This is a genomic window from uncultured Granulicatella sp., from assembly GCF_963545075.1.
Lineage (GTDB): Bacteria > Bacillota > Bacilli > Lactobacillales > Aerococcaceae > Granulicatella.
On record NZ_CAUUHX010000003.1, the window covers coordinates 1 to 56176 of the forward strand.

The 56176-nt window shown below is 33.4% G+C and carries 55 protein-coding genes, 1 other RNA gene and 1 pseudogene; 52 read left to right on the plus strand and 5 right to left on the minus strand.

Features of this window, described 5'->3' with window-relative positions; all coding sequences use genetic code 11:
* The first annotated feature begins 181 nt into the window (after nt 1-181).
* From rpmG to RWZ86_RS00790, 12 genes are all read left to right on the plus strand, one after another.
* Nucleotides 182-334, plus strand: coding sequence for a 50S ribosomal protein L33 (gene rpmG / locus RWZ86_RS00735; protein WP_005607156.1), 153 nt, complete (start codon nt 182-184; stop codon nt 332-334).
* 403 nt (nt 335-737) lie between these two features.
* Entirely contained in the window at nt 738-2132 is a 1395-nt protein-coding gene (locus RWZ86_RS00740) for an MATE family efflux transporter (RefSeq protein ID WP_314679167.1), read from the plus strand.
* Nucleotides 2133-2135: 3 nt separating this feature from the next.
* Nucleotides 2136-3848 (plus strand): ABC transporter ATP-binding protein, encoded by a 1713-nt coding sequence (locus RWZ86_RS00745; RefSeq protein WP_314679169.1) that lies wholly within the window; start codon nt 2136-2138, stop codon nt 3846-3848.
* An 89-nt stretch (nt 3849-3937) separates the two neighbouring features.
* A complete protein-coding gene (locus RWZ86_RS00750) occupies nt 3938-4414 on the plus strand; it encodes a helix-turn-helix transcriptional regulator (protein WP_314679171.1) in 477 nt (158 codons plus the stop codon).
* Complete coding sequence (locus RWZ86_RS00755; RefSeq protein WP_314679173.1) at nt 4414-5184, plus strand: zeta toxin family protein; 771 nt, start codon at nt 4414-4416, stop codon at nt 5182-5184. The genes RWZ86_RS00750 and RWZ86_RS00755 overlap by 1 nt, the downstream gene beginning before the upstream one ends.
* A gap of 154 nt (nt 5185-5338) precedes the next feature.
* Nucleotides 5339-6886: a ribosomal protection-like ABC-F family protein gene (gene abc-f, locus RWZ86_RS00760; protein WP_314679175.1), complete on the plus strand. Its 1548-nt coding sequence runs from the start codon at nt 5339-5341 to the stop codon at nt 6884-6886.
* Nucleotides 6887-6951: 65 nt separating this feature from the next.
* Nucleotides 6952-7677 (plus strand): histidine phosphatase family protein, encoded by a 726-nt coding sequence (locus tag RWZ86_RS00765; RefSeq protein WP_314679176.1) that lies wholly within the window; start codon nt 6952-6954, stop codon nt 7675-7677.
* A gap of 106 nt (nt 7678-7783) precedes the next feature.
* The gene (locus RWZ86_RS00770; protein ID WP_314679178.1) at nt 7784-8197 is read left to right on the plus strand and encodes an EamA family transporter; all 414 of its coding nucleotides are present in this window, start codon (nt 7784-7786) and stop codon (nt 8195-8197) included.
* A gap of 35 nt (nt 8198-8232) precedes the next feature.
* The gene (locus RWZ86_RS00775) at nt 8233-8412 is read left to right on the plus strand and encodes a hypothetical protein (protein WP_314679180.1); all 180 of its coding nucleotides are present in this window, start codon (nt 8233-8235) and stop codon (nt 8410-8412) included.
* A 57-nt stretch (nt 8413-8469) separates the two neighbouring features.
* Nucleotides 8470-8837, plus strand: a transfer-messenger RNA (tmRNA) gene (ssrA, locus tag RWZ86_RS00780).
* A gap of 632 nt (nt 8838-9469) precedes the next feature.
* The gene (locus tag RWZ86_RS00785; RefSeq protein ID WP_314679181.1) at nt 9470-12154 is read left to right on the plus strand and encodes a CAP domain-containing protein; all 2685 of its coding nucleotides are present in this window, start codon (nt 9470-9472) and stop codon (nt 12152-12154) included.
* A gap of 201 nt (nt 12155-12355) precedes the next feature.
* Nucleotides 12356-13051, plus strand: a complete 696-nt coding sequence (locus RWZ86_RS00790) for a hypothetical protein (RefSeq protein ID WP_314679183.1) — start codon at nt 12356-12358, stop codon at nt 13049-13051.
* 53 nt (nt 13052-13104) lie between these two features.
* On the opposite strand, the gene RWZ86_RS00795 is transcribed toward RWZ86_RS00790, so the two are convergent.
* A complete protein-coding gene (locus RWZ86_RS00795; protein ID WP_314679185.1) occupies nt 13105-13761 on the minus strand; it encodes an adenosylcobyric acid synthase in 657 nt (218 codons plus the stop codon).
* A complete protein-coding gene (locus RWZ86_RS00800; protein ID WP_314679188.1) occupies nt 13758-15101 on the minus strand; it encodes a Mur ligase family protein in 1344 nt (447 codons plus the stop codon). The genes RWZ86_RS00795 and RWZ86_RS00800 overlap by 4 nt, the downstream gene beginning before the upstream one ends.
* Before the next feature lie 217 nt (nt 15102-15318).
* On the opposite strand from RWZ86_RS00800, the gene RWZ86_RS00805 reads away from it, so the two are divergent.
* The 25 genes and pseudogenes from RWZ86_RS00805 to RWZ86_RS00925 all read left to right on the plus strand — a co-directional run bounded on the left by RWZ86_RS00805 (nt 15319) and on the right by RWZ86_RS00925 (nt 38141).
* Nucleotides 15319-15897, plus strand: coding sequence for a thymidine kinase (locus tag RWZ86_RS00805; protein WP_314110580.1), 579 nt, complete (start codon nt 15319-15321; stop codon nt 15895-15897).
* A gap of 10 nt (nt 15898-15907) precedes the next feature.
* Complete coding sequence (gene prfA / locus RWZ86_RS00810; protein WP_314110577.1) at nt 15908-16987, plus strand: peptide chain release factor 1; 1080 nt, start codon at nt 15908-15910, stop codon at nt 16985-16987.
* A complete protein-coding gene (gene prmC / locus RWZ86_RS00815; RefSeq protein WP_314679190.1) occupies nt 16974-17849 on the plus strand; it encodes a peptide chain release factor N(5)-glutamine methyltransferase in 876 nt (291 codons plus the stop codon). Before prfA ends, prmC begins: the two co-directional genes overlap by 14 nt.
* 1 nt (nt 17850) lies before the next feature.
* Nucleotides 17851-18876, plus strand: a complete 1026-nt coding sequence (locus RWZ86_RS00820; RefSeq protein WP_314679191.1) for an L-threonylcarbamoyladenylate synthase — start codon at nt 17851-17853, stop codon at nt 18874-18876.
* Nucleotides 18877-18973: 97 nt separating this feature from the next.
* The gene (glyA, locus tag RWZ86_RS00825; RefSeq protein WP_314679193.1) at nt 18974-20206 is read left to right on the plus strand and encodes a serine hydroxymethyltransferase; all 1233 of its coding nucleotides are present in this window, start codon (nt 18974-18976) and stop codon (nt 20204-20206) included.
* Between the two features lie 156 nt (nt 20207-20362).
* Nucleotides 20363-20998, plus strand: coding sequence for a uracil phosphoribosyltransferase (gene upp, locus RWZ86_RS00830; RefSeq protein ID WP_314679194.1), 636 nt, complete (start codon nt 20363-20365; stop codon nt 20996-20998).
* Between the two features lie 130 nt (nt 20999-21128).
* Nucleotides 21129-21842: a F0F1 ATP synthase subunit A gene (atpB, locus tag RWZ86_RS00835; protein WP_227930874.1), complete on the plus strand. Its 714-nt coding sequence runs from the start codon at nt 21129-21131 to the stop codon at nt 21840-21842.
* A gap of 25 nt (nt 21843-21867) precedes the next feature.
* Entirely contained in the window at nt 21868-22083 is a 216-nt protein-coding gene (atpE, locus tag RWZ86_RS00840; protein ID WP_006703461.1) for a F0F1 ATP synthase subunit C, read from the plus strand.
* 41 nt (nt 22084-22124) lie between these two features.
* Complete coding sequence (gene atpF / locus RWZ86_RS00845; RefSeq protein WP_314679197.1) at nt 22125-22625, plus strand: F0F1 ATP synthase subunit B; 501 nt, start codon at nt 22125-22127, stop codon at nt 22623-22625.
* A complete protein-coding gene (atpH, locus tag RWZ86_RS00850; RefSeq protein ID WP_314679199.1) occupies nt 22625-23167 on the plus strand; it encodes an ATP synthase F1 subunit delta in 543 nt (180 codons plus the stop codon). The genes atpF and atpH overlap by 1 nt, the downstream gene beginning before the upstream one ends.
* A gap of 4 nt (nt 23168-23171) precedes the next feature.
* Nucleotides 23172-24680, plus strand: coding sequence for a F0F1 ATP synthase subunit alpha (atpA, locus tag RWZ86_RS00855; protein ID WP_314679201.1), 1509 nt, complete (start codon nt 23172-23174; stop codon nt 24678-24680).
* 34 nt (nt 24681-24714) lie between these two features.
* Entirely contained in the window at nt 24715-25647 is a 933-nt protein-coding gene (locus RWZ86_RS00860; protein ID WP_314679203.1) for a F0F1 ATP synthase subunit gamma, read from the plus strand.
* A gap of 20 nt (nt 25648-25667) precedes the next feature.
* The gene (gene atpD, locus RWZ86_RS00865; RefSeq protein WP_314450740.1) at nt 25668-27092 is read left to right on the plus strand and encodes a F0F1 ATP synthase subunit beta; all 1425 of its coding nucleotides are present in this window, start codon (nt 25668-25670) and stop codon (nt 27090-27092) included.
* A 2-nt stretch (nt 27093-27094) separates the two neighbouring features.
* Nucleotides 27095-27529, plus strand: coding sequence for a F0F1 ATP synthase subunit epsilon (locus RWZ86_RS00870; RefSeq protein ID WP_314679205.1), 435 nt, complete (start codon nt 27095-27097; stop codon nt 27527-27529).
* 155 nt (nt 27530-27684) lie between these two features.
* The gene (rpsN, locus tag RWZ86_RS00875) at nt 27685-27954 is read left to right on the plus strand and encodes a 30S ribosomal protein S14 (RefSeq protein ID WP_314679207.1); all 270 of its coding nucleotides are present in this window, start codon (nt 27685-27687) and stop codon (nt 27952-27954) included.
* A gap of 27 nt (nt 27955-27981) precedes the next feature.
* Entirely contained in the window at nt 27982-28092 is a 111-nt protein-coding gene (locus tag RWZ86_RS00880) for a putative metal homeostasis protein (RefSeq protein WP_227930882.1), read from the plus strand.
* A gap of 13 nt (nt 28093-28105) precedes the next feature.
* A pseudogene (locus tag RWZ86_RS00885) lies at nt 28106-29074 on the plus strand (metal ABC transporter substrate-binding protein); the annotation flags it as partial.
* Nucleotides 29075-29308: 234 nt separating this feature from the next.
* The gene (gene nrdD / locus RWZ86_RS00890; protein WP_399544635.1) at nt 29309-31462 is read left to right on the plus strand and encodes an anaerobic ribonucleoside-triphosphate reductase; all 2154 of its coding nucleotides are present in this window, start codon (nt 29309-29311) and stop codon (nt 31460-31462) included.
* A gap of 11 nt (nt 31463-31473) precedes the next feature.
* On the plus strand, nt 31474-32034 hold the full coding sequence (gene nrdG, locus RWZ86_RS00895) for an anaerobic ribonucleoside-triphosphate reductase activating protein (protein WP_314679210.1): 561 nt from the start codon (nt 31474-31476) through the stop codon (nt 32032-32034).
* Nucleotides 32035-32106: 72 nt separating this feature from the next.
* Entirely contained in the window at nt 32107-33258 is a 1152-nt protein-coding gene (locus RWZ86_RS00900) for an MFS transporter (protein ID WP_314679212.1), read from the plus strand.
* A 131-nt stretch (nt 33259-33389) separates the two neighbouring features.
* A complete protein-coding gene (gene rsgA / locus RWZ86_RS00905; RefSeq protein ID WP_314679214.1) occupies nt 33390-34280 on the plus strand; it encodes a ribosome small subunit-dependent GTPase A in 891 nt (296 codons plus the stop codon).
* Nucleotides 34281-34302: 22 nt separating this feature from the next.
* On the plus strand, nt 34303-34947 hold the full coding sequence (rpe, locus tag RWZ86_RS00910) for a ribulose-phosphate 3-epimerase (RefSeq protein ID WP_314679216.1): 645 nt from the start codon (nt 34303-34305) through the stop codon (nt 34945-34947).
* A gap of 14 nt (nt 34948-34961) precedes the next feature.
* Nucleotides 34962-35636 (plus strand): thiamine diphosphokinase, encoded by a 675-nt coding sequence (locus RWZ86_RS00915; RefSeq protein ID WP_314679217.1) that lies wholly within the window; start codon nt 34962-34964, stop codon nt 35634-35636.
* Nucleotides 35637-35802: 166 nt separating this feature from the next.
* Nucleotides 35803-36084, plus strand: coding sequence for a DUF6110 family protein (locus RWZ86_RS00920; RefSeq protein WP_314679218.1), 282 nt, complete (start codon nt 35803-35805; stop codon nt 36082-36084).
* Entirely contained in the window at nt 36084-38141 is a 2058-nt protein-coding gene (locus RWZ86_RS00925) for a heavy metal translocating P-type ATPase (RefSeq protein ID WP_314679220.1), read from the plus strand. The genes RWZ86_RS00920 and RWZ86_RS00925 overlap by 1 nt, the downstream gene beginning before the upstream one ends.
* A gap of 43 nt (nt 38142-38184) precedes the next feature.
* Here the strand turns inward: RWZ86_RS00925 and rpmB are convergent, their stop codons facing one another.
* Nucleotides 38185-38373: a 50S ribosomal protein L28 gene (gene rpmB, locus RWZ86_RS00930; protein WP_006703478.1), complete on the minus strand. Its 189-nt coding sequence runs from the start codon at nt 38371-38373 to the stop codon at nt 38185-38187.
* A 264-nt stretch (nt 38374-38637) separates the two neighbouring features.
* On the opposite strand from rpmB, the gene RWZ86_RS00935 reads away from it, so the two are divergent.
* From RWZ86_RS00935 to plsX, 4 genes are all read left to right on the plus strand, one after another.
* Nucleotides 38638-39000, plus strand: coding sequence for an Asp23/Gls24 family envelope stress response protein (locus tag RWZ86_RS00935; RefSeq protein ID WP_227930892.1), 363 nt, complete (start codon nt 38638-38640; stop codon nt 38998-39000).
* Nucleotides 39001-39034: 34 nt separating this feature from the next.
* Nucleotides 39035-40714: a DAK2 domain-containing protein gene (locus tag RWZ86_RS00940; protein ID WP_314679222.1), complete on the plus strand. Its 1680-nt coding sequence runs from the start codon at nt 39035-39037 to the stop codon at nt 40712-40714.
* A 328-nt stretch (nt 40715-41042) separates the two neighbouring features.
* On the plus strand, nt 41043-43094 hold the full coding sequence (gene recG, locus RWZ86_RS00945) for an ATP-dependent DNA helicase RecG (RefSeq protein WP_314679224.1): 2052 nt from the start codon (nt 41043-41045) through the stop codon (nt 43092-43094).
* A complete protein-coding gene (gene plsX / locus RWZ86_RS00950; RefSeq protein WP_314679227.1) occupies nt 43087-44088 on the plus strand; it encodes a phosphate acyltransferase PlsX in 1002 nt (333 codons plus the stop codon). Before recG ends, plsX begins: the two co-directional genes overlap by 8 nt.
* A gap of 492 nt (nt 44089-44580) precedes the next feature.
* Here plsX and RWZ86_RS00955 read toward each other — a convergent pair whose 3' ends face one another.
* Nucleotides 44581-44859 (minus strand): DUF4305 domain-containing protein, encoded by a 279-nt coding sequence (locus RWZ86_RS00955; RefSeq protein WP_314679229.1) that lies wholly within the window; start codon nt 44857-44859, stop codon nt 44581-44583.
* 158 nt (nt 44860-45017) lie between these two features.
* Between RWZ86_RS00955 and groES the strand changes: the two genes are divergently transcribed.
* The 8 genes from groES (at nt 45018) to RWZ86_RS00995 (ending at nt 52791) form a co-directional block, all read left to right on the plus strand.
* Nucleotides 45018-45287, plus strand: coding sequence for a co-chaperone GroES (groES, locus tag RWZ86_RS00960; protein WP_314679231.1), 270 nt, complete (start codon nt 45018-45020; stop codon nt 45285-45287).
* A gap of 19 nt (nt 45288-45306) precedes the next feature.
* Nucleotides 45307-46926 (plus strand): chaperonin GroEL, encoded by a 1620-nt coding sequence (gene groL / locus RWZ86_RS00965; protein ID WP_314679232.1) that lies wholly within the window; start codon nt 45307-45309, stop codon nt 46924-46926.
* A gap of 296 nt (nt 46927-47222) precedes the next feature.
* On the plus strand, nt 47223-47753 hold the full coding sequence (locus tag RWZ86_RS00970) for an ECF transporter S component (protein ID WP_399544630.1): 531 nt from the start codon (nt 47223-47225) through the stop codon (nt 47751-47753).
* A 2-nt stretch (nt 47754-47755) separates the two neighbouring features.
* Nucleotides 47756-48277, plus strand: a complete 522-nt coding sequence (locus RWZ86_RS00975) for a transcription repressor NadR (protein ID WP_314679234.1) — start codon at nt 47756-47758, stop codon at nt 48275-48277.
* A gap of 410 nt (nt 48278-48687) precedes the next feature.
* Nucleotides 48688-49323 carry a TetR/AcrR family transcriptional regulator gene (locus tag RWZ86_RS00980; protein ID WP_314679236.1) on the plus strand — a complete coding sequence of 212 codons (636 nt, stop codon included), beginning with the start codon at nt 48688-48690 and terminating at the stop codon, nt 49321-49323.
* A 171-nt stretch (nt 49324-49494) separates the two neighbouring features.
* Nucleotides 49495-50235, plus strand: a complete 741-nt coding sequence (locus RWZ86_RS00985; protein WP_314679237.1) for an ABC transporter permease — start codon at nt 49495-49497, stop codon at nt 50233-50235.
* A 132-nt stretch (nt 50236-50367) separates the two neighbouring features.
* Complete coding sequence (locus RWZ86_RS00990) at nt 50368-51096, plus strand: ATP-binding cassette domain-containing protein (protein ID WP_314679239.1); 729 nt, start codon at nt 50368-50370, stop codon at nt 51094-51096.
* A 12-nt stretch (nt 51097-51108) separates the two neighbouring features.
* Nucleotides 51109-52791 (plus strand): ABC transporter ATP-binding protein, encoded by a 1683-nt coding sequence (locus RWZ86_RS00995; RefSeq protein WP_314679242.1) that lies wholly within the window; start codon nt 51109-51111, stop codon nt 52789-52791.
* An 89-nt stretch (nt 52792-52880) separates the two neighbouring features.
* On the opposite strand, the gene RWZ86_RS01000 is transcribed toward RWZ86_RS00995, so the two are convergent.
* Nucleotides 52881-53597, minus strand: coding sequence for an SMI1/KNR4 family protein (locus RWZ86_RS01000; RefSeq protein WP_314679244.1), 717 nt, complete (start codon nt 53595-53597; stop codon nt 52881-52883).
* Between the two features lie 140 nt (nt 53598-53737).
* Between RWZ86_RS01000 and RWZ86_RS01005 the strand changes: the two genes are divergently transcribed.
* From RWZ86_RS01005 to RWZ86_RS01015, 3 genes are all read left to right on the plus strand, one after another.
* Entirely contained in the window at nt 53738-54295 is a 558-nt protein-coding gene (locus tag RWZ86_RS01005) for a LemA family protein (protein ID WP_314679246.1), read from the plus strand.
* Between the two features lie 21 nt (nt 54296-54316).
* Nucleotides 54317-55213: a zinc metalloprotease HtpX gene (gene htpX / locus RWZ86_RS01010; RefSeq protein WP_314679247.1), complete on the plus strand. Its 897-nt coding sequence runs from the start codon at nt 54317-54319 to the stop codon at nt 55211-55213.
* Nucleotides 55214-55380: 167 nt separating this feature from the next.
* Nucleotides 55381-56142 (plus strand): hypothetical protein, encoded by a 762-nt coding sequence (locus tag RWZ86_RS01015; RefSeq protein ID WP_314679250.1) that lies wholly within the window; start codon nt 55381-55383, stop codon nt 56140-56142.
* Nucleotides 56143-56176: the final 34 nt, after the last annotated feature.

Consider the following 56176-nt stretch of genomic DNA (forward strand, 5'->3'; position numbering starts at 1 on the left):
ATACTAACTTCTAGTTTTGATACTTAACTAGAAGTTACTTTGAAACTTTACGCTTAGACAAATTATTTGGAATTTGTAGTAGAGCCATTGACAAAGGTCTAGGATTTTGTTATTATAAACAGGCAAATCGTAAAAAAATCGATGAGTTATTGAATCTATTTGGAAATGAGAGGTGTCATTCATGCGTATCAACATTTTATTAGAATGTGCTGAAACAGGTGAACGTTTATACTTAACAAGCAAAAACAAACGTAACAACCCAGAACGTTTAGAATTAAAAAAATATTCTCCAAAATTACGTAAACACGTTGTTTTCAAAGAAACTAAAAAGTAATTTCGAGAAAAGTAAATGGAAGGTCAAGCGAAGCTTGGCCTTTTTTTCTTGGTACGGAAGAGAAATGGATTTTTTGATATAGTAGCAAAGGACGCCAGCAAACCTGCGGTTTCATGGCTAAAATTTGAGCCTAGGTCTCAAATTTTCCTAACATTAGTAGCCACCTGGCGGCTCCTAATGTGCTTGCTACTATAAAAAATCATTTCTCTTTTTTCGTGATCGTATAGGAGAGCGTATGTAAAGTGGATTTTTTGATATAGTAGTAAAGGACGGCAGCAGCCCTCCGGTTTCATTTGCTTGCTACTATAAAAAATCGATTTCTCTTTTTATTCTGTATTTTACAGAATTACCATAACACTACCTTAATCCTTTAAAATCTTGTATACTGTTAAAGGTGATTAAAATGGAGAAACAGAATACAAAAAATTTTATAACGAGTGGAAATATTAATCGAGTCATTTTGACGATTGCCACTCCTTTAATGATTAATAATTTAATTCGAACTTTATATAATTTAACGGATGGATTGTATGTAGCTCAGTTGTCTGCTGAAGATTTTGCGGCGACTGCGTTTATTTGGCCGTTAAATTTTTTATTTATCTCAATTGGATTGGGAATTAGTGTTGGAGCAACGGCTCTCATTGCGCAATATTTTGGAGCAAATGATTTAAAATTAGCCAAAAAATATACTTGGAATACGATGGCATTAACGGTTGTATTTGGCTTTCTATTGTCGACCATTGGCTATATTTTTGCTGGTCAATTTGTAGAATGGATGGGAGCCAGTGGCGTCTTTTATGAGAAGTCGACTTCGTATTTGAAAATTAATTTTATTGGATTGTTTTTTGATTTTGACTATTTTGGATATCAAGCGTTGCTGAATGCGCAAGGTAGAACGAGAGTAATTACAGTGGTTAGTACAATTTCCTCTATCACAAATGTTTTGTTAGATCCGATATTTATTTTTGCGACGATTCCTTTTACACAAATACCGGGTTTAAATGCTGGGATTGAAGGAGCTGCTTGGGCAACGGTGATTGCAAAAATTATTTTATTGATTTTAGCGATTATGGCTACTAGAAAAGAGTCCATTATTCATGTTCCATTGTATGAAATGGATTATGATGCATCTGTTATTCGTAAGATATTACAAGTAGCATGGCCTTCTGCATTTGGATATGGAGGAGCAGCATTTGGGTTTACTGTATTAAATGGATTAATTCAGTCATACGGTACGTCTGTTCTTGCAGCTTATTCAATGGTCAACCGTATTTCAGATATTTTAACGCAACCGCAAATGGGAATTGGATCTGCTTTGACGGCTATTATTGGGCAAAATATGGGAGCTGGTTTATTTGAACGAGCTCATGCGATATTCAAACGAGCATTGATTTGGGTGTTACTCATTTCTGCACTTGGAAGTGTCGCTATTTTTATGTGGCAAGATGCTCTACTTCATATCTTTATTAAAGATGTGTCTGATACAGTTCTTTGGAATAGTGCGGTTGAATATTTATATTATACAGCATTCATTATTTTCTTTATGGGGATGTTTTCTGCTTATAGTGGATTTTTCCAAGGTTGTAGTGCAACAAAATATTCGATGAATATGTCAATTGGTCGTTTATGGGTGGCTCGTTTACCAATTATTTGGATATTAGGAAGTTTAACAGAGTTAGGGGCTACTGGGATTTGGATTGCGATGTTACTTTCGAATGCTTTAACGGTTTTATATGGACATTTAGTTTATAAATGGAAAGACTGGAGTAGCATGCATTATGCAAAAGGAGAGAGTTAGTACATGTTAAAAGAATTTATTAAATATTATAAACCGTATCGAAAATTATTTTTATTAGACTTTACTTGTGCGGTTATTGTGGCAATTTTAGAATTAGCTTTTCCTGTAATGGTTCATCGTGTCATTGATGAAGTGTTACCACAGCAAAATGTTGGAATAATCCTTGTAGTAGGGTTTAGTTTAGTTCTTCTATATGCGACTTCTACAGTGTTAAATTATATTGTCGTAGCTTTTGGGCATTTATTAGGAATTAATATAGAAACGGATATGAGAAGAAACTTATTTGCACATATTCAAAAGCAATCATTTTCATTTTTTGATAATATGAAAATTGGGGAATTATTGAGCCGTTTATCGAGTGATTTATTTGATATTAGTGAATTAGCCCATCATGGTCCTGAAGAATTATTTATCGCTATAATGACATTAATTGGTTCATTTGTATTGATGTATCAAGTTCAACCAACGTTAGCTTTATGGACAATTGTGTTTGTTCCATTTTTAGCGATTGCTTTAGCGGTTTTCAATCGAAAGATGTCAGCGATTAATCGTCAAATTTATAAAGGGCTAGCTCACTATTCTGCAGGTTTAGAAAATGTTTTAAGTGGGATGCGTGTCGTAAAAGCTTTTGCCAACGAAGAACATGAACAACAATTATTTGAAGGATTAATTCAAGAATATCGTACGAATAAAATTCAGTTTTATAAAACAATGGGTTCAAGTAGTTCATTTAATTATTTATTAATGCGTAGTATTAATTTATTTACGTTAATGCTAGGTTCGTATTTTACTGTTACAGGACAACTTACTGCGGGAGAATTAGTGGGGTATATTTTACTAGCAAATGTCTTTGTTCGACCTATTGATAAAATGAATTCGATGATTGAATTATATCCAAAAGGAGTTGCTGGATTCCGTCGTTATCAAGAATTAATGGCTATTGAACCAGATATTCAAGATCGACCTGATGCAATCGAAGCTCCTCATTTTGAAGGAGATATTTCTTATCGCAATGTAAGTTTTGGATATGAAGAAAATAAAGCAGTCTTGGAACATGTTTCAATGGATGTGAAGAAGGGAGAAACCGTTGCGTTTGTTGGTCCTTCAGGTGTCGGAAAAACAACATTAGTGAATTTATTACCTCGTTTTTATGAATTACAAGAGGGAGAAATATTAATCGATGGGCAAGATATTCGAAACTTTACACTGCAATCGTTAAGACGTCAAATTGGAGTTGTTCAACAAGATGTATTTTTATTTAATGGAACGATTCGTGAAAATGTTCTGTATGGACGATTAGATGCAACAGATGAAGAAGTAGAAGAAGCCATTGAGCGTTCGAAATTAAGAGAAGTTGTCGATGATTTAGAGTTTGGATTGGATACTCAAATCGGAGAACGTGGGGTCAAACTATCAGGTGGACAAAAACAACGGTTATCGATTGCGCGTATTTTCTTAAAAAATCCTTCGATTTTAATTTTGGATGAAGCAACAAGTGCATTAGATACGCAAACAGAGAAATTCATCCAACAATCTTTTGATGAACTTGCAAAAGGAAGAACGACTTTTATTATTGCGCACCGACTAGCAACCATTCAACATGCAGATCGCATTATAGTAGTAACAGAAGATGGTTTAGCAGAAGATGGTACGCATGAGGAATTATTGAAGAAAAATGGCATTTACGCTGATTTGTATCATGCGCAATTTGCGTAAGGGTAGATATTGTTGAGAAACGCACCAAATTTGGTGCGTTTTGTTTTTGGGTGTGCTATAATAATTTTATCGAATAGGGGGATGTAACTATGATTGGAAAGAATATAAAAGCATTACGAAAGAAAAATCAGTTAACGCAACCTGAATTTGCCAAAATGATAGGAGTTTCTCGTAATAGTTTAAGCCGTTACGAAAATGGAACAAGTTCTATCTCTATTGAATTAATTGATAAAATTTGTCAGAAATTAAATGTTTCTTATGTTGATGTTGTAGGAGAAGAAAAAATGTTAAGTCCTATGGAAGAGTATGAATTGACTTTAAAAATTGAAATTGTAAAAGAGCGAGGGGCGAATCTGTTAGCACGTCTTTATCAATATCAAAATATTCTAGGAGTAGAGGTTGATGATGAAAGTAATCCTTGGGTTGTTATTAGTGATGATTTATCTGATTTAATTCATACCAATATTTATTTAGTGAATAGTTTTGAAGAGTTAGAGCGTTATGTTGGGTATTTGGATGGTATTGAACGTATGATAACCATCTCAGAGAAACGGATGGTAGCGTGATGGATATTGCAGAGTATACGGAAGAAGAATTTCAACTTGTACTGAAACGCAATATACGATCTTTGATAAGGGGTAAGCACTCCACTAAAAATCCAATAGCAATTTTACTGGGCGGTCAAAGCGGAGCTGGTAAAACAACAATTCATCGTATTAAACAAAAAGAGTTTCAAGGGAATATCATTATTATTGATGGAGATAGTTTTCGGTTTCAGCATCCATGTTATTTAATGTTACAGAAAAACTATGGTAAAGATAGTGTTGAATATACAAAGCAATTTGCAGGGAAGATGGTAGAATGTCTAGTAGAGAAGCTAAGCGATTTGGGATATCATCTTTTAATTGAAGGGACATTACGAACTGTAGAGGTTCCCAGAAAAACTAGTGAAATATTACAAAATAAGGGATATATGGTTCAATTGGCTTTGATAGCTACAAAACCAGAATTGTCGTATTTAAGTACAGTCATTCGATATGAAGAACTATACGCTATTAACCCGGAACAAGCTAGAGCAACTCCAAAAGAACATCATGATAGGATAGTAGAAAATTTAGTTAAGAATACGCAGCTATTGGAACAATTAGGGATTTTTGAACGAATTCAAATTTATCAAAGAGATAGAAAATGTATTTTTGATTCAAAAGAAGACACAATTTCAGCAGCAATTGTTCTACAAGAGGTGTTATTTGGAAAGTGGAGTCAGGTTGAACAGGAAATGTTGAAAGTAGGACAAGAAAAATTGAAAATACTACAAAAGAGAATAAATGATTAAAAAGTATCTATATGCGAAATGACAAAGCTTTACGGAAAAATCTGTAAGGCTTTTTCTTGTTGGGATAATAGAAAGGAAAATTTTCCACCTATACTTTGATATTCCTCTTGTAAATATGATACAATGACCCAGAGAAATTTGAAGGAGAAAATCAATGAGTATTTTAAATGTAGAAAAATTAACCCACGGATTTGGGGAACGTGCCATTTTTAATGATGTTAGTTTCCGTTTATTAAAAGGGGAACATATTGGATTAGTCGGAGCGAATGGTGAAGGTAAGTCCACTTTTATGAATATTGTAACGGGCAAACTTCAACCAGATGAAGGAAAAATCGAGTGGTCTAAAAATGTGAAAGTTGGTTATTTAGATCAACATACCGTTTTAGAAAAAGGAATGACTGTTCGAGAAGTATTACGTAAAGCTTTTGATGATTTATTTGTTGCGGAAGCTCGTATGAATGAATTATATATGGCAATGGGCGATGCAGATGAAGCTTCTATGAATGCAATGTTAGAAGAAGTTGGAGAAATTCAAGAGCGTTTAGACAGTCATGATTTTTATATTTTAGATGCAAAAATCGATGAAGTGGCTCGTGCGTTGGGTGTTGTAGCATTTGGCATGGATAGTGATGTCAGCGAATTAAGTGGTGGACAACGTACGAAAATTTTACTTGCTAAATTATTATTAGAAAAACCAGATATTTTATTATTAGATGAACCAACGAACTACTTAGATGTAGAACATATTGAATGGTTAAAACGTTATTTACAAGAGTACGAAAATGCATTTATTTTAATTTCACATGATATTCCATTTTTAAATAGTGTTGTCAACTTAATTTATCATATGGATAATCAAGAACTAAGTCGTTATGTAGGAGATTATGATCAATTCCAAGAAGTCTATGCGATGAAGAAATCTCAATTAGAAGCGGCTTATAATCGTCAACAAAAAGAAATTGCAGATTTAAAAGACTTTGTAAATCGTAATAAAGCTCGTGTAGCTACTCGTAATATGGCAATGTCACGTCAGAAAAAATTAGATAAAATGGAAGTGATTGAGCTAGCAGGTGAAAAGCCAAAGCCTAAATTTGAGTTCAAAACTTCTCGTGCTCCAGGACGTTATATTTTCCAAACAGAAGGATTAGTCATTGGATACGATCGTGCTTTAACGGGTTCATTGAATTTAGAAATGGAACGTGGACAAAAGATTGCGATTGTCGGAGCAAATGGTATTGGGAAAACGACTTTATTAAAGAGTTTATTAGGTATTATTAAACCGTTAGAAGGAAAAGTTACTCGTGAAGACTATATTGATTTAGGCTATTTCGAACAAGAAACACCTCAAGGAAATCGTAAAACAGCCTTGGAAGAAATTTGGGATACATTCCCATCGATGACGCAACCTGAAGTTCGTGCTGCATTAGCTCGTTGTGGATTAACAAGTAAACATATTGAAAGTCAAATTCAAGTACTAAGTGGGGGAGAACAAGCAAAAGTTCGTTTCTGTAAATTAATGAATGATGAATCGAATGTATTAGTGTTAGACGAACCAACGAACCACTTAGATGTAGATGCTAAAGACGAATTAAAACGTGCCTTAAAAGAATATAAGGGTAGTATTTTAATGGTTTGCCACGAACCAGAGTTTTATGAAGGGTTAGCAACCGATATTTGGGATTTTTCAAAACTTTCATCTTAAATATATGATTTTTTGAGCAAAATTGAGTACAATGGTAGTAGCAAATGATTTGAGGAGGAAATATTATGGCAGATAAAGGCGTTACATTATATTTCATGAGACATGGCGAGACAGTTTTTAATCGATACAATAAAATTCAAGGATGGGCAGATACTCCATTAACAAAAGAAGGTAGATTAGATGCCATCCGTTCTGGATTAGGGATGAGAGATATTCCATTTCACGCAGTGTATACAAGTGATTTAAGAAGAACAATTGAAACAGCTCAATTAGTATTAAGAGATCATCCTTTACGAGATCAATTAAGCTTACAAATGATGCCAGAATTTCGTGAAGTGTGTTTTGGAAGCTTAGAAGGACAAAATGCAACAGAAGTTTGGACGAATTTGTACAAAACATTACAACGTACCTTTGATCAAAATGATGGTAGAAATGTAATTGAAGAGATGAATCAAATTAAAGCAATGGAACCAGATCATATTGGAGAAAACTTTATGGAATTTTGGACTCGTGTAGAACAAGGGTTGATTAAAGTAATCGATAAACATCGTGATACGAATCAACATATTCTAATTGTTAGCCATGGAATGACAATCCGTAATATTTTACATGAATTAATTCCTGATTTTAAATTATCAGATATGATTGATAATTCATCTTTAAACATTGTGGAATATTCAAATGGACAATATCATTTGAAAGCATTAAATCAAACAAGTCATTTTGCGTTGAGAAAAGAAGCGGTAGAGCGTGAATTCTCATTACTACCAATGACATTATTTGAAAAATAAAGAAAGTTAAAATGACTTTTCTAAAAGTAGTCAAGAATGCCAGATGATGCAGGACGATACTATTTAGAAAAGTCTTTTCTATTTTTGAAGGAAAGAAGGAATAAATATGTGGATGGTATTTGCATTATTATCGGCATTTTTTGCAGCGTTAACGTCAATTTTAGCGAAGATTGGAATTAATGGAGTGAATTCTATTTTAGCAACGGCAGTTCGTACAGTAGTTGTTGTAGCAATGTCATGGTTGATGGTATTTGTAACGAATCAACAGGCTGGATTAAGCGAGATTAGTAAGAAAAGTTGGATATTTTTAATCTTATCAGGACTAGCAACAGGAGCATCTTGGTTATGTTATTATCGAGCTTTGCAATTAGGAAGTGTAGCAGAAGTAGCAGCAATTGATAAGTTAAGTATTGTCATTACTGTGTTTCTAGCAGTTATCTTTTTACAAGATACTCTAACAATTAAAACCTTGATTGGCTGTGGATTGATTACTGCAGGAACTGTTTTGATGGTGTGGTAGTGTTGAAATTTGATGGATAAAAAGGAAGTGATGCTGTGCAGCACTTTTTGAATATGATGATGGGAATTTTTGCGCTAACAATGATGATTGATTTTGTATTAGTCGTGTATAAGGGATTCCAGGCAGAAGATATTCGTCTACCGCTTTTGGTTTTAGCTATTTCATTTGTAGGAGTCATCATTATTAATGAATTATTGTTTATTTTTTCAAAATAGAGTGAATAGTTATAATTTGCGTGCAGGTTGATTTTTTGTTAGTATAAAAGAATATACGGGGTCGTTACGGATTCGACAGGTATAGGTTGAGCTTTCAATGCATTTCGTAGGTTACGGCTACGTAAAAACGTTACAGTTAAATATAACTGACAAACAACAAACAAACACTTTAGCTTTCGCAGCTTAATACCTGCAAGCTAAGATCTGTCCGGCATCGCCCATGTGCTCGGGTCCAGGTCTCATTATTAGTGGGATACGGTTCACTTTTCCGTCTGTCTAAGTGAAACAGAGATGATCAGGCTAGCTTAAGATGATGCTTGTTTATCAGCTAATCAGTAGCGAAACTCTAAATCGATAAACTATGAATGTAGATTTGATTGTGTCGATATATTTGGACAGGGGTTCGACTCCCCTCGGCTCCATTTTTTACGATGAATAAGGCTTAGAAATATTGATATTTCAATGTTTCTAAGCCTTTGTTTTTTGTTGTATGCTAAAAAGTTTAGATAACTATTTAGATGCCTTTCTATTGTTCAAAAAATTAGTAAATATCAGTGGTTTTAATATTAATCAGTGTGGTTTACTTGTATTTCTAGAGTATATAGTATTTTGTGTAAACTAAAAAAAGAAATTACTAACTAGTATCATTTATTCTGCCAAAACAAATGAAAAAAGGAGTGACTTCTAAATGGATTTTAACACAGAGTTTACAAAAAACAATAACAAGAGAAGATATTGATTACTTATTTAAAGAATTGGGAAATTTCGATTAATAAATTATTATTTGAAAGTGGACTTGATAAATTAACGGTAGTATTTCGTATAGATGTAAGTAAATTCAACATCAAAAAAACAGTTTATCATTAATTTATTAAACTTCAAAAAAGAAAACGCTAACTATCCTTGAAAGGCTAGAGGAAGCAATAATTTCTAATAGGAAAAAAGTTGAAAAAAACGGAAATATTATATATTTATTGTAAGATTATAGTACATGTATGAACAATTATATTATTGTCTATATATCGTGAATTGCATTTTATTTTTTGGATGATAAAGTATGAAGAAAAAATTATTGTTAAGTGTTAGTTTAACGTCTATTCTAGTTTGTGCGTCTTCTGTTAATAGTAACTTGTATGCAAAGTTAGTTGAGGAGATTAGTTCTACAAACTCAACTAACTCGGTAAAAGTTACAGCACAAGATGTAGCAAAAGCAAAAGCAAAAGTAGATGCTACAAAAGCAGATGTGACAAAAGCACAAGCAGATGTTGATAAAGCAACAAATGATAAGAAAAAAGCTGAAGATATCATTGCAAAAACAAATAGTGATATTACAACAGCAAATAACGCAGCAGCTATTGTTTCGGCACAAGATACGATTATCACAAATAAAACAAATGCTAAAAACACAGCTGACACAAACTTGACAGCAGCAAAACAAGGCGAAACAGATGCAAAAACAGCATTGACGACAGCTAAAACGGATAGCCAACTCGCTAATCAAGCACGTGATTCTAAACAAGCAGATGTGAATAAAAAACAACAGGATTTAGATAATTTATCAGATGCGACAGTACGCAAAAATATTGCAGATACAACAGCAGAGATTACTAAGGCTGAAACAGATATTACTGCGAAAAATGCGCAACTTGCAGATACAAACACAAAAATTGCAACTAAACAAGCTGAGATTAATAACTATCAACCAACGGTTCATAAAACCGATTTGAATCCGGATGAACGTAATGCAACAGCACCAGCAAGATTAGAAGATTATGAATATAATAAGAAAAATCAGCCATTTGAAGGTGGCGTACCAAAAATGGAAGCTGTTAACTTTAATGGGGTTAAAATCGTTGAATTGACAGCTACTCCAGAAATGGAAGACTTCCTAAAAGCAAAAGCTGATTATGAGAAAAATCCGTTCGATGACGCAACAGGTGACTATAAAACAGAACCGGTATATCGTTACAAACTGGACAATCGTGCATTTGCTGAGGCTTTCACGAAGTTAGTGAATCAATTACGTGAATTGAATGGTGTGGAAGGTAACTTGCAAGTAGATGAAGCATATTTGTCATATGCGACAGCACGTGCAAATGAAATGCAAGATTCTGGTATTTTAACTCACAGTACGAAATTGACACAGCCTGGTCCTGAGGGTGAACATGGTGCTGAAAATATTAGTGTACGTGGAACTAAAGGGCGTGAAGGTGACTACATTTCATTTGATCATATTGTCACAAATGAAACGTTAGCATATGAACATCTGTTAGGTTGGTATTCTGATTTTGGCAATGTTCATAAATACTCATACGGACACAGACGAAATTTATTTACACCGATGGGTGGTAAAATCGGTGTCGCAATGTCAACATTGTCAACAATGAACCCACTTGTATATTTTGTATCATATAACACAAACAGCCACACTGGTTCAGAATTTACCACAGATACATCATTGGGATACCCAATTACTGTTGTTACTAAACCGAGTGAATCGTACAAACGTAATGCCGAAATTTATAAAGGATTTGATGAGTCAGATAAACTAAATCCAACATTATTTGGTAAGAAAATGAAATTTATCGAAGACATCCATTATGTGTTCGTGAAGAGCACAACAACAGATAACCGTGCGAATTTACAAACCGAATTGGATGCATTGCGTGCGCAGAAAACAACCCAAGAAGGCGAACGTGATCAATTAGTTGCCAACAAAACAATATTAACCCAAACATTGAATACATTAAACGCTAACTTAGGTAACTTATCTGCAACACGTGTTGCTTTGACAACAGCATTAAATCAAGCGAAAAGTGATTTAGCAACATTAACAGCTGATGCAACTGCAAAAGCAACTATTGTCACTCAAAAACAAAAAGATTTAGATGATGCGACAAAACGTGTTACAGACCTTACAACAACTATTAACAATTTACAACGTGAAATTGATACTGCAACACAAACTCGTAACAATGCTGTAGCGTTACAAGCTCAATTACCACAATTACAAACTCGTTTATCACAATCACAAACAGATAAAACAAATGCTGAGCAACGATTAACGCAAGCAACTCAAAACTTAACAACAGCACAAAACCAATTAAATGACGCTGAAAGTGACTATAGACGTATTTTAAACCAATTTAATATCGAGAATAGACCAACAGTGCCTACAAACCCGATTAATCCGGTTAATCCAATAAATCCTACGAATCCTTTAAATCCTGACACTCCTATCGTGACTCCGACTCAACCATCCGATTGGGTTCAAAATGATAAAGGTGAATGGAACTATATCTTGGGAGATGGTAGAACTAAAGCAACTGGTTGGGTACAAGATAAAGGCGCATGGTACTATTTAAACGGTTCAGGTACAATGCAAACAGGCTGGGTAAAAGATAATGATACATGGTACTATCTAAATGGCTCAGGCGCAATGCAAACAGGTTGGGTGAAAGATAATGGTACATGGTACTACTTAAATAGCTCAGGCGCAATGCAAACCGGTTGGGTACAAGATAAAGGTGTATGGTACTATCTAAACGGCTCAGGTGCAATGCAAACAGGCTGGGTGAAAGATAACGGTACATGGTACTACTTAAATGGCTCAGGTGCAATGCAAACCGGTTGGTTTGAAGTCAATGGGAAATGGTACTATGCAAATCGTTTAGGCGCTTTATTAACGAATACTACAACACCAGATGGTTATAGAGTTAACGCTAATGGTGAATGGGTGTAGATACGATAGAATAATCATCATAAAATATAAATATTTAGAAAAAGTATTGTTGAATCGTGTTCATTAAGAAAAATCCTATTTATTACTTTTGAAAAACTGATATTTTCACTAAGCGAAGTATAGAATAGTTTGTCGACTTTAAGTGTTTCTTGCCTAAATAAGCAATAAATTAAAGATGATTAGAGAAAGGGAATATAAATTATGAATAAATATAATAGAGAAGAATTGATTGAAATGTTTGGATATAGCTTTCAAATTTTTAAAGCTGTATCAGATTTGAATAAGGCTATTTCAGCTGAGCAAAATAAAGCATATAATCATATTATGGGGAATTACGACGAACTTAAAAAAAAGTATAATTTAGCTGTTCTAGCGTTGATTTTGTTCTGCTTCTTTTTAGGATTACTTAAAGGAGTTGTACCTTCATTTTTTGAATTTATTTTTGGACTGGCGCTTGGTTATGGAGTTTTCCAACTTATGTTTTCACCTATTGTCTTTATTGTAAAAGCAATATATAAGCATATAGCCAAAAATGAGTTTTCAAATGCTTCTAAGAATGATGCCTCTAAAGCATATCGTCAAAAAGGAAATGAATTGATGAAGGATGAACAATTTTTAGCTTATAAAAAAGAAATTCCAGCTACTTTTTTTAATATGAATGATCTTTATTTACTTTACAGCTACCTTGAAACTTATAGAGCCGATAATTTTAAAGAGGCTGCAAATTTATTAGCAGAAGAAAAACATCGTGATAAAGTTGAGTATAACCAAGAAGTGATGCGAAAGAGTCTAAATTCAATTCAGTCTAATGCTCGTTACCAATCTGTAATTCAAACAATTAATTTATTAGAAACTAAGAGTCTACATTCTACAGTGAAAAGTGGATTTTTTGGTTAATAAAAAGAAGCATAGAAATGAATTTTAAACATTTCTATGCTTCTTTATTCTTATCATTGTTTACTTAATTGTCGTTGTGCTGCTAATTCAATCATACGATCAGCGAGATGTTGATTTCGAACGAGCAGTGGTCCATGGAAGTAAGAGCAGAAGACATTTCTGTAATGTACCCCTTCTGTTTTGTCCTCATCATTATTTCCATTTCCACTAGTAACAGTACCTAATGGTTTAAGATTTTTGCAGAGATAAGTTCTTCCGATGTGGTTTTCATAACCAACATATGTTTCTCCTGTTTCTTCATCGTAGATTGTAATATCTCCGATAAATCGGTGGTCAAATTGGCCATTTGTATAGCAGTCAATTGCGCCAATTCCATCTAATTTTTCACCGGCTGCATTGATGTAGTAACGTCCTAATAATTGGAAGCCACCGCAAATCCCTAATACAACTCCATCGTCTTCAATGAAGTGGATTAAGGCGTCTTTTTTGGATTGTAAGTCTTTTGCCACGATAGTTTGTTCATAGTCTTGACCACCACCGAACATGACGATGTCAAAGTCTTCAGGGTTAAATGGATCCCCTAAACTAATCAATGTCGTTTCGACTTCATAGCCTAATTTTTTAGCACGATGTTGGAGCATGAGTAGATTTCCATTATCTCCATAAGTGTTCATTAAATTTCCGTATAAATGACAAATTCTTATTTTCATGAAGTCATTCCTTCTTTCAAGTAACCGTGTTTAGCTAAGTCTTTACGGAGTTGTAATAATGCCGTATACGTTGCTAAAATATTAATTTTTTTCGTTGGTACTGATTTTAATTTTTCAATTAAGTCATCATTATTTTCTGTTTTTGTGAGAGTTGTAAATCCTGCAACTTCCATTCGAGTTTCTAAATCGTCTACTCGAATGCCTCCAATATAGGTTTGTTTTGGAGTAAGTTTTGCAAGTTCTTCAAACTCACCATCCCAAATCCAACTAATATCTTGTCCATCTGCGTAATTATCGTTTAATAAAACAGTAAGTGAAAATTCTTCTTTTTCATAGCCAAGTAATTGGACGATTTGGTTAAATCCTACTGGATTTTTAATTAAGTTAATCATGACTTCTTTGTCTTCCAATGTAAAGGTTTCTTGACGACCGAAGACTCTTTGAGCTTGTCCAAATCCTGCTTGGATTTCTTCAGGGGTTAATCCGAAAAATCTAGCTGTAGCATAAGCACTTAGGGCGTTATAGATGTTGTATAGTCCTCCAATTGGAAGTGAAAAATCAAATCCATCAATTTTAAAAGAAGATTTTGTTAGAGATAATTCTGTTAACTCTGTCACGGCATAGTCTAATTCAGGACGTTTGAAATCTCCGTTAGGGCAGTAATATTTTCCTAAATTACTATACGTAATAAAGTTATATTGTAAAATGGAATGGCAATGTGGACATAAAATACCATCCGTATTGTAATGAGCTTGATAGTGACCATCTTCTGTATGATTGAATCCAAAATAAAGTCTTGGATTTGGAAGAGTATCACTATTGAAAATTGGCGCATCTCCATTTGATAGAATCGTAGCTTCAGGAGCAAAACTTGCACCATCTAACATATATTGGTAAGTTGTATAAATTTCACCAAAGCGATCCATTTGATCACGGAAAATATTTGTAAATACGAATAATTTTGGTTGAATAAATGGTGTAATATGTTTAATCGTTGCTTCGTCAACTTCTAATACAGCAATATTTTTTTCACCTTTAACAGGAGTATGATTTAAGAATGTAGAGACAATTCCTTGTGTTAAATTTGCTCCAGTTGGATTCGTTAAAATATTTGGATATTTTTGTTTTAATAATTGAACGATTAAAGAAGTCGTCAAAGTCTTTCCATTTGTTCCACTAACAATAATGACTTCATAATGGTCTGATAAATGTTTTAAAATATGTGGATCAATAACATGAGCTACTTTTCCTGGGAAGCTACTTCCACCATTTGTAAAAGTTTTAAGTGCCCAGCGAGTGAATTTTCCCGCTTCAATGGCAAATTTGGTACGTATATTCACGAAACGTGCATCCTTTCAAAAAATATTCTTTTTTATTGTAGCATAAAATCACTGAAAAGGAATACAATTCGCCTGTTTTCTAATTAAGAAATGAATAAGAATTTGTTTGGAATTATATGAAAAAGTTCATAATGATTTTTAACAGTTTTTCGTTGCACAACTCTCGATATTATCGTAAGATGTTAAAGGTATATAAAAGTGTCAGGAGGTTAAAATTGTGGCACAATTGTTTTTTAAATACGGTGCAATGAATAGTGGAAAGTCGATTGAAATTTTAAAAGTTGCTCATAATTATGAAGAACAAAATAAATCTGTATTATTATTTACAAGTGCAATCGATGATCGTGATGAAGTAGGATATGTTTCTAGTCGTATCGGAATTCGAAGACAAGCAATTCCAATTTATGATGAAACAGATATTATTGCTATTGTAAAAGAGCAAGAGGTAAAACCTGCTTGTATTTTAATTGATGAATCTCAATTTTTAAGTAGAGAACATATTTTAGATTTAGCGCATATTGTAGATATTTTGGATATTCCTGTAATGGCTTTTGGATTAAAAAATGATTTCCAAAATGAATTATTTACCGGATCTAAATATTTATTATTGTACGCAGATAAAATTGAGGAAATTAAAACGATTTGCTGGTACTGCCATAAAAAGGCAAGTATGAATATGCGTGTCGTAGATGGAAAACCTGTTTATACAGGTGAACAAATCCAAATTGGCGGGAATGAATCTTATTATCCTGTTTGTCGATATCATTATTCACACCCAGGTGAAGAAAGAGTTTAAGGAGGAAGTTATGTTTGATCAATTAGATAGTTTTATTATTCGTTATGATGAGTTATCTGAGTTATTAAGTGACCCAGATGTGATTAGCGATACAAAACGTTTTATGGAATTAACAAAAGAAGAGTCTAATTTACGTCCAAAAGTTGAAACTTTTAAACGTTATCAACAAGTAGTGGAAGAAATTGGCGATACTGAAGAAATGCTAGGAGAAGGCTTAGATAGTGAAATGGCTGAAATGGCTAAAGAAGAATTAGCTTCTCTTAAAAAAGAAAAAGTAGAATTAGAAGAAAAAATTAAATTCTTATTATTACCAGAAGATCCAAATGATGGTAAAAACATTATTATGGAAATTCGTGGAGCTGCCGGTGGAGATGAAGCAGCATTATTTGCGGGAGATTTATTAGCGATGTACCAAAAATATGCAGAATCTCAAGGTTGGCGTGTAGAAGTAATGGATGCTAACATTACAGGTATTGGTGGATATAAAGAAGTTATTTTAATGATTACAGGGGATAATGTATTCTCTAAATTAAAATATGAATCAGGAGCTCACCGTGTACAACGTGTTCCTTCAACTGAATCACAAGGTCGTGTGCATACATCAACTGCAACAGTTGTAGTTATGCCTGAAGCAGAAGAAGTTGAGATTGAATTAGAAGATAAAGATATTCGTGTGGATATTTATCATGCTTCTGGTGCAGGTGGACAACACGTTAATAAAACAGCTTCTGCCGTTCGTTTAACTCACTTACCAACAGGTATTGTCGTAGCGATGCAAGATGAACGTTCTCAATTGAAAAACAGAGAGAAAGCGATGAAAGTATTACGTGCTCGTGTATACGATAAAATCTCTCAAGAAGCTCAATCAGAATATGATGCAAATAGAAAATCTGCCGTTGGTACTGGGGATCGTTCAGAACGTATTCGTACATACAATTTCCCTCAAAATCGTGTGACAGATCACCGTATTGGATTAACGTTACAAAAATTAGACCAAGTTCTTGCAGGAAAAATTGATGAAATTGTTGATGCATTAATTTTATACGATCACACTGAAAAATTGGAGCAATTAAATAATGGAAATAACTAATCCAACGAATCAGGAAGTCCTAGTAAGGGCTTCTTGTTTTTTACAAGAAAGACAACCGTCTTTTTCAAAAGAAGATTGTGACTGGTATGCTCGTCAATTAAGTTTATATTTGAATAATTGGACGATGACTGATTTACTGATTCATTTGAACCAGCCTGCAGTAGTTGGATTATGGGATCAAATGGAACCACTAATCATCCGTTTATCAAATTTTGAACCATTGCAATATATTACAAAGCAAGCAGAATTTTATGGACGAGAATTCATTGTGAGTCCCGATACTTTAATTCCAAGACCGGAGACAGAAGAATTAGTTGAGAAAATTATTGCTTTTTTATCTGAACATTCTAGTGGAAAAGTGTTAGAAATTGGAGTAGGAACAGGTTGTATTATTCATACATTAGCATTAGAATGCCCTGACTTTTCTTATCAAGGCGTGGATATTTCAGAAGGAGCGCTTGAAGTTGCTAAGAAAAATCAAGAAAAATACCAATTAGAAAAGGTTTCTTTATATTTAAGCGATGTATTTCAAGAAGTTTCTCCTCAAAAGTTTGTATGTATCATAAGTAATCCTCCTTATATTGATGTTTCAGAAAAAAATGTGATGGACGAATCAGTTTTACGTTTTGAACCAGAAGTAGCTCTTTTTGCAGAAGATGAAGGATTAGCAATTTACCGTAATATTGCAGAAAATTTAGAAAATTACTTATTAGAAGAAGGGCAAGCCTTTTTTGAAATTGGATTTAAACAAGGAAAGGCTGTTCAGCAATTATTTAAACAGTATTGTCCGAATCGAGAAGTAAGTATTCATAAAGATTTATCAGGAAATGACCGAATGATTATTGTAGGAGGGAGGAAGTAACATGAATACACAAATTTTTCATCAAGAAACATTAGATAAAGCAGCTTCTTTATTGAAAGAAGGAGAAGTTGTAGCTTTCCCAACAGAAACGGTATATGGATTAGGGGCGATTGCAACGAGTCAAGAAGCGGTTTTAAAAGTGTTTGAAGCAAAGGGAAGACCAAGTGATAATCCATTAATTGTTCATGTACATTCTGTAGACCAAGTGATGGATACTGTTGAAGAATTTCCAGAAAATGCGAAATTATTAGCGGAACATTTTTGGCCAGGTCCATTGACGATGATTTTAAAAGCAAAACCTGGTATTTATGCACCAGCATTATCAGCAGGATTACCGACTGTATCATTTAGAATGCCAAATCATGAGTTGACATTATCATTAATTGAACAAGTTGGGATACCATTAGTTGGTCCAAGTGCCAATCAATCGACAAAACCAAGTCCGACAAGAGTCCAACATGTAGTAGAAGATATGGATGGAAGAATTGCAGGTATTGTTGATGGTGGAGACACAAGTGTCGGTGTTGAATCTACAGTCATTGATTTAACGAATGAAGAAGGTCCAGTCATCTTACGACCAGGCATGATTACAAAGGAAGAAATTGAACCTATTATTGGACCATTAGTAGAATATATGAAAACAACAACCGGGGAAAAAGTAACTCCTAAATCACCGGGAATGAAATATCGTCACTATGCTCCAACAACTCCTGTTGTGGTGGTGGAAGGTTCTTTAGAGTTTTGGCATTCACTAATTGGAGATTATCAAGAACAAGGCGAAAAAGTTGCAGTCATGGCAACAGATGATGTTTTAGAAGCAGTGAAGTCAACTGTGAGCGAGTCTTATTCATTAGGAGAAAAAGATTCAGTTTTGGATATGAGTTACCATTTATTTAATGCTCTAAGAACATTAGATCATACAGATGCAACGATTATTTTAGCGCAAGCAAGTGTTAAAGAAGGCGCAGGATTGGCGTATATGAATCGATTAGAAAAAGCGTCTAGTTTTACTAAAAAAGAAAGATAGAAGAATGTTCTATTATGGAGTTAACATAAGTTGCTAATTTTGATGATACACATAAACTATGTTAGAATAATTCTATAGAAGAAAAGGAGTGAAGCTAATGACACAGTTTAAAGAAGATACACTAGTGTTTGAGGCAATTGAAAAAGAAGCCCAGCGTCAAAAGCATGGGATTGAATTAATTGCTTCAGAAAACTTCGTTTCACCTGCTGTATTACGAGCGCAAGGTAGCATTTTAACAAATAAATATGCAGAAGGTTACCCAAATCGCCGTTATTATGGTGGATGTGAATATGTCGATGTAATTGAACAATTAGCAATTGACCGTGTAAAAGAATTATTCGGAGCGGAATATGCCAATGTTCAACCCCATTCTGGTTCTCAAGCGAACATGGCAGCTTATCGAGCGCTTGTTTCAAAAGGAGACAAAATTTTAGGAATGGATTTAAGTCATGGTGGACATTTGACCCATGGAATGGGAGTAAACTTCTCTGGTCAAGATTATGATTTTATTGCGTATGGATTGAATCCAGAAACAGAAATGATTGATTATGATGCTTTAGAAGAAATTGCTAAAACAGAACGTCCAAAACTAATTGTTGCAGGAGCTTCTGCCTACCCAAGAGAAATTGATTTCAAACGTATTAGTGAAATCGCTAAAAGTATTGATGCTTATTTCATGGTGGATATGGCGCATATTGCAGGTTTAGTTGCAAAAGGAGCACACCAAAATCCAGTACCGTATGCAGATGTTGTAACTTCAACAACGCATAAAACCTTACGTGGACCAAGAGGTGGCTTAATTTTAGCAAAAGAAGAATTTGCGAAAAAAATTAATAGTGCTATTTTTCCCGGTATCCAAGGTGGGCCATTAGAACATGTGATTGCGGCTAAAGCAGTTGCCTTCCATGAAGCACTTCAACCAGCATTTGGAGAATATATCGAACATGTCGTTGAAAATGCAAAAGCAATGGCAGAAGTTTTTAATGAAAGTGGTATTCGTCCAATTTCTGGTGGAACAGATAATCATTTATTATTATTAGATATTACTTCTACTGGCTTGAACGGGAAAGAAGCTCAAGAATTATTAGACAGTGTAGGAATTACAGTAAATAAAAATGCGATTCCATTTGACCCACTGCCACCAATGAAAACAAGTGGTATTCGTGTCGGAACAGCAGCTATTACCACTCGTGGCTTTGATAAAGAAGCAGCGAAGAAAGTAGCACAATTAATTGTAGAAACACTATCTTCTGCAAATGATGAAGGAAAATTAGACGAAATTCGTCAATCTGTAGAAGAATTGACAAAAAAATTTCCATTGTATGAATAACATGATGTAATCAGTCACATAAATAATGAAAACACTATTTTCTTAATGAAATTTTAAGAAAAAAACTCTTTTTTTCCTATTTATATACTAGTATTTTGATTATTTTTTTTGTAGAATAACAAATAGTGAAAATATATTATGGAAGGGGTAAGCAAGATGGGTAATTTTCATGTGTTAGATCATCCGTTAATCCAACATAAGTTAACGATGATTCGACAAAAAGATTGTGGAACAAAAGTCTTTCGTGAGGTTGTAAATGAAATTTCAATGTTAATGGCATATGAAGTTTCAAGAGATTTACCATTAGAGAATGTGGAGATTGAAACACCTTTAGTGAAAACAACATTGAAGACTTTAGCTGGTAAAAAAGTTGCCATTATTCCTATTTTACGTGCTGGTTTAGGAATGGTTGACGGAATTTTAGAATTAATTCCAGCTGCCAAAATTGGACATGTCGGAATGTACCGTGATCATGATACATTGCAACCTGTTGAGTATTTCGTTAAATTGCCTTCAGATATTTCTGAAAGACAATTATTTGTAGTTGACCCAATGTTAGCTACAGGAGGATCGGCGGTGGCTGCGATTGATGCGTTACTAAAACGTGGAGCGCAACCAAATTCGATTAAGTTTTGTTGTCTTGTAGCAGCACCTGAAGGAGTAAAAGTCCTTCAAGATGCACATCCAGAAATTGACATTTATGCTGCGGCATTAGATGAGCGATTGAATGAAAACGGCTATATCCTTCCAGGATTAGGTGATGCTGGAGATCGCCTATTTGGAACCAAATAAATAAAATCGTAGTCACGCTTTTGCGTCTGACTATTGCCATGAAATCTGACAATAATCACCGTTTAAGCAATGCATGCGATAGGTGAAAATTGTCAGTTTTTTATTTGGAATAAGTAAGGGAGTATGAGTTATGGAAGCTTTACCAAAAACGATAGAATTTTTTGGTTTGTCTTTTTCAGTTCCAATCTTACTTTCTTGTCTTGTAACATTATTAGTAGTAACAATTTTTTCAATTGTTTCTGCTAGAAATGTTTCTATGAAACCAGGAAAGATGCAAAATGTTTTTGAATCTCTGATGGATTTCACAAAAGGGATTGTAAACAGTGCAGTAGATGAAGAAACGGGCAAGTCATATTACTTATATGTATTTTCACTCTTCTCATTTATTTTAATCGCCAATATGGTCGGTTTGGTCATTTATTTCCATTATGGAGAACATAGTTATTTTGCTTCTCCAACGGCAAGTCCGGTTGTGTGTTTGGCGTTATCATTGATGACGACATTAATTGCACACTATTCCGGTGTCCAAAAAATGGGATTTAAAGGCTATATTAAAAACTCTTATTTGAGTCCGATGTCTTTAATGTTACCGATTAAATTAATTGAAGAGTTTACAAATACAATTACACTTGCATTCCGTCTTTACGGAAATATTTATGCAGGTGAAGTATTGTTAGGATTAATTGTGATGTTCTCATCCAGTTTCGGAATCTTAACATATATTTTTGCAATTCCATTAGGAATTGTTTGGCAAGGATTTTCCGTAGTTATCGGAGCTATTCAAGCCTATGTATTTTGTACATTAACAATGGTGTACATTGCACATAAAGTAGAACATGAATAATTTTTAAGAAATGAGGAATTAACTTATGACAGAATTAGCAGCAGCAATCGCAGTAGCAGGGGCAGCTTTAGCAGCCGCTTTTGGTAACCAAGCAGTTATCGTAAAAACAATTGAATCAATGACACGCCAACCAGAAATGAGCAATGAATTACGTTCAACAATGTTCGTTGGGGTAGCCTTAATCGAAGCGATGCCAATCTTCGCGGTATTAATCGCTTTAATCCTAGTTTTCATCAAATAATCAGTTTATTCGATAAATTTGTTGAAAAGGAGGGATGATGGATGTTTCAGTATATGTTAACAGCTAGCACTATTCTGGGAGATACACTTGTTGTCTTAATTTCAATTATTTTGTTACTATTTTTAGTAAAGTTTTTCGCTTGGGATAAAATTGAAGCAATGTTAGAAACTCGTCGTCAAAAAATCAGTAAAGATTTAGATGAAGCTGAAAAGAAACGTAAAGCAGCTGAAGAGATTCAAGCAAATGCAAAAGAAATTATTCATAATGCAGAAGTAAAAGGTCAAGAAATTTTAAACACGACTAGAGAAGCAGCTTCAAAAATGCAAGATGAAATGATTAAAGAAGGACGAGATGTCGTATCTAGAATGAAACTAGATGGGCAACGTGAAGTAGATTCCATGAAACAACGTGCTTTGGCGCAAATGCAAGATCAAATTGTAGATTTATCAGTTCAACTTGCAAGCCAAATTTTAAATAAAGAATTGACTGAGCAGACACATCAAGATGTGATTGAATCCTTTATTGAAGGGTTGGAAAGCTGATGGTGAAATTTCATAAAGAAGTAGTCAAAGCAGCCAGTCATTTTTATGGTCAAGTCAAATATGACGGGACTTTAAAAGCAGTTACAGAAGAATTACAAGAAGTATTAGACGGAATTCAAAATACTGCACGTTTTCGTCAATTAATGCATTTAGAACAAGTATCCGTTGAAGAAAAAATGGCATTATTACAAGAAGCTGTTTCGAATTTATCAAGGAGTACACAAGATTATTTAAAATCTTATTTACACCCTGATAAATCTGCTTATCTAATTGAAGCAATCGAAGCTTTTCTTGATATTTATTCAGCAAATCGACTTGAAATGATTTCAGCAGTTCCACTAACAGAAGAACAAATGAATCGTATTGCAGAAGCTTTTCAAAAGAAAATGAGAAAAGAGTATGACTCATTCGTCAATACGGTTGATCCAAGCGTTATTGGTGGAGTGAAATTAAAGACAAAAGAATATTTATTAGACGGAACATTATTATATAAACTTGAACAGTTTAAGAAGAAAATTAGTCAAACAGGATTGAAGGGGTGAGACAATGGATACGGAATTCGGTAATATCACAGCAGGAATCCGCAACCAAATTAATTCCTTTGAAGCGGAACAACACATTGAAGAAATTGGTGAAGTTTCATTTATTGGGGACGGAATTGCTCGTGTCATCGGTCTTACCAATGTCATGGCTGGTGAATTAGTAGAATTTGCAAATGGTACTTATGGTATGGCACAAAATCTAGAGAAAAATGATGTCGGTGTTATTATCTTTGGTACTTATGAAAATATCCATGAAGGAGAATCAGTGCGTCGTACAGGTCGTATTTTAGACGTTCCTGTAGGAGATGCTTTGATTGGTCGTGTTGTGGATGCTTTAGGTCGTCCAATTGATGGCTTAGGAGCTCTTGAAACAACAAAACGTCGTCCAGTAGAAAATGAAGCACCTGGTGTAATGCAACGTAAAAGTGTGCACCAATCATTAGCCACTGGATTAAAAGTAATCGATGCATTAGTTCCAATTGGTAAAGGTCAAAGGGAATTAATTATCGGAGACAGAAAAACAGGTAAAACAAGTATTGCAATCGATGCAATTTTGAACCAAAAAGGTAAAGATACTTTATGTATTTATGTTGCAATTGGACAAAAAGAATCTACTGTAAAAGCTTTAGTAGAAACTTTAAAACGTTATGGAGCAATGGATTACACGACAGTTGTATCTGCTAGTGCTTCACAACCAGCTCCAATGCTATATATTGCTCCGTATGCAGGAACTGCAATGGGAGAAGAATTTATGTATAACGGAAAAGATGTATTAATTGTTTATGATGATTTATCAAAACAAGCAGCAGCTTACCGTGAAATTTCATTATTACTTCGTCGTCCACCAGGTCGTGAAGCGTATCCAGGGGATGTATTCTATTTACACTCTCGTTTATTAGAACGTTCAGCGAAGTTAAATGATGAATTAGGTGGCGGTTCATTAACAGCCTTACCAATTATTGAAACTCAAGCAGGAGATATTTCTGCTTATATTCCTACTAACGTAATTTCTATTACAGACGGACAAATCTTCTTAGAAAGTGATTTGTTCTATTCAGGTGTTCGTCCAGGGTTATCTGCCGGATTATCTGTATCACGTGTAGGGGGATCTGCGCAAATTAAAGCGATGAAAAAAGTTTCTGGTACATTACGTATCGATTTAGCAAGTTACCGTGAATTAGAAGCCTTCACTCAATTTGGTTCTGATTTAGATGCGGCAACTCAACAAAAATTAAATCGTGGTAAGAGAACCGTAGAAGTATTAAAACAAGATGTTCATAGACCATTACCAATTGAACATCAAGTATCAATTTTATTTGCATTAACACATGGAATCTTAGATTCTATTCCAATTGAAAGATTGAAAGATTTCGAAAAAGCATTGTATCATCATTTAGAAAATGAACATGCTGACATTTTAGCAAGTATTCGTGATGAAGAAAAAATTCCAGATGAAGAAGCTTTCTATCAAGTTATTGACAAGTTTAAACAAATTCATCTATACGAACGTTAAAAGTAATGCGAACTAGAAAGAAGAGGTGAATTGTATGGCGTCTTCATTAAACGACTTGAAGAAGCGAATTATTTCAACGAAAAAAACAAGTCAAATTACAAGTGCTATGCAAATGGTTTCTGCTTCAAAACTAGCTAAGTCTGAACAAGCCGTTCGCCGTTATCATGATTATGCTGAAAAAATTCGTGAAGTTGTAACGCATTTATTATATGCTGAACAAAATGTGAAAGTAGAAGATACGGATGAAGAAATTGATTCAAATGAAGAAGAATCATTTATTGATTATCATGATTTATTAATCGAAAGACCTGTGAAAAAAACAGGGTATTTAGTCATTTCTTCAGACCAAGGTTTAGCCGGAAGTTATAATTCTTCTATTTTCCAAGCAACTCGTGAAATGTTGCAAACCGATCATGATTCAAAAGATGAGTATGTGATTTTAACGATTGGTGGAGCTGCAAGTCGCTTCTTTAAAAAGATGGACATTGATGTTCGTTTAGAAATTAATGATGTCAGTGATATTCCATCATTTGAAGAAGTACGTAAAATTGTAAGTAGCGCGGTACAAATGTTTAGACAAGGTGAATTTGATGAATTTTATGTTTGTTACAATCACCATGTGAATGCATTATTATCAAATTATCGTGTTGAAAAAATGTTACCAATTATTGACTTAGATGAAGATGAAGCGAAAGAATATGAGTTAGATTATATTTTTGAGCCAAATAAAGAAATTATTATGGAAACATTATTGCCTCAATATGCAGAATCTCTTATTTATGGGGCGATTATCGATGCAAAAGCAGCTGAACATGCTTCACGTATGACAGCTATGAGAAGTGCAACGGATAATGCGAGAGATTTAATTAGTGATTTGACACAAGATTTAAACCAACGTCGTCAAGCACAAATTACACAAGAAATAACTGAAATCGTTGGCGGAGCAGCAGCTCTAGAAGAACAGTAAGAGTGAAAGGAGGAAATTTTTTGAGAACTGGAGAAATTTTACAAGTTGTTGGACCAGTTGTGGACGTTGTATTTCCTTTAGAAGAAGGCGTGCCTGATATTCACAATGCCCTACATGTAATCAAAGAAGATGGTGAAGGGCATAAAAAAACAATTACGCTTGAAACAGCTGTTGAATTAGGGGATGGTGCTGTACGTACAATTGCCATGGAATCAACTGATGGTCTTCAACGAGGTATGAAAGTTATTGATTTAGGACGTACGATTAGTGTTCCAGTTGGAACAGAAACTTTAGGACGTGTATTTAATGTATTAGGGGATACAATTGATTTAGGGGAGAAATTTCCTGAAGATTTTAGACGTGATGAAATTCATAAACCAGCCCCTAAATTTGAACAATTAAGTAGCCAATACGAAATTCTACAAACAGGTATTAAAGTTATTGACTTATTAGCACCTTACTTAAAAGGTGGTAAAATTGGATTATTCGGAGGTGCCGGAGTAGGTAAGACGGTATTAATCCAAGAATTAATTCATAACATTGCTGAAGAATTAGGTGGTATTTCTGTATTTACGGGTGTTGGAGAACGTACTCGTGAAGGGAATGACCTTTACCATGAAATGCAAGAGTCAGGTGTATCTGCTAAAACTGCCATGGTATTTGGACAAATGAATGAACCACCAGGAGCTCGTATGCGTGTTGCTTTAACAGGGTTAACAATTGCTGAACACTTCCGTGATGAGCAAAAACAAGATGTATTATTATTCATTGATAATATTTATCGTTTTACTCAAGCAGGTTCAGAAGTATCTGCCCTATTAGGTCGTATGCCTTCAGCGGTAGGTTATCAACCAACATTAGCAACTGAAATGGGACAATTACAAGAACGTATTAGTTCAACAAAAGATGGATCTATTACATCCATTCAAGCAATCTACGTTCCTGCCGATGACTATACTGACCCAGCGCCAGCTACAACATTTGCCCATTTAGATGCAACAACGAACTTAGAGCGTCGTTTAACAGAACAAGGGATTTACCCAGCGGTGGATCCATTAGCTTCAACTTCAAGTGCTTTAACTCCTGATATTGTAGGAGAAGAACACTATGAAGTAGCTATGAAAGTTCAACAAATGTTACAACGTTATCGTGAATTACAAGATATTATCGCTATTTTAGGGATTGATGAATTATCTGATAGTGAAAAAATTATTGTAAACCGTGCAAGAAGAATTCAATTCTTCTTATCTCAAAACTTCCACGTTGCAGAAGCATTTACAGGTCAACCAGGTTCATATGTTCCTATTAAAGATACAGTACGTGGCTTTAAAGGAATTATTGATGGAGAATATGATGATATTCCTGAAGACTTATTCCGTAATGTTGGACCGATTGAAGATGTTCTTAAAAAAGCACAAGCGGCAGGTTACCGAGGAGGTAATTAATCATGCTTGAAAATCGAGAACTTTTAGTCGTCGTAACGACTCCAGAAGGAAAAGTTTATAATCACCGTTCTTATTCGGTTAGTGCAGAAGCTATTGATGGAGGAATTACGATTCTTCCAAACCATGCGCCAATTATGTTACCGTTAAAAATTGGTGAATTACGAGTAAAACGTTTCTTAGAAGATTCTCCTACTGATTATATTGCAATCGGTGGCGGAATTATTGAAGTACGTGATAATGTCGTAACGGTTATTGCCAACGTTGCTGAACGTGCACGTGATATTGACGTGGGTCGTGCAGAACAAGCGCGTGATAAAGCAGAAGCAATTATTCAAAATAAAGAGTGTTCTAAGAGTGAAGTAGAACGTGCGAAAATTGCATTGAACAAAGCGATTAACCGTATTGGTGTTTCAAAACATCGTCGATTAAAACAATAATGAAAATGAAAACTGTTGGTATTATGCCAACAGTTTTTTTCATTTTCTGTGAAAAAACATAAAATACCTATTGCAAAATAAAAAAAGAACTGCTATAATCATAAAACGTAAATGTTACGATTTAAGAAAAAGTCAAAACGAAAAGAGGAGAACAAATGGCTAAAAAGTCAAAAATTGCTAAACACGAAAAACAATTAGCATTAGTAGAAAAATATGCACAACTTAGATATGAATTAAAACAAGCAGGAGATTATGAAGCACTTCGTAAACTACCTATTAATTCAAATCCAAACCGTGTAAAAAATAGAGATAAAGTTGATGGTCGCCCAAGAGCTTATATGAGAAAATTCGGAATCTCAAGAATTAAATTCCGTGATTTAGCTCATAAAGGCTTAATTCCAGGTGTTGTAAAAGCAAGCTGGTAATTCAAAGAAAGTAATGGAGGGAAAGAAATGAAACAAGATTTAGCAACAGCATACAGACAAATGAAAAGTCCAAATATTAAAACTCGTAAACGTGCGTTAAAATTAATTCATGAAGCGAAACGTGGAAAGAAAAAATAAGAGGAGTAAGGTCATGAAAGTAAGTAAAAAAATTGTAGCAGTGTTAGGAGCAGCATTCTTATTAGGAGCTTGTTCACAACCAACTACTTCTACAAAACCTCAAAAAGAATCTAAATTAAATATTATGACAACATTTTTCCCAATGTATGATTTCACTAGAAATATTGTTGGAGACGAAGGAGAAGTTTCTTTATTAATTGAAGCTGGAACTGAACCGCATGAATATGATCCAACTGCAAAAGATATTGCAAAAATCTCACAGTCAGATGCTTTAGTTTATGATAATGAAAATATGGAAACTTGGGTTCCAACAGTGATGAAGAGTTTAACAGATTCAAAAGTTAAAGAAATTAAAGCAACAAAAGATATGGAGTTATTGCCAATTGAAGACGACCATGATCACGAAGGTGAAGAACATCATGACGAACATGAACATGAGTTTGATCCACATGTATGGTTATCACCTAAAAAAGCAAAATTATTAGTTGAAAAAATTACAGCTCAATTAAGCGAAGCATTTCCTGAAAAAGCATCTGCATTTAAAACAAATGCACAAGCATATTTAGAAAAATTATCGCAGTTAGATAATGAGTACACAACAGCTTTAAAAGATGCGAAGCAAAAGAATTTTGTGACACAACATACAGCGTTTAGATATTTAGCGACAGATTATGGTTTGAATCAAGTGGGAATTGCAGGAATTTCTCCAGAAGCAGAACCTTCACCAGCTCGTCTAGCTGAATTAACGAAGTATATTAAAGAAAATGAAATTCGTTATATTTATTTTGAAGAAAATGCATCAGAAAAAATTGCGAAGACTCTAGCCACAGAAACGGGAGTAGTGTTAGAGGTGTTAAATCCATTAGAATCTTTAACAAAAGAAGAAATGGATAAGGGTGATGATTATATTTCAGTCATGAAAGAAAATCTTCAGGCTTTATTGAAAACAACGACCGTAGCAGGTAAAGAAATTAAGCCAGAGCATTAAAATTTTTTAAGTTGAAATGAAGAAATTCGTAGGGAGTATGATTTTAGTGAGTTTCTTCGATAGTTTAGAGAGTTTTAGATTAAACTTCTATAGAGACGAGAGTTTCTATAGAAGTTTTTTTATGGAAATAAATACTATATATAGTTTTGATTTTTGTTGAAAAACACAATATGTAGGTGTATGATAGTGGAGGTAATAAAAAGTAAAGGAGGAGTGAGCTTGAGTGTAATGCTTGTAAAGAAAAGAGATGAAAGAGTAGAGACATTTCGTCGTCAAAAAATCTTTCACGGATTAGAAAGAGTTGAAAAAAGTTTATATGTTGAACTTTCAATGAATCGAAAGGAAGTATTAGATAGAATAGTGGACAAGGTTTTATCAAACATTGAAAGTTTAGCAAAAAGTGAAATCAAATCAGAAGAGATAGAAGCTGTGATTCTAGAGTGTTTGAAACAAGAAGGCGAAACGGTATTAGCGAATCAATTTCTTGCCAATCGAATTGAATGGGATAAAAAAAGAGAAAAAGAAATGGATGTTACTCAACGATTAACAAAATTAAGTCAAAGAGATGCGAGTATTATTCATGAAAATGCAAATAAAGATAGTGAAGTCTTTAATACGCAACGAGATTTGATGGCGGGAACGGTAGGAAAAGCTTTCGGATTAAAAATGCTGCCACCCCATGTTGCAAATGCGCATTTAAAAGGAGATATTCATTATCATGACTTAGATTATCATCCTTATTTACCAATGACGAATTGTAGTTTAATTGATTTCAAGGAAATGTTTGAACATGGCTTTAAAATTGGAAATGCAGATGTCGAAAGTCCAAAATCGATTCAAACAGCTACAGCTCAAATGGCACAAATTATTGCGAATGTCGCTTCAAGTCAATATGGAGGATGTTCTGCTAATCGAATTGATGAAGTATTAGCTCCCTATGCAAAGTTGAATTATGAAAAACATTTACAAGATGCTAAAAAATGGGTGGATGGAGAAGAAAAACAAAAAACGTATGCATTCGAAAAAACGAAAAAAGATATTTATGATGCCATGCAATCATTAGAGTATGAAATAAATACGCTCTATACTTCTCAAGGGCAAACCCCATTTACAACATTAGGATTTGGATTAGGAATGTCATTATTTGAACGAGAAATTCAAAAAGCAATTTTAAAAGTAAGAATTAAAGGGATTGGGAAAGAACAAAGAACAGCTATTTTCCCTAAATTAATTTTTACGTTAAAACGTGGTGTGAATTTAGAACAAACGGATCCGAATTATGATATCAAAACATTAGCGTTAGAATGTTCGACGAAAAGAATGTATCCAGATGTTTTAAATTATGAACAAATTGTTCGAATTACGGGTAGTTTTAAAGTGCCGATGGGTTGCCGTTCATTTTTACAAGGGTGGAAAAATGAAAAAGGTGAAGATGTTTCCGATGGAAGAATGAATTTAGGAGTTGTGACCCTAAACCTCCCTAGAATTGCGTTGGAATCAGATGGTGAAGAAGAGCAATTTTGGACTATTTTAGAAGAAAAATTACAAATTTGTAAAGATGCATTAGTGTATCGTGTAGAACGCTGTAAAGAGGCAAAATCAGCGAATGCGCCTATTTTATATCGTTATGGTTCATTTGGAAAACGATTGATGAATGATGAACCAGTAGATGAAGTATTCAAACATCGTCGTGCAACAGTATCTCTTGGATATATTGGCTTATATGAAACGGCTACTGTCTTTTTTGGCAATTGTTGGGAAACAAATCCAGAAGCAAAAGATTTCACCTTAAATATTGTGAAACGATTGAGCGAGAAAACAAAGGAATGGTCGGATGAATATGACTATCATTTTAGTGTATATGCAACGCCAAGTGAAAGTTTAACAGATCGTTTTTGTCGATTAGACCAAGAAAAATTTGGAGATGTAGCTGATATTACAGATAAGGAATATTATACAAATAGTTTCCATTATGATGTGAGAAAGTCTCCAACTCCATTTGAAAAAATTGAGTTCGAAAAAGATTATCCAATTTATTCTTCAGGTGGATTTATTCATTATTGCGAATATCCTGTTATGAAACAAAATCCAAAAGGGCTTGAAGCAGTTTGGGATTATGCATATGAAAGAGTAGGTTATCTTGGAACTAATACACCGATTGATCGTTGTTATGAATGTGGGTATGAAGGGGAGTTTGAACCGACTGCAAAAGGATTTGAATGTCCAATTTGTAAAAATAGAAATCCAAAAACTTGTGATGTCGTTAAACGAACTTGCGGTTATTTAGGAAATCCTCAAGCTCGTCCAATGGTTCACGGAAGACATCAAGAAATTAAATCACGGGTTAAACATCTCTCCAATGAACGAAATCTAAGAAATTAGGAGGATTGGGTATGAAGTTTCCAAAACCGGGGGAATGGACAAGTGAGCAATATTCTAAAGGGAAAATTGCTAGTTATAAGCCTTATAATTTTGTAGATGGAGAAGGAGTACGTTGTTCTTTATATGTGAGTGGCTGTTTATTTGCCTGTGAAGGTTGTTATAATGTTAAAGCACAAAATTTTAATACAGGAATTCTTTATACAGAAGAATTAGAAGAACAAATCATTCAAGATATTGGCGCTAGTTATTGCCAAGGATTGACGTTATTAGGTGGAGAACCTTTCTTAAATACTCAAGTATGCCTGTCCTTAGTTCGTAAATTACGAAGTGTTTATGGGCATTCTAAAGATATTTGGTCATGGACAGGCTATACTTGGGAAGAATTACAGCTAGAAACACCTGACAAAAAAGCGTTACTACAAGAACTCGATATTTTAGTAGATGGAAGATTTGATATTAAAAAAAGAGATTTAACATTGCAGTTTAGAGGAAGTTCGAATCAAAGAATTATTGACGTACAAAAGTCTTTACAGAACAGGCGAGTTGTTTTATGGGATGGATTAAGAGAATAGGAGAATTTTACCGACACTTGACGATTCTTAGAATCATTCAGTAAAATAGATATTAATGTTTTTTAAGGAGTTATGTGTATGAAGTTATCAACTATTTCAAAATTCTCATTAGTGAGTATTTCGACATTATTAATGTCTCATTTGGCCATCTCACCTGTTTTGCCTAAATTATACGAGTATTACCATGGGATGAATCCAGAACTAGGATTGGCTTCTGTGGAAAGTTTAGCGACGATTCCAGCAATGATGATTACGATTTTTGTGTTAATCAGTAATCTTGTCATGAATAAAATTGGGAAAAAGAATACCGTATTATTAGGGATTGGTTTGATTATTATTTTTGGACCTCTTCCAGCCTTTTTAACAAATTTTAAATTAGTGATGATGAGTCGAATGTTGTTGGGAGCAGGGATTGGATTATTTAATTCTCTGTCGATTAGTTTGATGAGTGACTTTTTTGAGTCGGATGAAAAAGCAACAATGATTGGGATGAGAACGGCTTTCTTAAATATTGGGAAAGCACTAACGACATTTTTATCAGGTTACTTATTGCTGTTTAGTGAACGTGCGGTATTTTTAACTTATTTAATTGCGATTCCAATTTTCCTATTATTTTATCAATATGTTCCAAATACTCCAGTAGAACAACGTGTTAAGAAAAAAGGTAACATTCGTTTAGCGGCCGTTTTGTTGACACTTCTAACATTTTTAGTAGGAGTGAGTTATATGGGATTAACGATTAAAATTCCATCACTTATTTTAACGCATTATCAATTAGAAGTAGCTCTATCTCGTAATTTATTAACGATTTTAGCCTTAAGTGGTACGATTGCCGGCTTTATTTTCGGAATGTTATTGAAAAAAGTTGGAGATTTAACATTGCCGATGATGCTACTTAGTATGGCAGTAGGTAGTTTAATCTTTATTTTCTTTAAACAGATTGTTTTATATTATGTTGCGAGTATTTTAATTGGGGTAAGTTTTGTAGGCACGATGTCTTATATTTTCTATTTTATTTCTAAAATTTTTGAAAAAGAAGAAATTAATTTAACAACTAGTATTGTGTTAGTTGGAGGGAATATTGGGGTAATTTTGACTCCGGTTATTATGACGAAACTTCCTGAATGGTTGAATTGGAATCCGTTTATTGCGCCATTTTATATGGCGAGTACTTTTATGGGTATCGTTGCAATGATTAGCGGATGGTATTTATATGAAAAATAATTTTTAGAAAAAGAAGATGAGAGCTTAAATCTCATCTTCTTTTTCTTTTGGATGATGTTGAGGAAAAAGCATAGCAATTTCTTTGGAAAATCTTTATAATGTAACTGATAACAAAAAAAGAAGGAGCGATTATGCCTCAAGGAAAAATTATTCGAGCCTTAAGTGGCTTTTATTATATCGAGTCCTCTCATCAAATTTATCAAACTCGAGCACGTGGAGTTTTTAGAAAAAGGGGACAGTCTCCATTAGTCGGAGATATTGTGGATTTTACAAGTGATACTCTGGAAGAAGGAGTACTGGAAAAAATTTATCCAAGGAAAAATGCTTTAGTTCGTCCACCTGTTTCAAATGTAGATATTGGTGTAGTGGTGATGTCTGCTGTGGAACCAGATTTTTCAACGCATTTAGTGGATCGGTTTTTAGTATATTTAGAAGGAATGGAAATTCAACCAGTCTTACTGATTACAAAGGTAGATTTATTAACTTCAGCACAATTGCAACATCTAGAAGCAGTGAAGAAGAAATACCAAGAAGTAGGATATGAAGTATGGTATTCCTCAGAAGTAAAAGATCACCAAAGTGAATTTTTAGCTTCCTATAAAGGGAAACTAGTGGTCTTTTTAGGGCAATCTGGGGTTGGAAAGTCAACAATGTTGAACCAATTAATTCCAGAGTTGAATCAAGAGACTGGAGAAATTTCTAGCGCACTAGGTCGAGGGAAACATACGACTAGACAAGTTTCTTTACATGAAGTAGAAGAAGTTTGGATAGCAGATACCCCTGGATTTAGTACGGTAGACTTTATTGGTGTGGAAAAAGAAGACCTTCCGCATTTATTTCCAGAATTTGAAGAATACTCAACTCATTGTAAATTTAGAGAGTGTTCTCATCAACACGAACCTCAGTGTGCCGTCATTGAAGCGGTGGAAGAAGGAAAAATTTGGCAAGAAAGATATGACCATTATCAAGATTTCTATGAAGAAATTAGCCAAAGAAAACCAATTTATCAAAGAAAAAAATAATGATTATAAAGGAGTCAAAATCATGAAAGTAGCACCTTCCATTTTAAGTGCAAATTTTGCAACATTAGGAGAAGACGTTAAGAAAGTAGAAAAATTAGGAGCAGACTGGATTCATATCGATGCAATGGACGGTCAATTCGTTCCTAACTTAACACTTGGACCAAATATTGTAGAAGGACTTCGTCCTATTACAACATTAACATTAGATTGTCATTTAATGGTTCAAGAACCTGAACGTTTTGTAAAGGAATTTGCTAAAGCAGGAGCAGACTATATTTCTGTTCATATTGAGGCTACAAACCACATTCACCGTACTTTACAATTGATTAAATCTGAAGGAGTAAAAGCAGGGATTGTCATTAATCCAGGAACTCCAGTGAGTGCGATTAGTGCTGTATTAGGAATGGTTGACTTAGTATTAGTGATGACTGTAAACCCAGGATTTGGTGGACAAGCATTTATTCCAGAAACATTAGATAAAGTAAGAGAATTAGTAGAATTACGTCAAAAACATGGATACAACTATTTAATTGAAGTAGATGGTGGCGTAAATGGTCAAACAGCTAAATTATGTCGTGAAGCAGGGGTAGACGTTGCCGTAGCAGGTTCTTATGTGTACTATGCAGACGATATTAAAAAGGCAATTGATTCTATTAAAGAAGCTTAAAAGAGGAATTGGGTATGGAAATAATCGTAGTCATTGGGGGGCCATTAGATAAAGGAGCTATAAGACGATGGCTTAATCAGAAACTTCAGCAAAAAGATAGCCAAGAATTTCAATTTATTGGAGTAGATGGTGGCTGTTTGAAATTAATGGAAGAAGAGTTGCCGATTGATTTAGCGATTGGAGATTTCGATTCGATTTCACTAGAGGATAAAGAAGCGTTAAAAAATTATGCTTCAAAAATGATTGAATTTCCTTCTGAAAAAGATTTTACAGATTTTGAAGAAGCCTTAATATGGATTGCAAAATCCTTTCCGCAACAAAAGGTGCATGTGTTAGGAGCTTTTGGCGGAAGAGTTGATCATGCCATTAGTTGTTTATGGACTATGTTTCGTCCAGAATTACAAGCATTAATTCCATATCTTTCGCTAGAAGATGAATGGAATCATATTTCTTTCTTAACCCCAGGAGAGTATGTCATTCATAAATTAGAGCATACGAAGTATTTATCTTTTATTACAACCGGACCTATAGAGCAATTGACTTTGAAAAAAGTAAAATATCCTTTAAATCATCAAAATTATGATTTTCCAATTGCATTAATTAGTAATGAATTTATCGATGAAAAAATGGAAATTTCATTTGAGTCTGGTGGAATCATTGTGGGGCAAACAAGAGATTCGTGGAGATAGTTCGGAATTAATTCTGCATTAAAAAGAATAAAACTTATATCACACTTTTATTTTCTTTACGAAATAGAAGTGTGATTCTTTTTTTGAGTTGAATTTTTTATAGAATGAGCTATACTATATATGAGTCTGTTAAAGATTCAAAAAAGTATATATCGGAGGTCTTTTTATGTTAAGAGAAGTATTAGAATTAGGAAAATTCGTTAAAAAATCAAGCGTCTTTGTAAGTGGAGTGGTAGTAGGTTCATTAGGACTTAAAGTTTTAGCAAGCAAAGATACTAAACATGTTGTTGCGAAAGCAGTAGCAAAATCTTATAAATTAAAAGATGGATTAGATGCAACTGTTTCTCAATTGAAACAACATGCAGATGATGTATTAGCTGAAGCAAATGACTTATATGTTGAAGAAAAAGCAGCTAACTTAGCAACAGTAGAAACAAGTGAACAATAATGAAAGTTACAATTAAAGCTCAATCAAAAAATAGAGTGCGTTTGGAAGTGCCTTTTAGATGTACAGCTGCTGTTCAGTTGTATTTAGAAGAAGAAAAAAGACTATTTCCAGAAATTACGCAAATCATTTGTTATAAAGATGAAAAACATATCGCATTTACTTTTGAAACAGGACATGAATCAAGTGTTTATCGTTTCCTAGATCATTTAGAGGTGTCTACCTTAAATGAAAAACAAAGAGATTTTACAGTGGATGCTCAAGTGACACCTGTGGATATTGTAGCTTCCCATATTTACCGTAAAATGGTCGCAAAAGTATTGATTCCGCAACCATTAAAAATTTTCTGGTTATTATGGAAAATGAAGAAATTCGGAAAAGCTGCATTTGAATCTGTTTTAGAAAAGAAATTATCCATGAGTATTTTGGATTTTGTAGCGATTGTAACATCGATGGCAATGGGAGATCATAAAACAGCTGATACGATTATGTTCTTATTAAATCTTGGAGATGATTTAGATGAGTGGTCTCAAAAGAAATCCGTTGAAGATTTGGAGAAAAATCTAAAAAATAATATTTATGAATTATGGATTGAAAAAGACGGAGAACGATTCAAAAAATTAAGTCATCAAGTAGAAGTGGGCGATGTATTTGTTGCTACTGAAGGGCAAGAGATTTATTTTGATGGAACAGTTGTATCTGGTCGTGGATTTTTAAATGAAAGTTCATTAACTGGAGAAGCCTTCCCAGTATCTAAAAAAATTGGAGATACTGTTTTTGCCAATACGGTTGTAGAACAAGGTGAATTATTAGTAAAAGTTACGAATGCTGAACAAAATTCACGTTTACAACAAATTGTTCAATTAATGAAAACAAGTGAACTACATCAATCAAAACAACAAAAACAATTATTAGAAAAAGCAGATGGCTTGGTGAAATATAATTTCATAGGAATGGCAGTGACATATTTATTAACAAGATCGGTTCAAAAAGCATTAACCTTCTTATTAGTCGATTATTCATGTGCCTTGAAATTATCTTCACCAGTGACTTACCTAACAGCTATTAAAGCAGCTTCTACAAGAGGAATTGTTGTAAAAGGTTCAAGTTCACTAGATGAATATCCAATGATTGATACCTATGTGTTTGATAAGACTGGAACTTTAACAACAGGGGTTCCAAAAATTCAAAAGATTTTACCTTATCGTGGTTATTCAGAGGAAGAGGTTCTACGAATTGCAGCATGTTTAGAAGAGCATATTTATCATCCAATTGCAAGTGCAGTAGTGCAAAAGGCAGAAGATGATGGAGTTGAACATGAAGAAATGCATGGTAAATTAACGCATGTGGCTTCTAAAGGAATTTTATCTTCGATTGATGGTGAAAAAGTTGTTATCGGAAGTTTAGAATTGTTGAATGAACATCACGTGGAAATTTCTGAAGAACAAGCTAAAATCATAGAAGAGTATACTCAATGGTATCATCTATTGTATTTAGGATATAAAGGAAAACTAATTGCTATTTTCTTAATTGATACACCATTGCGTCCGGAAACGATTGAAGTTTTACAATCGTTAAAAGAACGTGGAAAGAGTATTATTCTATTAACTGGAGATACGAAGAAACGAACAGAATCCATTTGTTCGCTAATTCAATTTGACGAAGTGTATACAGAAGTGAAACCAGAACAGAAGCACCAAGTAATTCAAGATTTACAAGATAAAGGGCATCGTGTCTTTATGATTGGCGACGGTCTAAATGATTCTGCTGCTTTATCTAAAGCAAACGTTGGGGTAGTAATGGCAAGTTCATCAGATATTGCAAGACAAGCTAGTGACATTGTATTCTTAGAAGAAACTTTATCTGGAATTCTTGTTTTAGATGATATTTCTGCAAAATTACAAAAACAATTAGGAAGAAACTTGAATACAACTGTATGGGTCAATACTTCGCTAATGGGATTAGGATTGTTTAATCTTTTATCGCCAAGTACATTAGCAGTTTTCCATAATTTGACAACAACCGTCATTATTGGAAAGAGTTTTACTTATATTAAATAAAGAAAAAAGACTGGACATTGTCCAGTCTTTTTGTTTGTGTAAATTAAACGCGTTCTACTTTACCTGATTTTAATGCACGAGTTGAAACCCATACTTTTTTAGGCTTTCCATCGATTAAAACGCGAACTTTTTGTAAGTTTGGTTTCCAAGTACGACGGTTAGCGTTCATAGCGTGAGAACGAGTGTTACCTGTTTCAGAACGACGTCCAGTGAAATAACATACTTTAGCCATGGTCATTCTCCTCCTTTAATTTAAATCATTGATCAGCTGATATAATTTTTAAACTAAATCATATACTTAAATAATTTATCATAGTTGACGATAGAATGCAAGCTAGAGTCCAATATAAAGTATAAATTTCTGCTAAATTGATTTTGAGAGCGCATTTTCATGCATAAAAAGTTAGGTAAAATGAATCATTTATGTTAAAATAATAGAGAATCATCGAACAGTCTGTAAAAAATAGATTGTACGAATTTTAAGGAGGTTACAAAAATGACAGTCAAAATTCAAACAGAACAAGGGTTAATTGAATTAAGCAATGAAGTTATTGCTACTGTAGTTGGTGGCGCAGCAACAGATAATTATGGAGTTGTTGGAATGGCCAGCCGTAATCATATTCGTGATAATTTAAATGAAATTTTGAAAAAAGAAAACTATTCTCGTGGCGTAGTGATTCGTCAAGAGGAAGAAGGCGTAGCTGTTGATGTATACATTATCGTAGGCTATGGTACTAAAATTTCTGCAATTTGTCGCAATGTTCAAGAACAAGTAAAATATAATTTAGAAACGATGTTAGGATTTTCTGCGAACACTGTTAATGTTTATGTTCAAGGAGTAAAAATCATTGAAGCGTAAGCTTTGATGGTGTGTCAGGAGGATATAAGAATCAATGGTAACAAAAAATATTATTACGGCTCAAGATTTTAGAGCAATGGTAGAAATTGGTGAAGCACGTTTAAGTGAAAATGCTGAATTTGTCAATTCACTAAATGTGTTCCCGGTTCCAGATGGTGATACTGGTACAAATATGAGCCTTTCATTTAAATCAGGTGCGGAGCGTGTCGCAAATTCTTCTGCGCAAACAGTAGGAGAGTTAGCACAAGACTTAGCAAAAGGTTTATTAATGGGTGCTCGTGGAAATTCAGGAGTTATTTTATCGCAATTATTCCGTGGTTTTTCAAAAGCTGTTGAAGGAAAAGATGAATTAACAGGTGAAGATTTAGCAGAAGCATTTACAAAAGGGGTTGAAACAGCTTATAAAGCAGTGATGAAACCTGTTGAAGGGACTATTTTAACAGTTGCTCGTGAATCTGCAAAAAGAGGCGTTCGTAAATTAGAACGTTCAAACGATATTATCGAAGTAATGGGTTCTGTATTACGTGGTGCTCAAAAATCATTAGATAAAACTCCAGATTTATTACCTGTATTGAAAGAAGTTGGCGTAGTTGACTCAGGTGGTCAAGGTTTAGTATTTATTTATAATGGATTTTATGAAGCTTTAACAGGAGAAGCTACTCCAGTTCAAGCATTATCAACGAATAAAATTGATTTAAGTTCAGTTGCTCATCACGAAAGTGGTATTGATTATGAACATGCTTCTACAGCGGATATTCAATTTGGGTACTGTACTGAAATTATGGTACGTATTGGCGAAGGTGAAACAGTAGTGGATACTTTTGATTATGATACATTCCGTAATTACTTAAATGAATTAGGAGATTCTTTATTAGTTGTAGCGGATGATGAAATTATTAAAGTTCACGTTCATACAGAACGTCCTGGTGAAGTGATGAATTATGGTCAACGCTTTGGTTCATTAATGAAAGTGAAAGTTGACAATATGCGCTTGCAACATGAGGAAGTTTTAAAAACTGACTATACTGAAAAAGTAAAAGCAGTTGCTCCAAAAGCTGAATATGGAATTGTTGCTGTAGCTGCGGGTGAAGGAATCCATGAATTATTCAAGAGCATGGGTGTGACAACAATTATTAATGGTGGTCAAACAATGAACCCAAGTACAGAAGATATTTTAGCAGCAGTAAAAGAAGCTCATGCTGAAAAAGTGATTGTTTTACCAAATAATAAAAATATTTTAATGGCTGCAAATCAAGCTGCTGAAGTAAGTGAAGATGCAGAAGTTGCAGTTGTGGGAAGTAGAACAATTTCTGAAGGATTATCTTCATTATTAGCATTTAACCCACAAGCTAGTTTAGAAGAAAATCAAGAAGCGATGACAGAACAATTGTCACTAGTGACAAGCGGTCAAATTACAAATGCCGTTCGTGATACTTCCATTGATGGAGTAGACATTAAAGAAAATGACTTCATGGGTATTGTAAATGGTAAAATTTTAATTAGTGTACCTGATCGTAAACAAGCAACGATCGATACAATTGCTAAAATGGTGAATGATGAATCTGAAATCTTAACAATTTTAGTTGGGGAAGATGTAGAAGTATCTGAAGCCGAAGAAATTGTTTCTTATGTTGAAGAACATTTCCCAGATATTGAAGTAGAATTACACGAAGGTTTACAACCTGTATATGCATATTTATTAGCAGTAGAATAAAATATTAGAGAGACTGGATGGAAAACGTCCAGTCTTTTTTACGTGTTTTTGCAGCTATAAAATTTCGTCATCGAAAACGTTCAAGCAAAAGAACTCGTCAAAATAGACAAGAATTTTAATAGTTGCAAAAGTAATATGAGGCTCATATTACGGGGAAAATTTGAGACCTTAGGCTCGAATTTTAGCCATGAGACTCGCTTGCGAGGCTGCTGGCGACCTTGCAACTATGAAAATTTTTGTTTATAAATTATAAAAAAAATAACAACAGTTGACAGTATCTCTTTTCCTCTCTAAACTATAAAAGAATAAGACTATTGGAGGTGAAGAAATGGATAAAACAATATTTCAATCCGTAAGATTTTTACCAGGTGTCGGACCTAAACGAATGGAACCCTTACATGACTTAGGAATTGATACCATTTATGACTTACTAACCCATTTTCCATTTCGCTACGAAGACCTTCAAGTAAGAGATGTTTCCACTATCATGGATCAAGAAAAAGTCACATTAGCAGGAATCATTGTAACAGAACCAGTCGTTCATTATTATGGCTTTAAGAAAAACCGAATATCCTGTCGAATGGCGATTGGTGAACAAGTTATCCAAGTTTCCTTTTTTAATCAACCCTATTTGAAAAATAAGTTAATTCAACATCAAGAATGTATTATTTTTGGAAAATGGGATGCCAAACGATCTACTTTAATGGGAATGAAAATTATTTCTACGAAAGAAGATATGGAAGAAACGTCCAATTTTGAAGCGGTATATCGAACGAATAAATCCATTCGACAAAGTACATTATTGAAATTAATTCAAACAGCTTTACCGTTGTATAAAGAAAATATTCCAAATCCATTGCCTTCTTCGATTCAGAAAAAAAGACAATTACTATCACATCCAGAAGCGGTTGAAGGAATGCATTTTCCAAAAGATGAACGTCATTCAAAACAATCTAGACAGCAATTAGTGTATCAAGAATTATTTTGTTACCAACTAAAACTACAGAGCTTAAAAAAGAAGAGACATCATTCTCAAAAAGGACAAAGTATTTTATATGAAAATGCAGCATTAAAGGTATTTATTCAAACTTTACCTTTTACATTAACAGAAGGGCAAAAGAAAGTAGTCAATGAAATTTGCTATGACTTAAGAGCTCCTTATGAAATGAGTCGCTTATTACAAGGGGATGTTGGAAGTGGAAAAACGGTTGTTGCTACAATTGCGATGGTAGCAACTGCTTTAACAGGAAAGCAGGCTTGTTTAATGGTTCCAACAGAATTATTAGCAGATCAACATTACGAAACCATTTGTGCTTTAACAAAAGAGACTGAAATAAAAGTTGGAAAACTGACTGGAACAACAACTCTAAAAGAAAGACGGCAATTATTAGAGCAATTAGAAAAGGGAGAACTTCAACTTTTAGTGGGGACTCATGCTTTATTCCAGGAAGATGTCATTTATCACGATTTAGCTTTCATTGTCATTGATGAACAGCATCGATTTGGAGTAAAACAAAGAGTGCAATTAGCACAAAAAGGAATGGGAGTAAATGTGCTGCAAATGACAGCAACCCCAATTCCAAGAACATTAGCCATTACGACTTTTGGAGAAATGGATACATCCATCTTAAAAGAAGCTCCTAAAGGAAGACAGCCAATTAAAACATTTTGGGTTAAAGAACAAGAGTTGGAAAAAGTATATGATTATATCGAAAAACAAGTCCAATCAGGAAGACAAGCGTATGTGATTTCTCCTTTAATTGAAGAAAGTGAAAATTTAGATGTTCAAAATGCTACTGAAATTTATGAAATGATTTCTAAACGATTTGAAAATCGTTTGTCAGTAGGTTTATTACATGGACGTTTAAAAAGTGATGAAAAAGAAAGTGTCATGAATGCCTTCCAAAAAAATGAAGTACAAGTACTAGTTTCTACAACTGTTATTGAAGTAGGTGTAGACGTACCAAATGCCACTGTAATGGTCATATTAGATGCAGATCGATTTGGATTAGCTCAATTACATCAATTAAGAGGACGCGTAGGACGTGGAGAACATGCATCGACGTGTATTTTGATTGCATCGCCTAAAACAGAGCAAGGAAAACAAAGAATGCAAATTATGTGTGAATCAACAGATGGATTTTATTTGAGTCAGAAAGACTTAGAATTACGTGGGTCTGGAGATGTTTTTGGACTTCGTCAATCTGGAATTCCAGAGTTTAAAGTGGCTGACATTGTACAAGATTATGATATACTAGAACAAGCAAGAGAAGATGCTATTACATTTGTTATCGAAGAAGAGGACAGTGTAACTTATAAAGAAATACAAGAATTTATCGAACAAACAAGTCGTGAAACGGAGGAAGTTTTAAATGGTTAAAATTGCCATTGATGCAATGGGTGGAGACCACGCTCCTAAAGAAATTGTAGCAGGTGCTATTCAAGCAGCAAAAGAATATCCAGAAAATGAATTTCAATTATATGGAGATCAAGATAGTATTCAAGCAGTGATGACAGAAACTCTACCAAATATTAGAATTATTCATTGTAGTGAGAAAGTAACAAGTGAAGATGAACCGGTTAAGGCTGTTCGTCGTAAAAAAGATGCTTCCATGGTAGTTGCAGCTCAAGCAGTGAAAGATGGCGAAGCAGATGCGCTATTTTCAGCAGGAAATACGGGCGGATTACTAGCAAGTGGTTTATTAATTGTTGGTCGTATTAAAGGAATTGATCGTCCAGGGTTAATGCCAGTTTTACCAGTTGTTGGAAAAGAAAATCGTCAATTTATTTTAATGGATGTTGGTGCAAATGCTCAATGTAAAGTACAAAACTTAGAACAATTTGCAGTATTAGGTTCATACTATGCAAAATATGTATTAAAGATTGACAATCCAACAGTTGGTTTATTAAATAATGGAACTGAAGAAGGAAAAGGAAATGACTTAGTAAAAAGTGTGTATCCACTTCTTCAAGAAAATTCATCGATTAATTTTGTTGGAAATGTTGAAGCAAGAGAAATTTTAAATGGAATTGCGGATGTTGTTGTAACTGATGGTTTTACGGGTAATGCAGTTTTAAAAACGATTGAAGGTACAGCTTTAACAATGATGAGTTTATTAAAGGAAAATATTTTAAATCAAGGGATTACCGGAAAAATAGGGGCTTTATTATTGAAGAATACTTTCCGTTCATTGAAAAATACTTTAGATTATTCTCAATTTGGGGGCGCAGTATTATTTGGATTGAAAGCTCCTGTAGTGAAGGCGCATGGTTCTTCTAGTGCAAGTAGTGTTTATTTTGCGTTGAAGCAAATTGATACGATTGTTCGAAGCGGCGTAGTGAAAGATTTGGTTGACTATTTTGAGGAGAACTAGAAATAGACTTTGCGGTATAGTAATAGACGACGGCAGCAAACCTTCGGTTTCATGCCATATCTACTATGCAAAGTCTTTTCTAAGGGAGTACAAAAAAGTGACGTGCTGTTTTGGCAGACGTCACTTTTTTCGTTGATTAATTAAAAATTTTTGGGAATGTTAATAGAATTGAAATAATCCATAATAATGCAAAAGTCCATAAACAAAATTGAATGATAGACGGATATGATTTTTTCTTTTGTGGAACATATCCCTTTTTCTTTGAACGAAAACTATAAAGGAAAAAATCAAAGTTTCCAGATTGAATGACTAATAGAGTTAAGCCTATGATTAAAAAAGGGAAACTCAATAGTGTTAAAGTATTTCCAATATAAACAAAGTCTAACATAAATTTATTCGTGAAGCTTCCATAAAGCAAAACGAGAATTGTAAGGATAAAAGTAGTTCCTAGGGAATAGATTAAGATTCTTTTATTCAAGTGGATAACCTCTCTTATTCTTTTGGAGAATCAGAATCTTCATCTTCTGTTTCCATAAATGTAAAATTCTTTTCAATTAAATCTGCGGTTTCATTGATTAATTTTCTCATGGCGAGATAAGAATTTAACATTCGAATCGCATTTGAAATACTAAATGTGGCAAAAACGCAACAAAAAATTGTTGAAAATTCCCAACCACGAATGGGAAGTAATTGTACTGCTAAAAATATAAAGAAAGAAGCAATAAAAATTTCAATTATAAAATGTAAAAAAAATTGTTGTTTACTAATCATCAAAAAGCCCTCCCCATCATTATTCTTTAAAAAAATCTTACAAGATTATAGAGAATTTTTCAAGTAATTTTTCTTGATTTTTTTTGACCAAATGAGTACTATAGTAGTGTGGTTAGCACTTAAGAAGAAAGAGTGCTAAAAATCAAGGAGGAAAAATTATGTTAAAACCGTTAAAAGATCGTGTTGTTATTCAAATGGTAGAACAAGAAGAAAAAACAGCAGGAGGATTATTTTTACCAACTGCTGCACAAGAAAAATTACAATTTGCGACAGTGTTAGCTGTGAGTGAATTTACAGAAGAAAAAGATCGTCAAGTTCAAGTAGGAGACCGTGTTGTCTTTGAAAAATATACAGGAACTGAAGTTAAATTAGATGGTCAAGAATTTATTATTGTAAAAGAACAAGATATTATTGCAATTGTACAATAAGAAAGTGAGGAACTGAAAAATGGTAAAAGATATTAAATTTTCAGAAGATGCAAGAGCATCGATGCTACGTGGAGTAGATATTTTAGCAAATACAGTAAAAGTAACTTTAGGACCTAAAGGTCGTAATGTTGTGTTAGAAAAAGCATTTGGTTCACCATTAATTACAAATGATGGGGTAACTATTGCGAAAGAAATTGAATTAGAAGATCATTTTGAAAATATGGGCGCAAAATTAGTCGCAGAAGTAGCGTCTAAAACAAATGATATTGCCGGAGATGGAACAACAACTGCCACTGTTTTAACGCAAGCAATTGTTCGTGAAGGTTTAAAAAATGTCACTGCAGGGGCAAATCCAGTAGGGATTCGTCGTGGGATTGAATTAGCAACACGTGCTGCTGTAGAAGAATTACACAAAATTTCTCGTCCTGTAGAATCAAAAGAAGCGATTGCACAAGTAGCAGCTATTTCTTCAGGTTCTCAAGAAGTTGGTAGTTTAATTGCAGAAGCAATGGAAAAAGTTGGCAACGATGGCGTTATTACAATTGAAGAATCTAAAGGAATTGAAACGGAATTAGATGTTGTAGAAGGAATGCAATTTGATCGTGGCTACTTATCTCAATATATGGTAACCGATAATGATAAAATGGTTGCTCATTTAGATAATCCATTTATTTTAATTACAGATAAAAAAGTTTCGAATATTCAAGAAATTATTCCATTATTAGAACAAATTGTTCAACAAGGTCGTGCATTATTAATTATTGCGGATGATGTAGATGGAGAAGCATTACCAACATTAGTTTTAAATAAATTACGTGGAACATTTAATGTAGTAGCGGTTAAAGCGCCAGGATTTGGTGACCGTCGTAAAGCAATGTTAGAAGATATTGCTGTATTAACAGGTGCTCAAGTCATTACAGAAGATTTGGGCTTAGAATTAAAAGATGCTACTTTAGCACAATTAGGTACAGCTGGAAAAGTAGTTGTTTCTAAAGATAATACAACAATTGTTGAAGGTGCAGGTTCAAAAGAATTAATTGCGAATCGTGTAGCTTTAATTCGTTCTCAAGCACAAGATACAACAAGTGATTTTGATCGTGAAAAATTACAAGAACGTTTAGCAAAATTATCAGGGGGAGTAGCTGTTATTAAAGTAGGTGCTGCAACTGAAACAGAATTAAAAGAGAAAAAATTACGTATTGAAGATGCTTTAAATGCCACACGTGCTGCTGTTGAAGAAGGAATCGTTTCTGGTGGTGGAACTGCACTAGTGAATGTTCAAAAAACAGTAGATACTTTAGAATTAGAAGGGGACGAAGCAACAGGTGCGAAAATTGTTTCTCGTTCATTAGAAGAACCACTTCGACAAATTGCAACAAATGCTGGATTAGAAGGTTCTGTAATTGTGGCTCATTTGAAAGCTCAAGAGTTAGGAATTGGATATAATGCAGCAAGTGATGAATGGGTAAATATGATTGAAGCAGGGATTGTAGACCCTACTAAAGTAACTCGTTCAGCTTTACAAAATGCAGCTTCTGTATCTGCTTTATTATTAACAACAGAAGCAGTTGTAGCTGATAAACCAATTCCAGCTGCACCAGCAATGCCTGGAATGGATCCAGGAATGGGTATGATGTAATTGTAATATATATAAACTAGACTTCTCTGAAGTAGCATAGGGGACGCAAGCAGCCTCGCGAAGCGAGTCTCGTGTTACAGCGAGAAGTCTGTTTATTTGGACGTTTATTTATAAGAATACGAATAAAAGTAAGACTTCTCTGAAGTAGCAAAGTGAACGTAACTGGGCGTGGGCTACTTCGGGAAGTCTTTTTCATTTTTTATGAAAAAATTCTCTCATTTTCATAAAAAAACATTGAAATCTGTAAAGTTGTGGTATACACTACTGTATATACAGTAGAAAAGGGGATATATTCAATGAAAAAGAATAGATTTTTAACGTTAACAGCTTTACTAACAGCAATTGCGATTGTTGTTCCAATTATAATGCCATTCAAAATTGTCATTCCACCGGCATCATATACTTTAGGAAGTCACGTAGCTATTTTTATTGCAATGTTTCTTTCTCCATGGATGACAGTATTTGTTGTATTAGGATCTACCATTGGTTTCTTCCTAGCAGGATTCCCATTTATTATCGTGTTGCGAGCATTTTCTCATATTTTATTTGGGACATTAGGGGCTCTTTATTTGAGAAAGTTCCCGAATATATTAGAAAATAAAAAATCTTCATGGATTTTCAATATTGTTTTAGCAATTATTCATGCCATTGGTGAAGTATTTGTATGTTTTGTATTTTACAGTGTGACAGGTCAAGATCTTCAAAAATTATTATATGTTTTATTTGTCTTAGTGGGAGTTGGTACGATTATTCATAGTATGGTAGACTATGTAGTAGCGATTGGTATTTATCGTTCATTAAAGAAAATCCATAAGAGAGAGGGTTAATAGTGACCATTACACGTAGAAAGCAATTATTGAGTTTATTAAAAGAATCTTCATCAGCGATTAACGGACAGCAATTAGCGGACCATTTTCATGTGACAAGACAAATTATTGTTCAGGATATTGCCATTTTACGTGCAGATGGGGAAGAAATTATCTCAACGAATCGAGGCTATATTCATTCTGCTTCTAAGCAACCGCAACAAATGCATCGTTTGTTTAAGGTGAAACATACGATTGATGATATTGAAGATGAATTGCTTGCTATTGTGGATAATGGTGGTAAGGTCAAAACGGTTTTAGTGGATCATCCGGTATATGGGGAAATTCAAACGTTGTTGAAAATGACTTGTCGAAGAGATATTGTTCATTTTATGAAGCAAGTAGAAGAAACAGAATTTCGTCCTTTGTCTGAGTTAACGGATGGGGTTCATTATCATTTAGTGGAAGCTGATACGAAGCAGGATTTAGATGAAATTGAGAAGGCATTGAGAAAGTTGGGATTTTTAATCGACGACTCTTTATAAATTTTGTATAGACTTTCTGTCATAGTAGTAGAAGACGCAAGCAGCCTCGCAAAAGCGAGTCTCATTGCTAAAAATTGAGCCTAGGGTCTCAATTTTTCTTGTGATAAAATCTGCGAGGCAGTTTTTATCACTTGTACTACTATGGAAAGTCTTACTTTTTGGACGTGTATTTATGGGAGTGCGTTTAGAATTATAGTGACCAAAAAAGTTAGGTTTTAGGTCTAACTTTTTTGGTCATTTTTGTACTTAGTTCTAAAAGTTAGATAAAAAAATACTTTGGAAGAGTTATTTAAACTGACATTAAAAATTGATTCTTTAATTTAAAGAAAATAACAGTATGCTTGACAACGTAAATTTTGTTCATTATAATCCAAGTTACATACTTCCGGTATGAAAAAGGAGGTGTTATAATGCCAAGGAATAGAAATCCGGAAGAAACAAGAAGAAAAATATTAGAAGTTTCTAAAGAATTATTTCTAGAAAAAGGATTTGATAATACATCAATACAAGATATTATCGATGGATTAGGTGGATTAACAAAAGGTGTTATTTATCATCATTTTGAGTCAAAAAATGAAATATTGCAATCAATCATTAGTGAAAATAATCAACAAATTTTAAATTATAATTGGAGAGGAGAAACAGGATTAGAAAAAATACAAAATTCTTTAATGGATTCTTTTTCTAATTTTGAACAACAAAGACTCGTATACTCAGCTTCAATTATGTTAAGAAGTCCACGTTTGTTAGGAGAACAGTATTTAAATCTATTTTCTGATTTTTTACCAGGTATTAGAGAAAAGGTTTTTGAAGGTGTTAAAGATAAATCAATTAAAACAGAATATCCTGAAGAATTAGCAGATTTAATTATTTTAACTTTAAATATTTGGATTGGGTTCCAAATTTCTATTTATACAGTAGAGGAATTAAAGCGTAAAATGAATTTCATTAAACTAACTTTTGAAGGCCTGGGAGTACAGTTGATTACTGATGAAATGATGGAAATAATTTTCAAATTATTTGATCACTTAAAAAGCAGTAAATAAGTTTTACGTATAAATGTTTTAAAAATACCATGCTTTAGGTGTGGTATTAAAAAACTACTATACATACCTTTAGTATGTTTATTTTTTTGGATTTTACATACCGAAAGTATGTAAAATGTTTTTAGAATATTGTAATTAATATAAAAAAAATTTTTTTGGAGGGAAAAATCTATGTTGTCACTTATAAAAATTGAAATAAATAAAGTTTCAAAAGTTAAATTATTTTTAGCTTGGTTAATTACCATATTTATAGTATCAGCTATTACAGGAATTATAATTATGGGTCTAGGTACGGATAATAAATTGGGAGAATTCGTTGGTCAGAGTATTAATGATTTTAGAGGTACAAGTAAATGGGAAGGTTGGGCAGTTGCAGCGTCATTGTTTTCATCTTTATTTACAAAAGCAGCGTTTTTAATTTTTGAATCTTATTTATTGTCTAGTATTATTATTGATGAATTTAAACGAAGAACAATTCTTCAGTTATTTGCTTATCCTATTTCGAAAATGAAATTACTATGGGGGAAAATGTTATCAGTAATCCTACTATCATTTATTACTCATTTTACTGCACATATTGTTATTCAATTATTTATTAAATTAATGGCATTTTTAACAGGGGCAAATTATATTCCATTAACGAATCATTTGATTAATTTAGTCGGAATTACGTTTGGAACAGTATTAGTCGGTTTAATTCCTTTTGTTTTAGGAATGATTAAGTATTCAACTCCTATAACAATGCTTTCAGGTCTTGGTTTGGCAGCACTACTTTCTAATGTAACTCCTGGAAGTTTAACGAATAATTTTGTTGATAACGTCTTTTTTTTAGTATTTGCTAGTTTTATAAGTTTAATGATTGTTTCATTTTCAATTTATATGATTTCAAAAAAAGATATTAATATCGAGTAGTATAGCTGAGTTTATTCAAGTGAGAGGATTTTTCTCAAATAAAAGAATAAATAAAAAGGGAACCTTTGTAATTTATATAACTGAGGGAAAATGACTCACTTTGAAACCGTATATTGAAAGAGAGGGATAGAAATGGAAAATATTGTTGAAATAAAAGAACTTTTTAAAACAATAGATAAGGAAGAAATTTTGAGTGATATTAACCTTCAAATTGCTGAAGGAGAAATCTATGGTTTTTTAGGACCTAATGGTGCTGGAAAGACAACGTTAATGAAATGCATGTTATCTTTATTAACGATTACGTCAGGTAGTATTGAAATTTTCGGGAAAAATTTACAAGAATGTAGAGAGGAAATTTTAAGTCAGGTTGGTAGTATTATTGAAACACCAATATTTTATGAAGACCGTACTGCAAAAGAAATTTTAGAAATACACGCTCAATATATGGGGGAAAATATTACAGAATTAGACATAATAAGTGCCTTAAAAATGGTCGGATTAAAAAATACGACTAAAAAAGTAAAAGAATTTTCATTGGGAATGAGACAAAGGCTAGGTTTAGCTCGTGCTTTTTTAACGAAACCCAGATTATTAATTTTAGATGAACCAATTAATGGTTTGGATCCGGTAGGGATTCAAGAAATTCGAAATCTTTTACTGTCACTTTCAAAAGAATATGGAATTACAATATTAATATCAAGTCATATTTTATCGGAAATTTCTCAGATTGCAGATAAGATTGGTGTTATCAAAAATGGAGCAATGATTGAACAGGTCTATATGAAAGATCTGATACAAGAAAATATTGACTTAGAAGAATATTTTATGTCACATTTTTTAAGTAAAAATCAAGAATTATGAGGCAGATTAAGAATGAAACAATTAATAAAGAACCATCAGACGGCTTTCTATGCTTTCATGATTTTTAATATACTTGTTCCTTTAACTAATATTGCTTTTGCTTATTCTATTAAAGGGATTATTGATAGTGGAATGTCTAAAAATAAAGAAGATTTAACTCAAGCAATACTTGTGGGAGCTGTTGTTATATTCATCTATGCTGGTCTTAATTTTATATCCTTTCGATTGAGAAATAAGCTGGTTAGAAAAATTATGGCAAGATATAAAAACAAGGTGTTCCAATCTATTTTAGATAGAGATTATAGAGAATTTTCTAAGGAAACATCAGGGAAATTTATTTCAATTTTGACTGAAAACATGAAAAAAATTGAACAGGATTACTTGTACCAGTTTTTTCATATTTCAAAAAATCTTTCCTTAATGATTTTTTCACTAATAGCTATGTTTATAGGTAATTGGTTTTTAACATTATTAGTTATTATTGCCAGCATTATTCCTATGATGAGTACAGGATTTATTGGACAAAAGTCAGCCCGTCTTCAAAATAGTGCTATGATTGCAGAACAGAAATATTTAACTAAGGTTAAAGGTATTATAGCAGGCTTTCTAGTTATTAAAAGTTTTAATGTGAAAGAGGTTATTTATCAGGATTATAGTCATGAAAGTGAAAACTTGGATGAGGTATATTTTATAAAAGGTAAGTTTGATATTTTAGCTAATATTATTTCTCAGCTTTCAGGAATGATTGTTTTTTTAGTAGCCTTTGGAGGAGGAATGTATCTTGTTTTTAATGATTATACTTCTATTGGGAGTGTAACAGCTATTGTTCAATTAGTTAATTTTGTAGTAATGCCACTAAATGAGATTGGTGTAGGAATAAGTAAATTCCGTGAAGGTCAGGTAACACTAGAAGCTTTCAAGGTATACGATGTACCGAAATTTCAAAAGGGAAAAACAAAAGAATATTTCGATGAAGTGATTACATTTTCAAATGTTGATTTTTCTTATCCAAATGCTGAAGAAAGGATTTTTATTAATCTATCTTTGAAGATTCAAAAGGGAGAAAAAATTGCTATTGTAGGTAGGTCAGGAAGTGGGAAATCCACTTTACTTAATCTATTGTTGCGTTTTTATGATGTAACTAGTGGAGATATCTCAATTGATAATGAAGATTTACAAGCTATTTCAATGGAGAGTCTTTATAATTTAATGACAGTTGTTCAGCAAGATGTTTATATTTTTAATGATACTTTAAAAGCAAATATTACCCTTAATCAATCCTTTACTGAATATGATATAAAACAAGCTGTACAGCAGTCTGGTTTAAATAGTTATGTATTAGAGAATGATTTAGGTCTGCAAGCTTTGTGTGGAGAAAATGGATTGAACCTATCTGGAGGGCAAAAACAGAGACTTAGTATTGCACGTGCTTTAATTCGAAAAACGCCAATTTTATTATTAGATGAAGCTACCTCATCTTTGGATAATCAAGTTACTACTGAAATTGAAAATTCAATTTTGAAAATTCAAGATTTGACAGCTCTTGTTGTTACGCATAAGTTGAATGAGACTATTTTGAAAAAATACGATAGAATTCTTTTTATGAAAGACGGGAGAATTGTTGAAGATGGATCTTTTGAGGATTTGATGGATCGAGAAGGTGAATTTTATAAGCTGTTTAAATTTAGTGAGTAATCATACTAAATTAAATCAGATTTACTTAGGATAAAATCGAGAAAAATAAAAGACAAGGCTTACTGAACGGTAAGTCTTGTTTTTTTCTATCAATTATTCGTTGATTTGTGTTGTATCAATTTGTAAGCTGGGGAGTTTTCTAATTCTTGTTTTCGGTATTCAAGTAAAAAATCGAGTGCTTCTTTTGCAATGGAAGAAATTGGAGCATTTTGTTCTAAGCCTTTAGCAAGCCAGTATATATAGCTATTAAAATTTTCTTCCTCTTCAATTTCTAATAAGCTTTGAAAGTTTTCAGGATGGAATAATCCCAATTGTTGCGTTCTAGTATATTTGGTAATCCAATGACGATGGTCAAAATCAACGATTTCAATATGAGGTTTCATTGAATGAATTAACTCCTCAAAAGAAGAAGCAATTGTTAACCATTGATCCATCTCTATATCTATGAGACGAATGCAAGGTTCTTTTCCTTTTTCAAGATAATCAAAACAATAGTAAACAGATTCATCTTTAAAAAAGGGGATAAAGTAATTAGGTAGTGCCGTGTTCTTAGGGGAAAAACAGTCATCCAATACACTTATCCAATTTCCTTGCTCTAATCCTGCAATGCCATTTAAGAGAGTATAGTCTAATCCGAAACGAGTTGGTTCGATTGTGTCAATTTTCGAATGAAGAAAGTAACCCGCTCCTTCATTTTGAATCCATTGTAAATAACTTTGAGGCAAGTCTCCAATAGTCCAATGATGATGGATAGGTGTAGTAGAATCTAGTAATGTTTTGGTATAAGGATTTTGAATGAGTGCCATGATTCCTCCAAAAATAGGTCTAAAGTATGAGGTAAGTAATACTAAATATGATAAAATATGCTCAATTAATCGATAAAAGTTTGCAAAACTCATTCGATTTGTTACAATTAACTGTATAAAATATAAAGGAGTGTGTCAATATGACATTATGGATTATTTTAGGAATTATTGCAGTAGTCATTATCTGGGCTGTATCTGCATATAATGGCTTAGTAAAATTAAAAAACTGGGTTAGCGAAGCAGCAGCTCAAATTGATGTTCAATTAGGAAGAAGAAATGATTTAATTCCGAACCTTGTAGAAACTGTTAAAGGTTATGCAAAACATGAACAAGAAACACTTTCTCAAGTGATTGCAATGAGAAATCAATTAACAAATATGGGAAGCAATGCTTCAGTTCAAGAAAAAATGGATGTTTCAAATCAATTAAGTGGAACATTAAAAACAATTTTTGCGCTTTCAGAAAGTTATCCTGATTTAAAAGCAAATACCAACTTTATTAAATTACAAGAAGAATTAACAAATACAGAAAATAAAATTGCTTATTCACGTCAATTATATAATTCAAGCGTGGCACAGTATAACATTAAAATTCAAATGATTCCAAATAATATTATTGCGAATTTTGGTGGATTTACAAAAGAACAAATGTTAGAAATTCCAACAGAAGCACGTGAAGTTCCAAAAGTTCAATTCTAAAATTGGGCGTAGGTGAAGAAGATGATGTATGAACAAATTGCTGCCAATAAAAGAAAAACATGGTTGGTAGTAGGATTCTATCTAATTTTATTTCTACTTGTAGGTATTGGATTAGGTTATACAGTAATGGATAATGCTGTTGCAGGAATGGTAATAGCTTTAGTTGCAGGTGGATTATATACAATGATGATGATTAGTCAATCGACAGATGTTGTGATGCGATTAAATCATGCGACTGAAGTGACGGAATACGAACAAGCACCTCAATTGTGGCATATTGTTGAAGATATGGCGATGATTGCAAAAGTTCCAAGACCAAGAATATTTGTGATTGATGATGATTCTCCGAATGCATTTGCAACAGGAAGTTCTCCTGAAAAAGCAGCCGTTGCTGTGACGACAGGTTTATTACAACGTTTGAATCGTGAGGAATTAGAAGGAGTTTTAGCTCATGAATTTGCTCATATTCGAAATTATGATGTAAGATTACAAACCATTGCGATTGCGCTTGGCGCAGTCATTGCTATTTTAGTCCAATTTGGAAGTCGTATGATGTTTTTTGGTCGTTCTTCGAGACGATCAAAAGATGAAGATAATGGAATTGCAGCGATTATGATGGTGATTTCCATTTTAGCAATGATTTTAGGGCCATTTATGTCTACGATTTTACAATTAGCCATTTCAAGAAATCGTGAATATTTAGCAGATGCTACAGCTGTAGAGTTTACTAGAAATCCTCAAGGATTAATTTCAGCACTTGAAAAAATCTCTCAAGCTCCAGCAATGGAAGAAGCTGATCCTCAAAGTGCAGCATTATATATTGCCAATCCTTTTAAAAAGGGAAATGAAGAGAAAGATTCTTGGTTTGCAACACATCCTGCAACAAGTAATCGTATTAAACGTTTAAGAGAAATGTAGGATAAAGACAATTGAAGTTTTATAGTAAAGGCTTCGATTGTCTTTATTTCATTTTTGTTACAAAGAAAAAGCTTTCACATGGAATTTGTAATGAAATAAATATACATAAACAGGGATATTTCCCCTATAATAGTAATGTGGAATAAGTATAAGGGAGGAGTTTTGTGATGCAATCAATTTATGTACATTTAGATTCAATTTCGAATCATGTATTAAGTAGTTCGATTCATTTTCAACCAGCAGTATTGACACAAAACGAAGTTCCTAAAAATGTTTTATTATTAAAGGGACGTTCTCCATTAGCAACTTATGATGATTATACAGGGTTTTATTATATAAAAGATGAGAAGAAGATTATTGCCTTTTTAGAAGAAATTCAAAATAATGCGGCAGAATATAATTGGATTGATTTTGAGTCGTTAGAATTTTTGCATCAATTAACGCCTCAAGAAATTGCCGATTTATTATATATTTCTCATGCAAATACACATTTACATTCTCCGTTTTTTTATAAATTACAAAATAATTTTATCTTTTTAAATTTAGGGCAAGAATTTACAAAAGTGTATTATCGTAAGATGGATGATTTTTATCGACAATTGGCTGCTCAATTGACGAAAAAAATGAGCGAAGAAATGACTCGTTTAAATCGACGATTATTTTTCAATCAAGAGAAAAATGCTACAGATTTGCCAGTAGAATTGATGAAAGAATTAGTGACGTATTTTAAAGTCGGCATGGTATTTTCAACGGAAAGAATCAAAAAAGACTTACTAGAATATACAATTCCGCTATATGTAGCAGAAGATCGCTATCATGTTATGGAAAATGTGTACATTAAAGAAAATTTATTTGGACAATTAATCTATCATGAAAATCAGGGGTGGATTTTAGAGATTTTTAAACAAAAAAGGCTCTTTGTCAAATAGGGTTGATGAAACAATTTTAGTGAAGGAATTAAGC

What these genes read in the sequence shown, in the direction of transcription:
- rpmG (WP_005607156.1), top strand. Translation starts at nt 182, where the DNA reads ATGCGTATCAACATTTTATTAGAATGTGCTGAAACAGGTGAACGTTTA.
- RWZ86_RS00740 (WP_314679167.1), top strand. Translation starts at nt 738, where the DNA reads ATGGAGAAACAGAATACAAAAAATTTTATAACGAGTGGAAATATTAAT.
- RWZ86_RS00745 (WP_314679169.1), top strand. Translation starts at nt 2,136, where the DNA reads ATGTTAAAAGAATTTATTAAATATTATAAACCGTATCGAAAATTATTT.
- RWZ86_RS00750 (WP_314679171.1), top strand. Translation starts at nt 3,938, where the DNA reads ATGATTGGAAAGAATATAAAAGCATTACGAAAGAAAAATCAGTTAACG.
- RWZ86_RS00755 (WP_314679173.1), top strand. Translation starts at nt 4,414, where the DNA reads ATGGATATTGCAGAGTATACGGAAGAAGAATTTCAACTTGTACTGAAA.
- abc-f (WP_314679175.1), top strand. Translation starts at nt 5,339, where the DNA reads ATGAGTATTTTAAATGTAGAAAAATTAACCCACGGATTTGGGGAACGT.
- RWZ86_RS00765 (WP_314679176.1), top strand. Translation starts at nt 6,952, where the DNA reads ATGGCAGATAAAGGCGTTACATTATATTTCATGAGACATGGCGAGACA.
- RWZ86_RS00770 (WP_314679178.1), top strand. Translation starts at nt 7,784, where the DNA reads ATGTGGATGGTATTTGCATTATTATCGGCATTTTTTGCAGCGTTAACG.
- RWZ86_RS00785 (WP_314679181.1), top strand. Translation starts at nt 9,470, where the DNA reads ATGAAGAAAAAATTATTGTTAAGTGTTAGTTTAACGTCTATTCTAGTT.
- RWZ86_RS00790 (WP_314679183.1), top strand. Translation starts at nt 12,356, where the DNA reads ATGAATAAATATAATAGAGAAGAATTGATTGAAATGTTTGGATATAGC.
- RWZ86_RS00795 (WP_314679185.1), bottom strand. Translation starts at nt 13,761, where the DNA reads ATGAAAATAAGAATTTGTCATTTATACGGAAATTTAATGAACACTTAT.
- prfA (WP_314110577.1), top strand. Translation starts at nt 15,908, where the DNA reads ATGTTTGATCAATTAGATAGTTTTATTATTCGTTATGATGAGTTATCT.
- prmC (WP_314679190.1), top strand. Translation starts at nt 16,974, where the DNA reads ATGGAAATAACTAATCCAACGAATCAGGAAGTCCTAGTAAGGGCTTCT.
- RWZ86_RS00820 (WP_314679191.1), top strand. Translation starts at nt 17,851, where the DNA reads ATGAATACACAAATTTTTCATCAAGAAACATTAGATAAAGCAGCTTCT.
- glyA (WP_314679193.1), top strand. Translation starts at nt 18,974, where the DNA reads ATGACACAGTTTAAAGAAGATACACTAGTGTTTGAGGCAATTGAAAAA.
- upp (WP_314679194.1), top strand. Translation starts at nt 20,363, where the DNA reads ATGGGTAATTTTCATGTGTTAGATCATCCGTTAATCCAACATAAGTTA.
- atpB (WP_227930874.1), top strand. Translation starts at nt 21,129, where the DNA reads ATGGAAGCTTTACCAAAAACGATAGAATTTTTTGGTTTGTCTTTTTCA.
- atpE (WP_006703461.1), top strand. Translation starts at nt 21,868, where the DNA reads ATGACAGAATTAGCAGCAGCAATCGCAGTAGCAGGGGCAGCTTTAGCA.
- atpF (WP_314679197.1), top strand. Translation starts at nt 22,125, where the DNA reads ATGTTTCAGTATATGTTAACAGCTAGCACTATTCTGGGAGATACACTT.
- atpH (WP_314679199.1), top strand. Translation starts at nt 22,625, where the DNA reads ATGGTGAAATTTCATAAAGAAGTAGTCAAAGCAGCCAGTCATTTTTAT.
- atpA (WP_314679201.1), top strand. Translation starts at nt 23,172, where the DNA reads ATGGATACGGAATTCGGTAATATCACAGCAGGAATCCGCAACCAAATT.
- RWZ86_RS00860 (WP_314679203.1), top strand. Translation starts at nt 24,715, where the DNA reads ATGGCGTCTTCATTAAACGACTTGAAGAAGCGAATTATTTCAACGAAA.
- RWZ86_RS00870 (WP_314679205.1), top strand. Translation starts at nt 27,095, where the DNA reads ATGCTTGAAAATCGAGAACTTTTAGTCGTCGTAACGACTCCAGAAGGA.
- rpsN (WP_314679207.1), top strand. Translation starts at nt 27,685, where the DNA reads ATGGCTAAAAAGTCAAAAATTGCTAAACACGAAAAACAATTAGCATTA.
- RWZ86_RS00880 (WP_227930882.1), top strand. Translation starts at nt 27,982, where the DNA reads ATGAAACAAGATTTAGCAACAGCATACAGACAAATGAAAAGTCCAAAT.
- nrdD (WP_399544635.1), top strand. Translation starts at nt 29,309, where the DNA reads ATGCTTGTAAAGAAAAGAGATGAAAGAGTAGAGACATTTCGTCGTCAA.
- nrdG (WP_314679210.1), top strand. Translation starts at nt 31,474, where the DNA reads ATGAAGTTTCCAAAACCGGGGGAATGGACAAGTGAGCAATATTCTAAA.
- RWZ86_RS00900 (WP_314679212.1), top strand. Translation starts at nt 32,107, where the DNA reads ATGTGTATGAAGTTATCAACTATTTCAAAATTCTCATTAGTGAGTATT.
- rsgA (WP_314679214.1), top strand. Translation starts at nt 33,390, where the DNA reads ATGCCTCAAGGAAAAATTATTCGAGCCTTAAGTGGCTTTTATTATATC.
- rpe (WP_314679216.1), top strand. Translation starts at nt 34,303, where the DNA reads ATGAAAGTAGCACCTTCCATTTTAAGTGCAAATTTTGCAACATTAGGA.
- RWZ86_RS00915 (WP_314679217.1), top strand. Translation starts at nt 34,962, where the DNA reads ATGGAAATAATCGTAGTCATTGGGGGGCCATTAGATAAAGGAGCTATA.
- RWZ86_RS00920 (WP_314679218.1), top strand. Translation starts at nt 35,803, where the DNA reads ATGTTAAGAGAAGTATTAGAATTAGGAAAATTCGTTAAAAAATCAAGC.
- RWZ86_RS00925 (WP_314679220.1), top strand. Translation starts at nt 36,084, where the DNA reads ATGAAAGTTACAATTAAAGCTCAATCAAAAAATAGAGTGCGTTTGGAA.
- rpmB (WP_006703478.1), bottom strand. Translation starts at nt 38,373, where the DNA reads ATGGCTAAAGTATGTTATTTCACTGGACGTCGTTCTGAAACAGGTAAC.
- RWZ86_RS00935 (WP_227930892.1), top strand. Translation starts at nt 38,638, where the DNA reads ATGACAGTCAAAATTCAAACAGAACAAGGGTTAATTGAATTAAGCAAT.
- RWZ86_RS00940 (WP_314679222.1), top strand. Translation starts at nt 39,035, where the DNA reads ATGGTAACAAAAAATATTATTACGGCTCAAGATTTTAGAGCAATGGTA.
- recG (WP_314679224.1), top strand. Translation starts at nt 41,043, where the DNA reads ATGGATAAAACAATATTTCAATCCGTAAGATTTTTACCAGGTGTCGGA.
- plsX (WP_314679227.1), top strand. Translation starts at nt 43,087, where the DNA reads ATGGTTAAAATTGCCATTGATGCAATGGGTGGAGACCACGCTCCTAAA.
- RWZ86_RS00955 (WP_314679229.1), bottom strand. Translation starts at nt 44,859, where the DNA reads ATGATTAGTAAACAACAATTTTTTTTACATTTTATAATTGAAATTTTT.
- groES (WP_314679231.1), top strand. Translation starts at nt 45,018, where the DNA reads ATGTTAAAACCGTTAAAAGATCGTGTTGTTATTCAAATGGTAGAACAA.
- groL (WP_314679232.1), top strand. Translation starts at nt 45,307, where the DNA reads ATGGTAAAAGATATTAAATTTTCAGAAGATGCAAGAGCATCGATGCTA.
- RWZ86_RS00970 (WP_399544630.1), top strand. Translation starts at nt 47,223, where the DNA reads ATGAAAAAGAATAGATTTTTAACGTTAACAGCTTTACTAACAGCAATT.
- RWZ86_RS00980 (WP_314679236.1), top strand. Translation starts at nt 48,688, where the DNA reads ATGCCAAGGAATAGAAATCCGGAAGAAACAAGAAGAAAAATATTAGAA.
- RWZ86_RS00985 (WP_314679237.1), top strand. Translation starts at nt 49,495, where the DNA reads ATGTTGTCACTTATAAAAATTGAAATAAATAAAGTTTCAAAAGTTAAA.
- RWZ86_RS00990 (WP_314679239.1), top strand. Translation starts at nt 50,368, where the DNA reads ATGGAAAATATTGTTGAAATAAAAGAACTTTTTAAAACAATAGATAAG.
- RWZ86_RS00995 (WP_314679242.1), top strand. Translation starts at nt 51,109, where the DNA reads ATGAAACAATTAATAAAGAACCATCAGACGGCTTTCTATGCTTTCATG.
- RWZ86_RS01000 (WP_314679244.1), bottom strand. Translation starts at nt 53,597, where the DNA reads ATGGCACTCATTCAAAATCCTTATACCAAAACATTACTAGATTCTACT.
- RWZ86_RS01005 (WP_314679246.1), top strand. Translation starts at nt 53,738, where the DNA reads ATGACATTATGGATTATTTTAGGAATTATTGCAGTAGTCATTATCTGG.
- htpX (WP_314679247.1), top strand. Translation starts at nt 54,317, where the DNA reads ATGATGTATGAACAAATTGCTGCCAATAAAAGAAAAACATGGTTGGTA.
- RWZ86_RS01015 (WP_314679250.1), top strand. Translation starts at nt 55,381, where the DNA reads ATGCAATCAATTTATGTACATTTAGATTCAATTTCGAATCATGTATTA.